Genomic DNA, 57671 nt, shown 5'->3' on the forward strand with positions numbered 1-57671 from the left:
GTATTGCCATTCCATAATTCCCAAATGGTGGTTGCACCATTATCGACCATATAGCCCCAGCTAGGATAAGATTTTTGCGTAGCCACAGTATAAGCTAAATCTGGTCGCCCATAGTCGTTTAAACAGCGCATTAGCCACTGAATACCGACTAAACCATTACTTAAATGGCCTTTATTTGTCACTTCAACAGTATAAGTGACATTCTTAAAAACCTGGTCTATTTTATTTTGTGGAACCATTCCGAAATAAAGTGGAATGATGTTATCAGTTAGCGCATTCGTAGCATAATAACCTTTATCGTTATAATATTTCTGATTAAAAGCATCTTTGATTTTATTCCCCAAAAGTTCATATGCTTTTACATCTTCATCGTTGCCGCTTACTTTAGCGAATTGTATCATCAACTGTGTAAAATGATAATAATATGCCGTTGAGATTAATTCAGAAGGATATTTCTTGTCTGCACTCTTACCCCGGCCAAATTCGATGGTAATGGGTGGCATACACCAATCGCCGTAACTATCTTTAGTTAAAATATAATCTTTCATGTAGCGGTCTTGCATGTAAGCTAACCACTTTTTCATTGCCGGATAATTATCGCGAACAACAGAAACATCGCCGATTTGTTTGTAAAGCATTTCGGTCACCAAAAGCATTGCTCCTGGCCAGGTCATGTTATCGCTGTAATACCTCCAGAAAGCAGGTGCAACATCAGGAATGGCGCCATCCTCTTTCTGCGAATTTCTGATGTCCTGCAGCCATTTGGTATAAAAGCGTCCGTTATCAAAAAGAAAACTTTCTCCGTAAGCCACAGCGCCCCTATCGCCAAGCCAAGGCATCCGCTCGTTGCGTTGAGGGCAATCAACCGGAATCCCCTTATAACTTCCGGCGATGCCCCACCAGGCATTTTTGAAGATCTGATTAGTTAAAGCATCTGAAGTTTCGAAAGTTCCAACCGTTTTAATGTTATCATAAATCATTTTGCCAAGAAAATCATTCACTGATGGTTGGTAAGTATATCCTGAAAGCTCTACGTATCTAAATCCGCGGTAAGCAAAAGTAGGCTCCCAGGTTTCTAATTCTCCTCCTTTTAAAGTGTATAAATCGGTACATTTCGCATTGCGAAGATTAGCCGTAAAAAGTTCGCCATTATTTTGAAGTGACTCTGCAAAACGCATTTTGATTTGTTTGCCCTTTACGCCTTTTACCTTGATCTGCAACCAACCCGCCATGTTTTGACCCATATCCAAAATATACCGGTCACCAGAAAGTTTAGTAATTGAAACGGGTTTAACTACATTCATCACTTTCATGTTTTCATTCATCTGGGCTTCAATGGTTCCTGTTGGTTCTTGTACAAATTCTGCTTTTACCCACTTGCTATCGTCAAAACTTACCTTATTCCAGCCTGTTGCTTCTTTGGTTGCATCGTATTCTTCGCCATCATATTCGTTATTGGTTCTGATTGGCCCATCTGCTGTGCCTTTCCAGCTATCGTCGGTATCAATATTTGCTGTTGTTCCATCGGTGTAAACAATGTTGATGTTCATCAGCATTTTCGGAAAACCAAACGTTTTAATTTTATAAGGTTTTTCATTTTGGCGCATCGCGAAGAAACGGCCATTTCCGAGTATCGTGCCAACTGCATTTTTACCATTCTGAAGGTAACTGGTTACATCATAAGTGTTATATTTTACGTTTTTGGTGTAATCTGTAGGTGATGGAGATAAAACATCATTTCCAACTTTTTTGCCGTTGATATAGAGTTCGTACAAACCTAAACCTATGATAGATGCGGTGGCTGATCTTACAGTTTTCGTGCTCTGAAATTCTTTTCTGAAATATCTGGCTGATAAACGCGAATCGGTTTTGATATTGTCCCATGCGAATGCCCTTTCGAAACCTATCCAGCCTTTTGGCCAATCTTTATAGTACAGCAAACCCATCGAAAAATAGTTGTTAGCAGACCATTCGCTTTGTCCAACATTAGTCCACACTTTAACTTTCCAATAGGCTTTCATCCGGCTTTTAAGCACTTTTCCATTGTAAGCTATATGAATAGATTCTGGTGAGTTAATTTTTCCTGAATCCCATAAATCGCCCTCATTAGCATTTAATTTCTCAGGCGAAGAAGACACCAAAATCTGGTAAGCCGTTTGCATTACATTTCTTTCATTTGAGATGATATGCCATGCCAACTGGGGTTTCGAAACATCAATACCCAAAGGATTCTCGAGCATTTCGCAGGTGGTATTTTGCAACGAGACTTGCGCTACCCCTCTTGAAAAGGATAGGAACCAAATGCTGATGATCGCTATGTAGATTTTAATGTTCATTTATACTTCGTGGTTGATTACACAGATTAATTGATTTCACTGATTTTCTACTTCTATAATTACTCTTTCTTTTTTTTTTGCGAAAAACTTAGTGTTCTTTACGGTTAAACCTATCTACCTGAAAAATCAAAATACAAGGTCATATTTAGTGCTCTACTTGGAGCTTTATCAAAATCGTAATAAATATTCTTCATTCCCATTGGTCCGGTTGTTTCTGGTTTTTGTGTTTTTGTGCCAATTGCCGAAATTGCGTTCATAAATGAAATATCACCATTCGGAAATGTCGGACTCATGTTATCATATTCTGTATCTTTTGATTTTTTCGGTGTAAACAACCTTAAAAACACATCTTCCCTATCCGTAACTACCTTAAACGATTGTTGTTTGCCAATAAACTCACACCAATACATGTTTGAATAATAACCTTTAAATTCAGGGTATTGCCAAGGCGCCTCTCCTGTTGCCGAATTGTTATAATCCTTTTTCCAGATGCCAAATTGGGTGCCTTTCATTCTGTTTTTCGAAACGCGGTATGGTCCGTTTCCCTTATATTCAACTGCTTTAATTTCTGATTCAGGATAAGAGAAGTTCAGTCCTACGAAAGTGGTAAAGTAATCTGATGGGAAATATTTCACTTCCATTTTTAACCAGCCTGAAGGATAAATCGTCCATTGTAAAGTATTCCAACTTTCTTTTTTATCAAATTTTGATGAAATCACTAAATTTTCTCCATCCATTTTTTGTGTGAAGTTTTTGAAATTATTCACGCCTTCCTGCAAGATTGGTCCGTTTGAAAATGGAATCAGGCCTTTGGAATTGGTAACCTTCTCCAACATTCCGTTATGCTGATTTATTGTAAATGTCAAATCATTTACAGAAATCCAAAATGTTTCAGCTGTATCCCAGCATTTCACTTTTGAAGTACCCGTTTTACCCACAATTTTCGCCGCATCATCCTTTGGTAAGGCAATCGGGAAACTCCAGGTAAACAATTCCTTGCCATCTGGTGCATCCGCAGTTAAGTATAACACATCAAAGCTTCTCCAATCTGCTGGAAGATTAACTTTTAATTTTCCTTTTTCGAAAGGTTTGATATTTGGAGCGTCTGCTTTACCCGATTTGAATGCTGCATCAGTTACCGCTTTTAATCTCTTCAATTTCCAGTTGAAAGTACATTGATTGAGATTGGTAAATGCATAACGGTTTTCTAATGTAAACGAACCATCAAAACCAGCTGTCATTTCTCTTTTCTCTACAAAAACAGGGCTCCAGACTTCTTTAATGGTAAAAAAACTACCTTCTTTTTCGTGATAAGGTCCAACAATTCCGTCAGGACCATGATTTCCATCGGTATCTAATTCGCCGTTTTTATCGGTACGCACCACAGCCTGATCGGCAAAATCCCAAAGGAAACCACCAGCCGAAAGCGGATTGTTCCACATGGCATTCCAGTAATCTTCAATGCCCGCACCGTGACCGCCATCCCACATGCCATGCAGAAATTCAGTAGGCATTAAAATGTTATGACCATGATCGTAATTGCCGATTCCGTAGTTAAATTCGCGGTAATGGGTGGTTTCGAAACCTCCAAAAACTTCCCAGGGGTGGATTAAAGGGCGTTTTTGTATATCTTCTTCAGCAAAACGATGATCAAGTTCGCGGTTATGTCCGCCTTCATTGCCATTTGCCCAAAAGATGATTGACGGATGATTTTCATCATTCAGCATCATTTCTTTCATCAATTTTGTTCCCGTAGGTGTATCATAAGTACCATGCCAGCCTGCCAATTCATCCATTACGAATAAGCCGAGCGAATCACAAACGTCTAAGAAGTGTCCATCTGGTGGATAATGCGACATCCGAACGGCATTCATGTTCATTTCTTTCATTAACAGCACATCAGCAATACTGATTTTTTTACTCGTTGTTCTGCCTGAGGATGGGTAAAAAGAGTGACGGTTTACACCTTTAAATTTCATTTTCACCCCATTTACATATACACCATCACGTTCTTTTACTTCTACCGTTCTGAAACCTAGCTTTTTAGAAAGCTGATGGATTTCTTTGCCATTTTTAACTAAAGTGAATGTTGCAGTGTAAAGATTTGGAAACTCTGACGACCACAATTCCGGATTAGAAAACTGATGGCTAAGCGTTATACTTTGTGTTCCTTTCTTTATTGAAGTGGTAAATCGATCTCCAAAACGTTTACCATCTTTCGTAAAAACTTCTACTTCAACTTTATCGGCATCGCCTGTGTAAGCAAGTTTTGCATCGAAATTTCCGTTGGCTTTGGTATCTATCTGAATTCTATCGATATGTGTTAAAGGCAAAGATTCAAGGTAAACTGGTCTGAAAATGCCGCCAAAAATCCAGAAATCTGCTTTACGTTCGGCTTCATTAACCGATTGATTAGCTGAATGTTTGGATACCTTCACCTCAAGTAAATTATCGCTACCCAGTTTTACCAATTTAGAAATATCGTATCTAAACACATAAAACGAACCCTGATGTGTTTCTCCGGCAGATTTACCATTGATTTTAACCTCGGTATCTGTCATCGATCCCTCGAAAACAATATTGATTTTTCGGTTTTTCCAATCTGCAGGAACCTTAAATGTATACTTATAAAGCCCTTGTTCTTTCCCTTTATTTTCTTCTTTGTTGAAACCGTAGTTATATTTTCCAAAACCTTGCAACTCCCAATTTGATGGCACGGGGATGCTGGTCCATTTGCCCGAATTTGCACCAGCTGTGCAGAAGAAATCCCAGTTAACAGTGTTATCGTTCCCTGTTCCTGATAGGTATAATTTTTCTGTTTGCTGTGCTTTTAGGGAGCAAAACATGGTTGTTAAACACAAGAAAAGTATAAATCTGCGTTTCATTAATTGGTTTTGAAAGTTTTAGTTAATGGATTATCGGTTCTAAAAGGCAATGCTGGCAAACCGTAATTATAAAAATTCCCTGTTGGATTTTCCGTCCAGTTATAACGCACGGCAACTGGTTCGGTAATTTCTTTTGAAGAAACGATCAACCCTCCATTACTCACTACCGCATCAGCGTTTACAAATTTTCCATCTTTTCCAGCAATTGTAAAGCCTCTAAGGGCAGTTGTTCCGATTGAGTGTAAGTATTCAAAATCCAACAATGCTTTACCAAAGCCGAAAGTTGCTGATCTATAAATTGGACCTGAGAAATCCAGGTGCTGGTAATAGGCTTGGGCTAATGCGCACACTGCCAATCTCTTACCCACTACCCATTTATAGGTTGGATGCAGATCTTCGTTCGAATCGGTTAAATCGCTCGTAGAAACCATTCCAGTGTTTTGCAAGCGCAACAACAGTGTTTGTGCTTCCCAAAATTCGGGTTCTGTATTTTCATCAACAGGCACTTTGCCTTTGGTTTTTGAATAGTTGAAGGGCGCAATTTGAACATAATAAAACGGCAGATCCTTTTCTTTCCAGGCTTTTCTCCAACTATTGATCAATACTTTCATTTTATAGGCGTAGCTGATTTTCTCGTTCAGAAAGCAATTGGTTTCGCCTTGATACCAAAGAAAGCCGCGGATTTTAAATTGTGTTAAAGGTTCGATCATGGTCGGATAAAATTTGCCAGGATCATTATTTACTTTTTGGTTTTTGAAGTAATCTTCCTGCGCAAATGCATTTTCTGAAATCCACGGTTCAATGGCGCTGCCTGGAATGGCCGAAGAGATCATGCCTACGGGAATACCTAATTTTTCCTGAATTTCTTTCGCAAAGAAATAACCAACAGCAGAAAAAGCACGTAAAGCGGAATCTTGTGCTACAGACCAGCTTTTGTGGATCGAATCGGGTTTGTTTAATGTTTTACGGTTAACCAGGAAAATCCTGATCTGATTATTGTGTGCTTTGGCTACTTCATCGGATGGAAAACCAAAGTACTCATTTTTGGGTTTGGGGATTTTAGCCAGTTTGCGCATCGCATATTCCATATTGGATTGACCTGAACACACCCAAACTTCGCCAACCAGAATATTGGTTAATATAATTTTATTTGAGCCAGTGATAGACATTGTTTGCGGCTTTACTGATGTTTTGAGTGGAGCTAAAACAAGAAGCCAATTCCCATTTTTATCAGTTATTGTCTGTTTTTTTTGTCCAGCAAAAGTGACTTTAACTTTCTCATCCGGAGATGCAAAACCCCAGATATTGATGGGTTTATCCCGTTGTAAAACCATATTGCTCGATAAGATCTGAGGCAAGAGGATTTTTGCATTGGTGGATAGGGAGAAAAGAGAAAGTAGAATTATTAGTGTCGTCATTCCCGCGCAGGCGGGGATCTTAAAGCCTATAGGATTCCCAATCGAATTGGGAACGACGCATAGGAAAGATTGCTTCGTCGTACCTCCTCGCAATGACGCCTTCTCTTCCGTCATTTCGAGCGAAGTGCAACGAAGCCGAGAAATCTTTTCCGTTAGGTTCAAAGATTCCTCCACTACGGTCGGAATGACGATATGTTTAGAAAAAAATCTCATCAAAATCCCTCCGTTTTTAAGTATTTAATCGAATAAACAGCTTCCCTTTTCTCTGATTCCCCTGCATTTTTCAAATCATAGGTTTGATCGGCAGGTGTATCTATATCAGGAAAACGACGAACATCACCGGTGCGGAAAACAATTCTGGAAACATCGGCAACTGGCTGAAAAGCCAAACTTGTTAATGCATCTTTTCCATTAACAGTGATGGCGTAAAATCGGGTAAACGCATCTAATTTTAGTTTGATATCATAACTTTTCCCTGCCTCATATTTCATGAAGTTTTTATACCGTGCACCGGCTTTTGCGCTTAAAGTTCCTGCAGTATCAAAAATCAGGCGTACAGTTGCCATTCCTTTTGCATCCTGCAATTCGATTTCCAACAAACCAAAATCATTTTGCCTTGGCGTAACCGAAAACGAAGCAATAATTTTTCTGGATGCAGGAAACAGTCTTTCGGCTTTTGCATAGTCGAACGGATCTTTATCTTTTAAAACCAAAGTACCGTTATCGACTTTAACAGGCGCCCAAAGCGGACTGTATATGTTCCACATTTCGAGTCCTTTATCAGCCGGCATTTTGCCAAAATCATCATTTACATGTTGTGTGGTTTTATCATTAACGGGTACTGGAACCGAAGAAACCCAGATGTCTTCTTTATTCATGCTGTAGGTTACCCATAACTTCCCATCCGCGGGTTTTCCATTCCCTTCTTCAATACCACGAACATACTGCGGACCGTAAGATTTGTAATTACCTCCGTAACGCATTGGCGTAATTTCACCATGCACCAATAAAAGGTTGGTATAATCTAAGCCGTTTTTACTGGTCGAAATGGCTAACGGCCACCTATACTCTGAAGGATTATAAACCGTTGCATAATTACCATCAGCAGTTTTTTGACCCCATATTTTGGCATTACTGTTTACAAAACCCGGTGCGCGCGAAGCGTTTTCAGGCCAGCTTTTACCGTTATCATTGCTGATTGCCGTTAAGGCATTTTTCCATAAACCAACTACTCTTCCATCAGGCAAGTGATAATAACTAAATGCTTTATACTGTTTTTGTAAAGTAATCAAAGGATCTTTTCTATCTGCCTCTTCATTCCATTGTTGTGTCATTAATTTATTAGCCAATAATTCATTACACGCTTCAATAAAAGTTTTACTTTTACTTCTGGTATACAATGGGTATTTGGTGTTTTTCTCCGAATAACCTGGATTGTAATGGATGAAATAAATTGGTCCGTATTTTCCATCTGCCTGAATTTCTCTTACAGCCCTGCCAATTCCATGGCCATCGTTCGGGTCATCTTTTGCATCAAAACTGATGGCGTAAAAACCCAAAACAAGGAACAGGTTTTTAGTAGAAACATAAAAGCCCATGCGTTGATGCATCACGGCATCTAAATCCTTTGCTACATCAGTTCTACCCTCTTTTGTGGTTCCATCAGGAATTCTGTAAATCGGAAAAACAACGTCCGGCTTAGTCCAGGTGTAGCCGTCTTTTGAGGACTGTAATAATGTTTGTCCTGGCGGGATACTTTCTCCAACTTTATCGCTCAAATATTCGATGTAAAATTTGTTGTTCCAATAAGCCAACATCGGCGCATGGTTGTAGGTCCAGCCAAAGTTTTCGGCCAGTTCTGGATGTTCTCTGTTTGCCCTAAAAGTTTGGATACTGTGTACGCCCATCACCGGCGAAAGCTGGCCATGATGATAATCTGCGTTTACCAAGGTTTTGCCTGTATAACGCACTGTATCCTGCGCCTGCGAGGTTTTTATTGCAAGTGCCAATGGTAAGCTTAAACAAAGTATTTTTAATATTATCATGTTATGCTATACATTTCGTCATTGCGAGGCACGAAGCAATCTTACAACTATGGGGTTTACTTCTTCCGCATTAGGATTGCTTCGTGCCTCGCAATGACGAGTTATCTATTTATTTCCTCAATCTCTCGATCACTTTCCTTTTCACTTTTATAATTGTTCCGTGTTTATGTCCTTCGGGGATTGAAACCTCCGCAGTTACATCTTTAAAAGACTTAAAATCGGCTGTTTTATAAGCTGAATAAATCTTTTGTCCGTAGGCATCAAAATAAATCAGCCAATCCTTTCCGACTTTAACAACCGTTGGTCCTTCCGTTAATTTCGGACTAAAAGTTTCAGAAACATCTTCATAAGGACCTAAAGCATCCTTTGCAAAAGCAACTTTTAAATTCCTATTTGGGCGGGTATTATCTTTTAAAACCAGCACATAATCTTTAGTTGCCCGTTTCACAATAACCGCATCGATTACACTAAAACCAGGATCGAGAAACAGTTTTGGTTTTGAGAAAGTCTCAAAATCTTTGGTTGTAATACTATACATCCGGTGGTTATTTTCTTCTTCCTCTATTCCTTTAGCAAAGCGGAACGGTATGGTTGAAGCCCAGATGATTATATATTCATTTTTCTCGTTATCGTAAAAGATTTCCGGTGCCCAAACATTTACCGTTTTTGGCTCACTTTCCATTACCGGAAGAAACTTTTGCACACTCCAGTTGATCAGGTCTCTAGAACTTGCGTAACCGAAGCCTTTATCGCCTTTCCAACTACAGGTCCAAACCAAATGAAAGGTTCCATCCTGGCCTTGAACGATTGATGGATCGCGTAAAACTTTCTGTGTTCCAACTTCGGGTTTCAAGAAGGTTTTATTTAAATCTGTCCAATGGTAAGCATCATAACTGTATAAAAGCCTCAAGCCTTCGTTGGCTGGCTCGTGGAAGGAGGTAAATATATAAGCATGTTTTGTGCAGGATGTTAAGCCACAAAGCAGCAGGCCAATTATAGCTAAGCGAAATGATGATATGGAATTGGGTTTAAACACCGTTTTTTTATTGTTATTTTCTTTTTCGTTTGGTCGTCATTTCGACCGAAGTGGAGAAATCTGTTAAAGTTGTTATAAAAGATCTCTCGATTCCGCTGCGCTTCACTCGAGATGACGACTTATCTACTATATTTCTTCCAACACCAATACCCAATCGTTGCCATTTGCAGGCTCACCTGGTGGGTTAAACTCTTTTATTCCTTTATTTTCAAATTCTCCAATTGGGGTGATTTTCCCTGTTCTTGGATCAAACCATGATGCTTTTACTTCATCACCATCTATTTTGCCTAGTTGCACGCTGAAATTGCGCCCGGTATAAGTGTAAAGCAGTGCAAATTCTTCACCTCTTGTGGCAAGAATCCGATCGTACTTTTCGCCGTTTTTACCTGCTACCAAAGTCTGATCAGGCACACGGTCGAAATAAGGATGAGATAACATCAAATCTTTCAAATACTGCATTTGTCTAGCGCCTGGTGCATTTATAGCCGTTATCCACTGGTCTTTAGGGCCATAAGCAGGCTTTAAATCTGTTTTTTTATACATCTGCATCACCGAATTATGGCCATAGGTATAGCCAAAGGCACCTGCAAAAACCGACCAGTAACCATATCTTCTTATATCACTATCTGTCCAACGTGGTTGGAGGGTGTCGTGTAAACCTTGTGGAATATCCTCATAAGAAGGCTCTCCATCAATTGTCGGCTTAGTTGGTTTCAGTTTATAATCGGCTTCAATGTATTTCCAGTTATCTTCTCCATAATGTAATTTCTCATTTTTAGAGGTATCCTGATCATATCGGCGGTGGCCAGATTGTACCATATCAAAATCGCACCATTTTGCATTTTGAAACCATTGTGATGAAGCTGTTCTTCCCCTAGGGTGAAAAGTAATAAGGTGATTGGGGTCATTTGCCCTTAAAGTTTCTCCAATGGTATTCCAAACTTCTTTTTTATCGCTGCCTTTAATATCGCCACCATTGAGCCAGATTATATTCCATTTCTCTTTGTAACGTTTCGCCAAAAACTCGGAATAAGCTTTTGCTTGCTCCTTGTTAACTTTTCCAGCTTTAACATTTGTACCCCAAACAGGCACTAATACCATATAGAGACCTTTTTCGGCGGCTTTATCGATAATGTAATCAACATGATCCCAATAATCATAGGCCAAAGAATCTTTTGGATTATTGCCCGGTGTAAGCATCGGCTTTGATACATCTGCATGTACAACTGAGGAATCTAGGTATACATTTCTCGATGGAACATCATGTAATAACATCACCTGGATGACATTAAAACCTTTCTGTTTGCGGTCTTCGAGGTAAGTATTTGCTTCTTCTCTTGTTAACCTGCCAAACAGTAACCAACCAGTGTCGCCAAGCCAGAAGAATGGTTTACCATCACCAGTGGTTAAATATCTTCCATTCTCTGAAACCAAGAGACTTTTATCACCAAAATGCGTTTTTTTCTTACAGCCAAAAGCTAAGCAAGAAACCACAACAAGCAGAAATATTTTAGATTTAATGTTCATGTTAAATTTTATTGATGATGATGACTTCGTCTCCTGACCCAACCTTCTCTAACTTGGTAATAGCGCCAGCATTAATTTTCTCTTCTTTAAGCACTTTCCCTGTTCTGGTGTTCAGCACTTTTACATTGAATTTTCCAGATAATCTGCTAAAATCGAGATTGATGGCATTTGCAGAAGCGTTATACAAAATATAAGCTTTGCCCGGGTTTTCTAAACCATATTGTTTTGCAGATTTATCTGTGGGTAAAAAGGGTTTCATCGAAGATGCCGCGGTTAAAATTGAAGCATCAATTCCATCGACATTGGAGAGCGAACCTCCTCCCATTAAAATTGCCCAACCGAAACTGTCAAAACTATCGCCCGAATAAATCACCGCTTTTTCGGGGAATTTATTTTTATACACTGAAACGGCATGATAAACTTCTTCGAAAGATGTTTTTTTAGGTTTTAACAAACGTGCATGCTGACGTGGCGCCAAACTTAAACCACCTTGTGGCGCATAAGCCGTTCCATCGGCCTGGTAATGCCAGTACCTGATATCGATCAGATCAACAACACCAGCACGCTTTGGATCAGCCAAAATCGCATCCTGCACATCTTTGGTTACACTTAAGCCAATAATTGGGTGTTTACCTGTTTCTTTTTCCCATTCTTTTATGGTATCGATCCAGAACTGAACAAAGTGCAACGGACCGGTGAATTCGGCACCGATTAATTGGATAACGCCTGTGTTTCCATCAAAATTCTCTAAACATTTTCTGATATAAGCTTTATGGATTGCCTTGCGGTGTTCGTTGCTGATATCGTAAAATTGCTCGGCCATAAAAATGCGCTTGTCGCCAGCATACGGCACTGGTTCTGGGAAACCTGTATTGTTGATATTGTTTGCGGTACGCCAAGGGAAATCAGCATAATGCGCCCCAGCCTCGATAATGTTGTGTTGAAAATAGTTCTCGTGAATTAAAACTAGCCCTTTTTGATCGGCCAGATTAGCAAATTGCTTTAACCTATCCCAATACCAAAGGTTGTATTTGGTAATATCATATTTGCTCAAACCATCCCAGGCTTTATCCTGTCCGCTACGAGCGAAAGGCAATTCATAAAAAGGTGCCCAAACTTCGCCATCCATACGGCGGATGCGTTCGTGATCATCTCTTCTTCTATCGTACCAAAGGCCATAATTGTGATCTAGCACTTTAACCTGACCGTTTTTCATGGCATCGGTCATCGAATCCAGATCATCTGTTAAACCATTACCTGAACGACCAGGAACGAAACGTGTGATATGAAACTTGGTATTTTTTAATCCATACGGACGGGCGCTTCCGTTCCACCAAGGCACATCCTGACGACCGCCGAGAACGATTTCGCTGCCACGAACCAACCAACCATTTTTGATGCCCATCGCACCCGCAAGAGCAGGTTGAATAACTTGATCTAAGCCGATCTTATCAATGCTCTTTACCGAACCGGCATCTGTCGGGATTCTATTCCTGTCAGATGCTGCATCAATATATTCTGAGACGGTTAAGGCAGGTTTGTAGGCCAATTTTGTCAGTTTTAATGCAACATCTACAGGCGGACTGCTTGATGCTTCCGTTTCAACAGGTAGCACAAAATTCCTACTATCTGCTTCACTTCCCAATCTATCTTTTAGTTGGGCATAATATAAGCTTCGCGGCTGAATCTGTTCGTTCGACATATCCCAATAGCCATTTCCGGCAAATTGAGACCAGGTTCCAAAAGCCCAGTTTTGAGCCGTTGGGGGCTGAAAATTATCAACCCTTGCGGCACTACATTGCCAAAAAACACTATTTGCAGCACTCCAGCCAGCACCTTGCCCATCCTGTCCGCGGTTTAAATAACTCAACGCTTGTCCATCAATATTTACGATATCGAATAAAACGCCTGATGCCCAGCTATCAATTGCGCCGCTAAAACTGAAAGGCAAATAAGACTGACACTGTACAAAAACATTGGGGCCTGGAGTACAGAAACCTACTGCAAAGTCATGGTAGCCATATTCTGAGTACAACCTTTGGAAAAGCGTTTGCTGACCGGTTGTTAAAAAGGTAAAACGGCGCTCGCCACCGATTTCGGAAATTGGAGCTAACGATTTACAATCTTCAACAGTAATCCTTTTTGAAGTTTCCAAAACATTTACTGCAGAACCTGCAAAATGCTCAAAAACCACCTGACGAACCCAGGCATCTTGTACGTTTTCTAAACAGATAGCTGTCCAACGGTGGTATTCGTCTTTAATATTTTCTTTATGATAATCTGATTCAATTTTCAGATTTTCAATACCTGTTTGCACAATTCTTCCACCCCATTTATACTTCGAAACAGTTGCGCCACCATATTTAGCATCTAAAGCTGTTGTAATTGGCACATCGAAAGTTATTGTATTGCCATTTATGGCGATAATTTTTCTATCCCAATGAATATCCCTTGTTCCTGGTTTCCATCCCAAAGCACTTTCTCCACCACCGAACTCGACCGTTTTAAGGGTTTCGATCCATTCTTTAGTTGATGGCCTGTTAATAATAATCTGATCACCTACTTTAAATCCATTGGCATTAGACAGTGTAATTTTATTTGCATTAACGGGCACATAAGGATCAGTAACCGCGATTGCCTGTTCTTCTATCCTGTTTTTTTGACCTATAATCCTGATTACACCAATCCGGTCTAAACCAGTTGCAAAGATCTTCGTACCGTTTTCGCCCATTCCACTTCCACGGAGCACCACTCCAGATGCCGACAACCTTAATGTTCCTGCAACTTCATAAGTTCCTTTTTCTAATAAAACGGCGCCACGTAATCCATCTTTACCGAGCGGTAATTTCGAAACATAATTAATTGCTGACTGAATCCTGAAGGTGGCATCGCCCTTTGAAACAGGAACAACGACCTTTATTGTTGCATTAGGAATGGCTTTTTCGCCTGCCATGTAACCAGCATAAGAAAAATCGGGAATCCGGTTTCCATCTGTATCCGGTGTATAAGCCATTTTGCCATCCTTCCCTTTAAAGATAGGTTTTGGTGGCTCTACCGGTTTTGTTTTTTGGGCAAATGAAAAGTTAGTCGCCAAAAGTGCCATTACCAAAAATGGTAAGGTTTTTAGTTGTATAACTTTTAATATGTGGTTAGTTTTTGGCATATTTTATTTTTTTGACCACAAAGGCATTGAGGATTTCTCTCTCTTGATCGTCATTTCGAGCGGAGTGCAACGCAGTCGAGAAATCTATTTGGATAGATCTCTCCATTCCGCTTCGCTTCAGTCGAGATGACGATTCTTCTTAAGGTTATCAGCCTGTCAGCTTTAGTCTTTTTTCTTTAACCTTTCGCAGGTCTCACTTTATTGATATCCACCAAGCTATTTAAATAAACTTCGATATTGGCATAACCTGATTTCGAAATTTTTGAGGCATCCTTAGCATCTTTCGGATTTAGTCCGTTTTTTGTTTCCCAGGCATCTGGTATTCCATCATGATCTGTGTCTACATAAGGTTTTCCTTTATATTCAGGATAGCCCCCAACTTGTGCAATATCGGAAATAATGCCTTTTTTGTATGAATCAGCAGGCAAACGGCGTTTTACATAACTTTGTTGAGCTGGAAGTTTCCCATCCTCAACATGATCAATTTTACCAGTAGTTACCTGCCTGATGATGCGTTGATCAACAGCGTCTCTAACAGGAAGAGATGCACCAGCATTGGCCAAAACATAATCATAAGCTTTTTTGGTATCAATGATGGATATTTTCGCCATTGGCAAAGGTTTATCCACTTTCATCGAATCTAATAATTTTTGTTTATCTCTTTTGCTTTCAGGTTGAACACCACCATCCCAATTATTTTTGGTTACCTTTTCGTTTCCTTCTATAATATTTCCGGTTATATAAGCTTTACCAAATTCGTTGGCAAACTTTTTATCTCTGCCCGATTCAGGTTTTAAGATACGATAAGAAATCGGTTCCCCTGCAGGGGTAATCGGTCCTGGTTTATAATAGTTGTTAATGAAACTATAAAATGAGGCATTATCGCCACCATCGGCACTCCTGTTCCACCAATTGAAGATGACGTTATTGGCAAAACCAAAATCGCCATACATGCCAACAGATGGATTCCTGCTGATATTTGATGCCCAAAGGTTACGCATAAAGGTACTGTTCAAACCACCAATTGTACTTCCGAAAGCATGGTTATAGGTATCTAAAGCCTCAGAAAAGATCGAATTCTGAATGGTAACGTTTACTGTAGGTAATTTTACAGGTTTAGAACCATCTTTTGGATCGTAAACATGGCGGTAAATCGACATATTTTCATCTAATCCCCAACTTGCCGAAACGTGATCGATAATAATGTTTCCTACAGGATTTCCGCCAATGGCATCATCTCTACGGGTAACATCGGTTGCACCACGACGGAAACGCATATAACGGATCACTACATCATGGGTGTTAATCCAAACTGATTCGCCAGCCACACAGACCCCATCGCCAGGCGCACTTTGACCGGCAATGGTAATATAAGGAGCACGGATAATCAATGGCGTTTTTAATTTGATGATACCAGAAACGTTAAAAACAATAATTCGGGCACCTCCCTGCTCGCAGGCCTCACGTAAAGTTCCGCTGCCAGAATCTTCAAGACTGGTTACTATGTAAACTTTTCCTCCGCGGCCACCAAAAGAATAAGCACCACCACCTTCAGCACCCGGAAAGGCCACTGTTTTAGCTTGTGGCAAATCACCTGGTTTTGCTGCCCATGGAATATAAGGTTTACCATGTTTTGCTTCTTCATCTACAATGTGTTTTACTTTTAAAAATTGCAGTTCAGATTTTTCTTCAATGCTTTTTAAAAGCGAATCGGCTTTCTTTTCCATTGCCTCTGGGATTACCGGATATTGTGCAAAAGCTACATTTCCAATGCCACAAAGCGCTATTACGCTAAAAATTGAATTCCAGGTACGCATATTAGTTGGGCTTAACAATTGAAATCGGAACAACACTATTTAAATATACTTCGATGTTCGCATAACCACTTTTTGTAATTTTAGCAGCATCAGATGCATCCTTAGGGTTTAAACCATTTTTAAGCTCGTAAGCATCAGGCATACCATCATCATCACTGTCTTTATATGGTGTGCCTTTATATTCTGGGTAACCTCCAACCTGAGAAACTTCTGTAATGATACCTTGCTTGTATGAATCGCCTGGTAATCTGCGGTGTTCGAACTGAAAAACAGATGGTTTAGCATCAGGATGTACTTCAATTTTACCTGTGGCAACCTGTTTAATTACTCGGGTATCAACCGGATCTCTTTTTGGCAAAGTGGCACCGGCATTTGCCAGTACATATTCTTTAGCTTTTAAAGTAGGGATAATGCTAATCTTAGGCATTGGAAATGGATTCTTAGCTTTCATCGCAGCGAAATATTTACTTGCTTCGTCGAATGACATTAAATTTCCTTTTTTATCTTCCAATTGAACCCCTCCATCCCAGTTATTTTTGGTTACTTTTTCATTACCGTCAATTATATTTCCAGCTACATAAGCCCTACCAAAAACAACATAGGGTAATTTACTGCGTCCAGATTCTGGTTTTAAAATGCGGTAACTGATAGGATCTTTCAGTTCGGTAACCGGACCTGGTTTATAAAAGTTATTAATGATGTTATATTGTGCGGTATAATCGCCGCCATCAGTTGAGCGGTTGTTCCAGTTAAAAACCACATTGTTAGCAAAATTAAAAATCCCGTTCCAGCCAATTGATGGGTTACGTGCACCATTATCTGCCCAAAGGTTACGAACAAAAGCACAGTTTTCTCCACCTAATGTGCTACCGAAAGCATGGTTCCAATAATCTAATGCCTCTGAAAAAATAGAGTTTTGTATCGTAATATTAACCGTTCCCAATTTTTCTTCGGTTTTACCTGTACTATCATTGTACATATGGCGGTACATCGACATGTTTTCATCCAATCCCCAGCTTGCCGAAACGTGATCGATCATAATGTTACCTACGGGATTACCACCAATGGCATCATCTCTACGACCAACAAAGGTTTCTCCCCTTCTAAAACGCATGAAACGAACAATCACATCATGTGTATTTAGCCAAACCGATTCGCCGGCCACGCAAACTCCATCACCAGGTGCGGTTTGACCAGCAATAGTGATATAAGGCGCGCGGATAATAAGCGGAGTTTTTAATCTGATGATCCCTGAAACATTGAAAACCACAATCCTTGCACCACCTTGCTCACAGGCATCACGCAAAGAACCAGGTCCCTTATCGTTTAGGTTTTTAACTACAATTACCCTACCGCCATGGCCACCAAAACTATAAGCGCCACCACCTTCTGCACCTGGAAAAGCCAATAAATCTGATTGTGGTAAATCGGTTGGTCTACCCGCCCAAGGAATATATGGTTTGCCCTGAGCGGCCTCTTTTGCAATAATAGGCTTTGCTTTCTCCCAGGCAATATCAGATTGGTGATAGGCTTCTTTCATCATCGAATCAGACGATTTTTTAATATTGGCAGGAATGTTTGGATATTGGGCAAACGTATAATTTGCGGAGAGTATTAATGCTGTTGTTAGCAACAGATTTAAAATGTTCTTTTTCATTTGTGTTGTTCGTTGGGAAGAGAAAGAAATTACGAAATATTTTTAACTGGCAGAAAAAATCTAATCGCTGATATTGAAAATCGTGGCTCATTTCTTTGTCTATCCTTGTAAGTATTTTGGTTAGAAAGTATATTATCTTTCAAATTTGCATGCAAAAAGCACCCGTTTAATGTATAATTTTGGCTATCTATTGTATCATCTTATCAATTGATAAAAATGCCTGTAACAAATTAAATTCATTCTCGCAGCCATGTTACAAGATAGGAATAAAATTCATATATAAATGTAACATTCTTAAATAAAAAAAAAGGAAACAAATTAATGTCCCCTTTTCCAAACCAAATATAAAAAAACCGGGGCGGTGAGCAAACCGCCCCAAGATCTTAGTTCATTTATTTTAATGGATCGAACGCCCCGCCCCAGGTGTTATTTTGGACAAGGTTAATATTGTTATTTAATGATACTGTTGGAATACCGAAAAAGTAAACTCCAGGCTGATAAGCAATATTGTAAGTATCAAGTTGTTTGGTTGTTACGGTAAAACTACTTGCATATAGTGCATCCAGATTGGTATTGGCAGAAGCATCTCTTGTTCCTAAAATATAATCTGTTTTTGTACCCGTATTTTTAAGTGTTATGGTAACACCTAATCTTCTCTTTCCGTTTAAAGTGCTTTCTAATAGTTTTCTGCGCCTTAAATCCCAAAAGCGTTTACCTTCAAATGCAAGCTCAATTTGTCTTTCTTTCATTATGGCTGCAACTAACTGGTTTCCGCTCAAACCAGCTGTTAATCCATACAAACCATCAGCACCTGCTTCTATGCCAGCTCTTTTTCTAATATTAATTAAATTGTTATAAGCTTCCTGACTTTGGCCCGTTTCGGCCGCACATTCTGCCAGATTTAGCATTACTTCAGCATATCTGATCTCTATCCAATCCGTACCCGCATTTTGAAAAGTAGCCAATGTTAAAGCAGGGTCTATTCCTTTTCTTAAATACAAGCCCGAAGAAGTGGCGCCTGATGGCTCAGTAGTGGCCAGTACATTTTTATCATTTGTATAATAATAAGTCCACAATCTATAAGATGAATTGCCCGCTAAAGGCCAATTACATCCGTTGTAAGCAATTGTTTGATCAAATCTTGGATCTCTGTCTTTATAAAACGTGCCCAGACTATAAATATATTTTGATGCGCCTATATCCTTTCCATCCTTCATCGGAAACGCCAAAGCCATATCCCAGGTAGGCAGATTTGATCCACCCGTGCTTCCTATATATTTTGGAACAGTTGCATTGGGATAGGTATTATTATTCTGCCCGATATCGGTTGTTCCTGTATTATAAAGTGTTGCAAACACGGCTTCTGGATTGCGTGGGGTACTTCCTCCTGCACTTCCTTCTGTTGTCCACATGCTTGCATCAAATTTAGTGTACAGGCCAAAACCATTTGTAGATAGCGTTGCTATTGCCTGCGTATTTGCTGCATAAGCATCTTGCCATCTTGAAGAAACATTACTTGGATTAAATTCGGGAGAGGCAAAAGTTAATAGCACACGCCCTTTAAAGGCTTGAGCAGCACCTTTAGTGATGCGGCCGTAATCATCATTTTTTGGCCATTTTACCGGAATATATTTAATACAAGAATCTAAATCCCTAACAATTTGAGCAAAAGTTTCGGAAGTTGTGTTACGGGGCAAAAGTGCCGCTTTTTTAGCATCTTCGCCTACCGCATCCAATGGTACCAACACCACGGGCACGCCACCGTATAGTTTTACGAGTTCAAAATACCTGAAAGCTCTCCAAAAATAAGCCTGTGCATTAAATCTCTTTTTCATTGCCGGATCTAGTGTACCTGCATTAACATCTCTGATGAACATGTTGATGGTTCTAATCTTCACGTAGTTTCCAGCAGTATTCGTATTACCTAAATCGGTTACAGACTCAATAGTCGCTGTACCTTTAACAAAAACATTATCTCCATATTGCTCTTCTGAAAGCGAACTAACTGAAGCGCTAAAGCCACCAACGTTGCCAAACCAGGCCGGTTGATTTTGGCTATAGATATAATCGATGCTTAATTTTGTTGTGGTAGAATCGTTATAAACCTGATCGGCAGTAAAACTACCTAAATCCTGTTTTTCGAGCACTTTTTTACAACTGCTAAACAGCAATGATGTAGTACAAGCTGCTAAAATTATGATATAAATCTTTTTCATGATAATTAAAATTAAAGGCCCACGTTTAAACCGAATGAATAAGTTTTAAGCGATGGGTATGTACCTACTGGACTGGCGAAATCTCTATAATTCCCTGGGAATGGATTTATAAACTGAACTGGGTTTGTGGCCTGGGCAAATACCCTTAAACTTGATATACCTACTTTTTCTATCCATTTTGTTGGGATGGCATAACTTAAATTTGCATTTGTAATGGCAAATTGGGTTGCTGGCACCAACCAAAAATCAGTACTTTCATAAATGCTTGAAAAATATGGGTTAGGATAAGCTGCGTTCGTATTTGTGGGTGTCCAGTGATCTGCCCAGTATGATGCTCTGTTGGCATATACTGATGGACTTGTTCCACTTGGTTTTAAACCACCGATACTGGTGTAACCACCCCACGAAATCCCCATTACTACATTTAAGCTTAAACCACTATAGCCAGCACTAAAGTTTAGCCCTAAGTTATTATGGTTATTCTGCCTTTTGGTAACAAATTGTCTGTCTTTGGTATCAATAACACCATCACCGTTTACATCTTCAAAGTTGATCATACCAGGCTGCAGAATATCGTTTAAGATTTTAACCTTTTTTGGATCGTTTTGCACTGCCGATCCGTTGATTCTTTGTGCAATAATTGCATCAGCTTCTGCCTGTGTTCTGATAATACCGAGAGATTTATAACCAATATATCCTCTATCGCTAGAATAGCCCGTATTATCGTCAATGGTACCCAATTGTGCACTAGAAACATCGTATTTGATATTTTTGTTGTCGAACCAGGTATAAAATGGAGTAAAACTATAGTTAAATTTTCCAACCTGGTCTTTATAGCCTACGCTAATCTCGTAGCCGAACATATTGGCTTCAGCAAAATTTTCGGTAGGTACCGCTGCACCAATGGTTGCAGGTACTGAAGATGTTAGTGTAGATAAAAGATTGTATCCACGTGTCCAGAAATATTCTCCAGAGATGGATAATTTATTTTTAAGCAGCCCCATATCAAAACCATAATTCGTTTTTAAATAACTGTCCCACACTACATCTCCATTTGGGATTGCAATATTGGTTTTGATCGCAATACTTCGGTCAATTTCGTTAAACACGGCACCACCACTGCTTCCTGTGCCTAGATTGTACGATGCCAGGTATTGATAAGCTTTTGTTGCATCTGTTCCAGTTAAACCCACTGATGCCCGCAATTTAAACAGGTTTATGCCCAGAAATTTATCTTTAAAGAATTTTTCCTGAGAAACTACCCATCCAACAGATGCCGCTGGAAAACCGCCCCAGTTTTTGCCAGGAGCAAATCTTGAACTACCATCTCTACGATATACCAATTGTAATAGGTATTTGTTATCGTAATCGTAATTGATACGGGAAATTAAAGACTGAAATCCTGTTTCACTTACCTGTCCGGATTGATTGGAAGTTTGTGTTCCAACAGTAAAGTTTTGATAAGGTAGTCCACCTGCCACAATTCCTTCTGCCTGTGCTGCAACGCCTTCTGACGAAAGCTCTCTTTGCTCTACGAGTGCAATGGCTGATATATTGTGTTTACCAAAAGATCTGTTGTAATTAAAGCCAGCATTTAACTGGTAACTATCTGCAAATACTGGATTAAGCCTAATCCTATCACCATTCTTTATTGGGAAAACGCCTTGGAGCACTCCACCGGGAATATGATTGTTGGCACCTGTACCTAAATATTTATAATAGTTGAAAGTAGTTCCGTACTGTTTACCATTAGAACTGTTGATGTTCTTATTTATTGTAGCGGTAGCGGTTAATCCTTTAACGCCAGGAATTTCGTAAGTAACCTTACCCAGCATATTCATCACATAAGACTTTGAACTGGTAAAATTATCTGAGTTTTGTACTAAGAAAAAGTTGATGTTTTCTAAACCACCAGTATTACTTGCGCCTAAAATTACAGGATTTCCGTTGATAAAATATTCAGACCAAGGATTAACATTCTGTAAAGTTGCCACGTCATTATCCAAACTTTCGGAAGTGCTATTAAGCTTGTAATAGTAGCTGCGCGATGATGAAACATCGGTACTGATTGAAGCGGAAACGTTTAACCTTTTCGAAAGTTTGGCATCAATACTTGCCCTTAAACCATATTTACTAGAATTAACCCCTTTAAAATTAGAGTTTTGAGTGATGTAATCTCCACCTAAAAAATAAGTTACCTTATCGCTGCCACCACTAATATTTAAGGCCTGGCGGTAAATGTTAGAGGTTTGAAAGGCATCTGCCAACCAGTTATGGTTGTTTGCGGAGAAATAATCCAATTCATCTGGAGTATAATAAAGTGGCTGACGGGTGGTTTCTGCTACATTGTTAACTACTTTAAAACCATCAGCGTTGATAAAGTTATTTACCACCGTTCCTGCAGATGTTTGCTGGTAAACCTGAGCGTTCAAATAATCGTTAACAAAATTACCTAACTGTATACCCGACATCATGTTGGGTAGTTTTGTTGCATCGTTGAAACCTACTGAACTGCTGAAATTGATTCGCGGAGCACCCGTCCTTCCTCTTTTGGTACGAACAATCACAACACCGTTAGCGCCAGAAACGCCATAAATCGCGGCTTCTGCATCTTTTAAAATCGAAACACTCTCTACCACATTTTGATCCAATAAATCAAAGTCGGCTTGGGTTCTAATCACATCATCGATTACGAATATCGGATTGGTACCTTGCTGGCTGTCTTTAGAGTATACAACAGGATTACGCACAGTTATGGTAGTACCCTGTCCTGGTCTTTGTGCGCCTCCAGAAACAGACAAACCAGGTGCAGAACCACGCAATGCAGCACTTAAAGATAGCGCAGGTACATCTTCAATACTTTTTATATTAACGGTAGAAACTGCTCCCGTTAACGTGACTTTCTTTTGTGTACCGTAGCCCACCACTACAACATCATCTAAATTTTGGTTATCAGAAACGAGTTTTATGTTGATTGTTGTTTGTGTGCCCACAGGTATGGTTTGTCGGGTATAGCCAATGTACGAAAAAACCAATACATCACTGTTCGATTTTACCTGGATGGTGTAAACACCGTCAGAATTGGTGCTCACATTGCTGGGAACACCTTTTAAACTTACGTTTACCCCCGGGATTCCCTGCCCATCAGCCTGATCGACAACTTTACCCGTAATCTTTCGCTCTTGTGCAAAAAGGATTGTGCTTGCCAATAGCATAAATAGCAAGGACAAAGAAATTTTGCGTAAAAATTTTAAGTTCATCTTATTATTTGGTTAGTTTTTAATTCTATTTAGACAATTTACCGTCTGCTTTTAATGTTGTTATCTCTTCAATGATCAAAAGTTTTCAACCTTTAATCAACTGAGCAATTATAGTATCGTTTTAACTTTTATAAATGGAGCGTATTAAGAGAGCCGAGAAAATAGATGTAAAAAATTATTTCATAACAAAAGAATCAACCCAGATTTCTAATAAAAAAAAATCGATGGTAATATGGGATGTATTGGCTCATTTTTTTCTTTGATCTTGATATTTATTCTGGTTAGAAAGTATATTATATTTCAAAATTGCAAGCTTTATATGGCTATTTTTTATAGAATTTTCGCTTTGTATTGTATGATATTATCATAACGAAAAAAATAAATCCTATAATTCTTTATCCAATTTCAAATTGACAACACAAGGTAGGAATAAAATTCATATATAAATGTAACATTCTTAAATAAAAAAAGAGAACAAATTGCTGTTCTCTTTTTTTATTTAAGACTTACAAATTCTGACGGGGATTAGCCGCCCAAAAAGCATAATTACCTTTGAATTTTTATGCTCACATTAATAAAAGGTCTTTTCTGTAAATCGGAAGTAACTGCATTTATATATAACATACCGTATTTACCTTCAGGCGTAAGGAAAAACACCGCATTACCTGCCGCCAAACCATTAGCTGGAAGCGTTTGAGTAGTTTCGTTAAAAGTAATTGCTCTTGCTTTAGCCAAAGTCTCTATAGAAGAGCCAGAAATTGCCGTAGTCAGAAATGCATTGGCTTGTCCGGTAACAGGCTGACTAAATTTAGTGGTTCTTTTAGGACTAAAGCCACTAATATCATAAACAGTTAATGGATTAGTAGCAACACTTGGAGAATATAAATTAACTACCCAGGTTGGGGTTTGAACCGTTGAATTGGAGCCTGGTTTTCTATATATACCAAAATCTATTTTCCCAGCATTAGCTGATGCATTTGTATAACTAAAACCGATAGCATCTGTAAGTGATAAAAAGCTTGGTAGAGATTTTGCAACGGTATCTGGCAAATAAACATCTCTGTTGGCATAAATCATAAAACTTGGATTTACATCAACTGTTACTTTTTTATATCCATCACCAATGAATACCCCCTTTTCATTCAACGCACAGATACGATAGCTTTGTTTGCCATCACGAAGTGCGGCTGCTGGAAAAGCAGTGGTATTTGGAAGTTTAATAATTGCTGAAAAGCTTCTGCGTTGGGCAGGATCGGTAATGGCAATCGTATAACGTGTAGCCTGTTGTGTACCTGCAGAAACCTCAAACACGTAAGAATACATATCCTCTTTAGCAGAGTTTATAGTAAAATCAATCCATACCTCTTCTTTGTCGTTAATTACTTTATAATCAGTAACACAACGAGGATCGCTGTTGTTGAAAGTTACTGTTACGTCTTCGAACATGTTAAAGATGTTGGCCGATTCTTTTTTACAAGAAGCAAAAAGAATTAGGCATAACCCGATGAGTAACTTATTAATATATCTAGTTTTCATTATTTTAATTTTTAATCAGATCAACTGAAACATTTATGCTTTAAATACTAATCAAGTGGGTCAAATGTGCCACCAGCCCATCCAATTGTTGGAAGGATTTTATTACCAAAACTCACAAAATCATTATGGAAGGTGTAGAAGTAATGAAATTCAGGTACGTTATATGGTAAATACGTAGTGTTTGTTATCACAACATTTTTAAAATACTTTGTATAAGTTGCTTTATCGTTAATGTTTAAAGTTTCTCTGAATAATGTTGTACCTCCAGGAACCGTTGGATCTTCTAATACTTTTTTGTCCTTTTGGTCCGATCCTGATGGAGGATTCACTAACTGAACTTCCAATTTTGACATATTCCCGGTTAACAAGTGCATGGTGCGGGATCTTCTTAAATCTGAATTACGTTTATTTTCAAAAGCGAATTCAATTTGTCTCTCGTTAAGAAGTAAGTTCCGCAATTGTGGCGTGCTTCCTGCCAACGCAAGTCCGTAATCTGAATCACCGGCAACTACTCCGGCTCTTTGACGGATTTGTCTGACTAAATCTTTTGCACCTGCGATATTTCCTGTTTCATTCATACAATCGGCATAATTCAACATTACCTCTGCAAATCGAAGTTCAATCCAATCCATACCACTTCCACCGCCAACGGAACTACTGTAAGCAGAAGCACTTGCTGTTAAAGAAGGCGTAGAAAAACGCTTTACATATACAGCAACTCCACTGCTTTCTCCAACGGCCAGGTTGTAAGTCCACTGTTTTCTATTCGTGTTTCCACTCAATGGATATGCGGATCCGTTTGTGGCAAAAGTAGCTTCAAATCTCGGGTCTCTATTTTGCCAGAACATGGTTGCATCATATGGAAAAGCCGTAGATGTATTTAATGGTTTTCCATCTTTCATTGGATAAGCATCCAACATTTTTGTGGTAGGCATAAAGTAAGTATTTGGAAAGCCAGTACTCCCACCTTCAGATGTTGGCCTTACACGCTGTTCAGTTCCATTCCCTCTATTTGGCACCGTACTAGAATAGGTTCTTACCAGAATGGCTTCAGTATTGTTTGTACCTTCTACACGAAAAATATCCAAATAATTCGGCATTAATTTTTTACCTGCCGAAACACACATATCATAAGCTTCTTTATTAGCAGTTAAAGCATCAGCCCATCTCGAAACTTGGTAAGGATGTTTTGCATCGTTGGTAGGGTTAAACTGAGGGCTAGCCCAATACAATAATACTTTTGCTTTTAAACACGTAGCTATCAATTTAGTAATTTTACCTCTTCCGTCGAGATCATTTGGTGCAAAACCTTCTAATAGGATAATTGCATTATTTAGATCACTTAACATTGCTGCGAAACACTCTTTAGCAGGCCTTCTACCTTCATCGTAAATACTATCACCACCTTGTGGCGTCAATGGAAGTGGAACACCGCCATAAACTTTAACCAATTCGAAATAGGTTATCGCTCTTAACGCATAGTATTGTCCAAGCAGTTCATTCTTTTTTTGGGTAAGCATTGTACTGCTAGGAAGATTGGCAATAGCATCATTACATCTGGCAATATCCCAGTATTTATTTTGGCCCGGATTACCGCTGTAATTGTTACCGGAATACCTAACATCATTATTTCCTAATATCCCTTGTAGTCCAAGTGCAGCTTTTGCGTTTGCATCACCATCTGGAAAATAATTTTCATCACTTGCATAGTGAACACCGTAACGGTCAGGAGTTAACTGCAATGGGAATTGATACATGGCTACATCGTACACTCTGTTAAGGTGTAGCTGTACAGAACCCTCATTATCCCAAATGGCCTGATCTATACCGCCGGTATCTGGTAATAAGAAAAACTCATCTTTATTTACACAAGCGGGCAAAAGTGCAGCCAAAGTTAAAATAGCTACTGCTTTTTTTATATTGTTTTTTATTTGATTAATCATTGCTCAAAAAATTATAAGTTAACACTTAAACCTAAGGATATGGTTCTCAACATTGGATAATCCCATGCACTTGAAGTGTACGGATCTTTATAAGGTAGCGGGTTTACAATGGTCCAAAGATTATTTCCTGTTAGTAAAATGCGGGCCCCACCAATTCCTAATTTATTTGCAAAAGCAGTAGGTGCTTTATAACTTAAAGTCATGGTATTGATACGGATCATAGTTCCATCAACAGCCCAGAAATCAGAGTTTATTCCTAATGATGGATCATCAAATCTTGGATATTTACCATTCATTGGATTTTCTAGTGTCCAGCGATCTGTCCAGATATCCAGCGTATTTCTTGTTTTTGAAGGAGCTGTTCTCGCTCTGCTATCGTAGAAAATTTTACCACCAAATCGTGCATTGATATTCGTGTTTAAACTGAAGTTTTTATACGTTAAATTTAACGAGATACCAGAAGAAAAAAATGCATTGGTGTTGTTATACAAAGGCGCCAAATCGCTATCAGAGATTACTCCATCAGCATTGGTGTCTTCATAATACAACCACCCCGCTTGTGGAATTTTATCGTAAATCCTGTAGTTAGGATATTTCGCCATCCAGGCATCAACTTCACCCTGAGTTCTGAACATGCCCAGGTTAGTTAGACCATAATTGCTGGTATTGTACTTACGTGGATCGGTACCGAACAATTGTAAGTTGGGAAATGTATTATTAATTAAGTTTCCTGGTGTATAAAGAATTCTGTCTGTAACTGAGTTACCATAAGAGAAGTTCATACTCGCACTAAGATTCCAATTTGTTGCAAGCTTCGCTTTGTACCCAATACTGAACTCAGAACCCCAGTTATAAAGCTGTCTGTAGTTTAATACGGGTGCCTGAGTACCAAAATATTGTGGATATTGATTATTTGCACCCAATTCGAAACCATCGTAAGTATAGTTTTGGAATGCCTCAATACTAATATCTAGCTTGTTGTTAAACATCGAAGTTTCTAAACCCACGTTGATCGTTCGTTTCTTTTCCCAGGTAATATCAGGATTTGCCAGACGTGAACGGTTTAAACTGTTTGAATTGGCATTTCCAAAGATATATCCATTGGTTACATCAATCTGGAATCTATCTTGCCATAAACGAACCCCAACCCTGTCATCACCAGTAGTACCAACATTTGCTTTTATTTTTAAGAAATTGATGAAGCTGAGTGCATTGCTATTTTTAAAGAAATTCTCCTGACTTACTACCCATCCAATTCCAACATTTGGCGATACACCCCAACGATTCCCTAAAGCGAAGTTAGACGATGCGTCGATACGGGCAATACCTTCAATTAAGTACTTTTTATCAAAATCATAACTAAAACGAGCAAAACCAGAACGTTTAGAAACTGCCGTTCTGTCTAAATTTGATGCTACTAAAGTGTTGATGTCATAAGCCCAAAACTGGTCTACACCGGGAATGAGTTGATTTGTATAACGAACAGTTGAATTTTGTGTGTTACCCTCGCTTTGCTCGGCACCAGCTAAAACACTAAAAGTGTGTTTTCCAATAGTTTTATTGTATTGAAGCGTTAGAAAAAATTGATAACTATTGTTATCCGCTAAGCCAGGTGTTATAGTAGAATTTGCTGCACTTGTTGGCTGAAAAGTGGCTGCTGTAGCAGTTGGTAATTGATTGGTAAATAATTCTTGGTTATTCCCTCTTTTCACAAAGTTGTACAAGGTGTATGGCGCTACATATTGCGTGTTTTTTGATGACCCACTTGATTGCGAAACTTGCCCTTTAATTACAAGTCCTTTCAAAAAGGTTGGCTCATAAGTTAATGAGGCATTGATACGGTATGATTTATTTGAACCGTTATTATAATAGCCTGATTCAGAAACTGCTAGTGGATTAACACTGCTATTATTGAAATTGTAGTTTACATATTTACCGTCAATACTAATTGGTACCCATCTTGGAATTGTGATAAGTCTTTCAAAAAAGGGTGCATCATTATCTTGCGAATTATGATGAAGTTCTTTTGTACCATAATCAACATTAAAGTTTACATCAGCTTTTAATCCGTTCGCTACAGTTGCTACTACACCACTTCTGAATGAATATTTATTAAATTTCATTCCTGCATAGTTTCCATTTTCGCCCTGGTAACTTCCTCCTGCGAAAAAGGTAATTTTATCACTCCCACCAGAAATACCGATATTATGTCTTTGTGTGGTAGCCGCTTGCCAAACTTCGTCGTACCAGCTTTTATAATCCAACGTTTTGATATATTCCAAATCTTCAGGAGCAAAGTATTCCGATGCAGCAGCACCTTGAGAACGGAATGTATCATTTAATAATAATGCATGATCATATCCAGATAACATCTTTGGCACCTTAATCGCATCAGAAATACCCAGATAACCATTGTAAGTGATGCTGGGTTTACCTATTCTTCCTTTTTTTGTAGTTACCAGAATAACACCTTTAGCACCAGCAGCACCATAAATTGCAGCAGAAGCATCTTTTAAGAATGTTAAATTTTCAATCATAGAAGCATCGATATTATCGAAAGCTTCTCTGGTAACCGTGATATTATCTACAACATAAAGTGGCTCATCTGTGGTACCGGCCGCCGCAGTGGTAGTAGTAGAGTTTCTAATATTTAAAGTAATTGCCGAACCTGGTCTACCCGAAGCCTGACTTACGCCAACACCAGCAATTCTATTCCTCAATGCACCTGCTAAATTAGGCGCAGGAACATCTTGAATTTCAGCGCCAGTAATCGTTGCTACAGCACCAAGGATTTCTGACTTTTTCTTGGTTCCGTAACCGATAACAACAACTGCATCTTCATCTAAACTCTGACTGTCTTCGACAAAGCTTACGGTTAAATTTGTTTTCCCTGCCAGTGGAATGATTTGTCTAACATACCCAACATAAGAAAAAACCAATGCATCAGTTGCAGGATCTGCTATCAATGCAAATTCTCCTTTATCGTTGGTACTTACATTATTGGTTTTGCCGCGTATCCCAACAGTAACACCAGGAACGGGCTGCCCATCTTTTTTGTCGACCACTTTACCGGTAATCTGCTTTTGTTGGGCAAAAACAGCGGTATATGTGATTAGCATGAGCACTAAAACCCATGAGGTTTTTCGTAAAAATTTTGAGTTCATATTCGTTATTTGGTTAGTTTTTTACTAATACAACTAATCTGACATCAATCAGGCCTTGTGCTTGATCAATTTCATTTAGCATACAAGCTGTAATGGCAATTGCCTTATACAGTTTATTCAATAGTGTTTCCGGTTAAGGATGGGTTTGTTTGTTTTTTTGCTTTTTACAGCTTGCTAGTTAGGCAAAAGAAATAGATCGCGTTATTTAAAATTATCTGTCTAACACTAAATGTCTTTGTGATGGCCCATATTTCTGTTTTTGGATTAAATAATTATTGGTTAGAAAGTATATTTATCTTTAAATTAATGAAGTAAAACCCATTGTTTAAGCTAAATGGCTCCGGTTACTATACAATTTTATCAGCATAAAATAACCTTCTCGTTATAAACTATTTAGTGATTTTATTCACAATACAATATAAGTATAAATTCATATATAAATGAAATATTCTTGAATAAAAAATATAAAAAATAATGGAGCGTTTAAATACGCTCCATCAGCCATGCTAGTTTGTTTGCGCTTTTGCTTTTCTACGCTTCTCCCACTCTATTCCCTCTTTCTTTAAATCGTATCCGGCAGCTGATAAGTAATTATTTATTCTACCTTTATATTTTCCAAACCAGGCATGCTTTTTATCTGACGATTCTGCATCCATAGCATGTTCACGTGCTTCGGTAAGCCAAACTAAAATTTGTTTTTTCTGCTCATCCGTCAATGTTAAAATCTCTTCCTGGTAGGCTTTATAAGTAATTGGCAATACACTATAGGTCATGCCATTTTTAACCAGGTCAACCTGTTCATTGGTTAATTGCGCAGAAAGTTTGCTGATGTATTTTTTATGCAGTTTAGCTAATGATGTTTCTACTACACGGCTATCTTTAGCAAGGGCCGAATCGCGTTCTACTTCATTATCTTTGTTTTTTTCTTTAATTGTTTTAACACGAATGTCGCGTGCGGCATAGATGTCGTTTAAATTGCTATATTGATCTCTGATGATTACCGTCACTTTTTCGGTTTTCTTCGCATCTGTAATTCCAAGATTGGCAACAATTTTAGCCGAACGCTCGGTAATCATTTTCACATAGGCTTCTTTATCGTTCACAGGATTGTTCTGAGCAAAAATTGCTGTAATGCTCGAGAAGGTTAACAATAAGGCTAAAATTGATGATTTCATGTCTTTATATTTAAATTGTATTTATTTTTTTCAGGTTCACATCTCCGCAAAAATGCACTTTTAAGCCAAGTTCATCCATTGCAGCTGCTTTAATGCGGCAAGCTTCGTGCGCGCCGGCTTCATAATTGGTATAAACCACCTGAATATGGTTGGCTTTATGTCTGGCCATCAACTGATCGCGGCTCACGCCTTTTAAAATGGCATGCATAATTGGCCATTCGGGTGTTGTTCCGTCCCAACGTCTTTTGGTTTCGGCCTCAGGCAAAGCTACTACTTCTCCAACGCCCAAATCGCAATGTAACTCGTTATCCATTACATAAACACGGCTCCAAACAATGAAACCTGGTTTACTAATGCCTTTTAATGATCCACCACCTAAACGGAAATACATAGCTGGCTGCCTATCGCTGCTTGCCCCGGCATAACCATCAATAAAATGTGCAGGTGGTGCTGCTCCTGAGATTAAAAACAGCCAAACAAAACCGTCTACATCATCATTTTTATAATATTCACCCCAACGGATGTCGTGAAGGGTGTTTTCTCCGGTCATTCCTAATTCTTTCCAAAGATTGTAGGTTACCAAGGCATCTAAGCCGGCACATTCGTCTACTTCGTTAAAATGTGGTAAAGCACGTTTTGGGTAAAGTTCTTTACCATCTACAGAAAATACCGGCGGACGGTCTTCGTTATTTAATAAACCCTCCACTAAATCGCTGGCCACAGTTAAATCTTTCAATCCTTGCTGATACTGGATTCCAATCGTATCGCAGCTAAAATTATCAGCAATCCTCAGGGCGGCGATATACATTTTACATTGTTCGAGGGTTTGGTTTTTAGTTAATTGTGTCTCCTCTTCAGTTCCCCAGTTAAAGGTCATTCCTTTTTGCAAAAGCCAATCTAAAACAGCCTCTGCTTCACCATTGGTAACCTGCAGCATACCTGCATATAATGCCGATTGACTTAGACGCTCTTTAAAGAAACCGGTTTTGTGCAGCAGTTCGTCGGGAATGATAGCATTGTACATACCCATGCAGCCTTCGTCAAACACGCCCATGATCACTTTTCGCTCTTTTAAGCTCTTGGCAAAAGCCCTTCCTTTCTTGTCGTCGCTTAGTGGGATCTTACTTAAGGCAAAACTTTTTACATGACTTTGATCGTAACTGACCTTGCCGGTTGTGAGCCATTCTTGCAGGCCACCGGTAAAAAAATCATCCGTAAAATTTTCACTCCATAAAGTACTATACGGAATTGCCGCTTTGGTTAAGCAACCGTTCAGATTTAACATGCCTACCAAACCAGGCCATTGTCCGCTCCAGTTGGCTACGGTTAGTATCGGGCCACGATGTGTGGTAAGCCCTGCAAGTACATGATGTGAGTATTGCCAAACACTTTCTGCTACAATTATAGGTTGGTTGGGATCAATATTTCTAAAGATATCCATGCCCATTCTTTGCGAATCGATAAAGCCATGTTTTTTTGTTGAATTGTATGAATGGGCACGTTTAACTTTCCAGCCAAATTGTTCGATGGCTAAAGTTAATTTTCGCTCCATTTCGACTTGAGCAGCCCAGCAATTTTGATTTGCTGAAAGCCGTAGATCGCCACTTGAAACCAGTAGAATTTCTCCTTGTTTACCTTGTCTCATAATTTATTAATGAACAAATAATTTATATAAAAATAATTTGTCAGCTTATATTTTGGTTACGCCTATATGGCTATATACAAAACTCAACAATGAAAAACACTATTTTCTGATAGTTTTTATCAAATTAATATAGGATGTTATCATTAAACTCGTTAACTTTAGACCGCTGTGGTACAATTTGTAGAATATTGTAATACAGCCCTAACCAAATATTTATTAGTTACATGAAACCTCATTTTCATAAAGTTCCAATTACCTTACAAAGTTCCTTTAGTATCCGTCATGATATCAAACCCGATTTTGGGAATATCTGGCATTATCATCCTGAGCTAGAATTGCATTATGTAATCAAAGGAGAAGGCGTTCGTTTTATCGGTGATAACATCAGTAATTTTGTGCCAGATGAGATGGTGCTTTTAGGCGAAAATCTGCCGCATACCTGGCGTTGTAAAGATGAATACTTTCAAAACAATCCAGATCTTACAACCGAAGCCATGGTGATTCATTTCTTGCCCGATTGTTTGGGGAAATACATGCTTACTTTACCTGAAGCTTACCTGATTCCGAAATTATTCGAAAAAGCAAAAAGCGGAATGGTAATTAAAGGGAAAGCTAAAGATAAACTGGTTGATTTAATGCGGGCTGCAGTTGATGCAACCAATTTAGACCGGATCATTATCCTCTTATCTATCCTTAAGACGTTGGCCGAGACGGATGAATTTTCGACAATTGTAACGAGTAAAAATACATTCTATCAAAGCAATGAGTCTGAAACACTCCGTATCAATAAAATATGTAATTATACCCTGAGTAATTATAAAAAGGATATTACATTAGAAGAAGTGGCTTCTTTAAGTAACTTAAGTGTAACTTCTTTCTGCAGGTATTTTAAACTGATGACGAAGAAGACCTTTTATGATTTCCTGATCGAAATTAGGGTGAGTCATGCCTGCCGTTTTTTAATTGAAAACAAGCTACCAACCGAAATGATCTGTTTTGATTGCGGTTTTAATAATGTATCTAATTTCTACAGGCACTTTAAAAAGGTTACGGGGATGACGCCTTTGGACTATAAAAGGAAGTATTTGAATTAACTTTTTATAGAAATTGTTATTTCGGTTATAACGAAGCAGCATGGAGAGATCTAGAAAGCTAACAGCTTTAAGCGAGAACAATAAAGGAAAACTATAAGTTGCGTATTGATTTGGGCGTTACCCAATCCCGTGAAATACGGGAACGGGTCGGGCTTTTCAGGGCTCCGCTTTGCTCCGGTACCGATGAAGGATCGGTACTTGCACCCTTACAATCCCTAACGCGGAATTATGACATATGTGCTAGTCTTTTTTTTTGCCTTTGTTATCCCAGTTTGATACTGCGAAAATCTTTGCCGGTTAAACCTGATATAGCGAAAAAGCCCACAGCGAGGTACGAGCGAGGACTTGCAGCGGTAGCAGGACTTCCGTAACCGAAACGTACCAACCCCTGCTTTCCAAATAATCCAGACATAAAAACTGCAAACCGAAAATTGAAACTGCCAACTGATTTGGGCGTTACCCAATCCCGTGAAATACTGGAAAGGGTCGGGCTCAGGGCTGCGCTTCGCTCCGGTACCGATGAAAATCGGCACTGAACCCTTACTATCCCTAACGCAAACCGATCAGGTCTGGCAAAATAGATCCTGAAACAAGTTCAGGATGACGACCGAGTCTATATAAAAACCTTAATATTCAGATTGTTGCGTAGCGCAGTATAATCATCGAACAAAGTTTCTACTTCTTTAACTACGCTTGGCGTAAACGAGCCAACATTTCTGCGGGTAAAAGTCGAGATATTAAGCCCGCGCTTTTGCAGGAAATATTTCGACACCACTGGATAAACATTATGCATTACGTCCATGTTATCGATTAAAAACTGTTGTACCACCTGTACTTCATCTTTAAAAGCTTCATCATTATAATGATCGCAAAGCCAAACAATCAATTCAGGGAAATAATTACCTTGAATACACGATAAGCCCGAAGCTCCAGCTTTTAATGATTCTACCGCATGCACGATATAGGCATCGTACAATCCAAAAGCCCTGCCTTCGGTCAGTTTCAGTTTTTCTTTAATCTGACCAAGATCCAGGCAGGTATCTTTATGGTAAATCACTCTTCCGGTTGACACAAAATCGGCCAGTTGAGTAGGTTTTAATACCCTTTTATAAGGCACCGGACATTCATAAAATCCCAATGGAATTTTATCTGTTTGATCGATCAGATCGAAAACACGATCATTAAAAACCTCGTCCGATTCACTTTCATCGGCCAACAAGCTTGTAATGGCAATTACGGCCTCCACTCCTGCATCGCTCACCTCTTTTACAAAATCGGCCTGTTCGGAAATCACGCCACCAAAAGTTCCGGTGGCTACCACTGGCACGGCGCCATTAACAACTTTAATCACATGTTTTATGGCCTGAATTCGTTCTTTACCATTCAATTCAAACATTTCGCTCGATAGACAATTGGCAAATAAACCTGATGATCCGGCCTGTAAATAAATCTCGGTAAGCTGTGTAAGGGCTGGGTAATCGATGTTCCCATTGCTTAAAAAAGGCGTGAGCATTACCGGGATGAACCCTTTTTGTGAGTTTTCCATTATATTCTGATATGGTAAATTGTTCTATTTAATTGCCTGATAAAACCAGAATGGTTTTTAATGGGCTGTTTTAGTTTTTCTATTTTTAATTTTCGTCAGGAAAAGCCCTGCTAAAAAAATGGTTAAAGTGCCGATCACGATAATCATATTTTTATGTAAAGGATTTCTAAAAACTTCATATTCTGGAGGAAGAAGTGAAGAAAATGTCATCCATATAATTACGGCAATGCCGATTATTGTTGCTGTTATGGCTTCATGGTTTTTAGTTTGCCTACTGATGATACCCAAAAGGAACAGCCCCAACATTCCTGCTGCAAAAATACCCGATAACTCCCACCATACATCTAAAATACTTTTTACACCGATCATGGCAATGCCAGCAATCATACCCAATAAACCAAAGCCAACTGTGGCCAAGTGTAACAGTGATAAATTCTGTTTCTCGGTTACATCAGGTTTAAAATATCTTTTATAAATATCGACCGAAAACACCGTTGCCGAGGCATTCATTCCTGAACTTATGGTACTCATGGCTGCCGATAAGATGGCAGAAACAATCAATCCCACCAAACCGATCGGAATTTTAGTCACCATAAAATGAGGCATAATTTTATCGCCATAATCTGCTGGCGCCAATGCATTCTGTACCTTCAACACCTCTGCTGCCGAAGCATGTAAAGGCAAACGCTCAATAGCTACCTGGTGTTTTATCGACTGCACCAATTCTGGATTAATTTCATAATAGGCATACAAGCAAGATCCTATAATAAAAAAGAGCAATGATGCCGGGATATATAACCACACACACAACCAGATCGATTTCGAAGCTGCTTTGCTAGAGGATGCCGTATGGTAACGCTGAATGTAGTTTTGGTCCATCCCAAAGTTGTTCAGGTTGATGAAAAATCCGTAGAGCAGTACCACCCAAAACGATGATCCTATAAAATCGAGCTTAAAACTACCTAAGCTAAACTTATTGGCCGATTTCCCGATCTCTACAATCTTTGAAACTCCCCCTGGCATATTCGAAATGATTAAATACAGAATAAGCAAGGCGCCAAAAGTCTTCACTACAGCTTGTACCACTTCTGTCCATATTACTGCTTCAATTCCTCCTAAAACAGTATAAACAATGATACAAATGCCCATTACGATCATGATCATCTGCATAGAATAGCCCGTGAGTGCTTGTAAGCTCAAGGCAATTCCAAAAAATATCGATCCCATTCTGGCCAATTGTGTCAACAAGAAACACACCACTGCATAAACCCTCGCCCAGGCACCAAAACGTTTTTCTAAGTGCGTATAGGCCGATATTTCGCCGGTATTCCGATAAAAGGGTACAAAATATTTTGAAGCGATCCAAGCGGCCAAGGGCATTGAAATGCTGAATACAAATGCGTTCCAATTGCTTCCAAAGGCTTTTCCGGGTACGCCTAAAAAGGTATTACTGCTTAAAAATGTTGCATAAATAGATAAACCTATCGCCCATCCGGGAATCAGGCCCGAAGCTTTTGTAAATTGTTCGGAATTTTTATTTTTCCTCGAAAAATAAACCCCAACTAATATCATTCCAAAAAGATAAATGAAGATTATTGCAAGATCGACGACAGGAAGTCCTTTCATTATCTGTTGGCTCGTTTATTAATTTGGTTAAAACAAATATGCATGTCTAAATATCAACATTAATATAAGATTTTGGCCACATATTGTACCATCTTATCTTATTGAACATCTAAAGCATCAACTGCCAGTCCTTTGGTTTCTGTAGCAATCAATTTGAGTTGATAAGTCCCTGCATTAATCATGCTCCCCGTGTTGGTGCTGAGGTAGTTCCATTTACCAGCTTTAGTTGGTGCAAATTCAAGCACTTCGGTTTTCATCAATGTACCATCTGCCGATAAAAACTCCAGTTTCCCTTTCAAAAGCTGTTCTGATGGGTTATGGTATTTGATGGTTAATGAATAGGTATCGGCAACACCAACTGTCAGTTGCCAGGTTAAACTCCCCTGGTTAGCTGCGTTGAAAATTACACGCTGTTTATCCATCAAAATTGCTTTCACAACCTCCCTGCCTTCTAAAACACCATCAGTAGCTTTATATGTAATGGTGGTTTTTAAATCGTAAGCGGGCTGTAAATGGGTAACAGGTAATACAAAAACGGTGGCTATTCTACCGTCAAAAATTATGCGCTCATTCGGAATGAGTCTTTTCCGATAAAGATTAAATATTTCATCCTTACTATTGGTTAATGAGGTTTTGGTGTCTTCGAATCCCTGAGGCACACTACTATTGATATTCAGTGCTACAAACGTATCTACAGTATCAGTTGCGGTAAATTCGATACTTTCCTGTCCGCGTGTTGCCTTTAACCACTCGGCACCGTATAAATTCGAAGGCAGATCAGTAAAAGTTGAATTTTCACCTTTAAACTGTTTTTCTCCAATATCCAACCAATCGCATGGTGTTGCATTTTTAATTTTGCTCAGGAGTGCTTTACTTGATGGTGCAGCTTGGATGTTTTGATTTAGACCTGAAATTGCAATGGCCGAAATTACAGCCTGTGCAACTTTTACTTCTGGGAAATTGATATCCAAAAAGCCACCTTTAACAGTCGTTTTAATCGTTTTCTTTAGCAAAGTGTTACTTCCTGCTTCCTTCCAGATATCTAAATCTTTAATAACCGTTTTACCATTAAATGCAACATCAAATAAACGCATGGCTTTGGCATCAAAACCTCCGCCCATACCCAACCAAGGTTCTATAAAATAAAGTTCAACCAGGTATTCTCCATCTGGCAAAGGAAAATGATATTTTAACCGATCTCTGCCATATCTAAAAGTTTGAAAAAGCTTCCAATCTTTAGTCCCGTCTATAGGTTGAAAAGTACGGCGCTGACTAGCAAAAAATGTTGGAACACCGGTAAAATCCGCGGTCCAAGAGGTTGAGCCAAAGTTATCAGGAGCACTTAAATTTCGATCGGCTGACCATTGATTGCCATTGGTATCAATATAATCTCCACCGCCACAATTTATACGATATACATATTTATATCCCTGTACCGGAACGGTTAATTTTTTATCATTTATTAAAGCATTAAAATTTGGACTTTGGGGTAAATTCTGTAGCACAATTTTATCTTTGGCAACTGCTTTTCCATGTACATAACCCACGGCATACAATACATTATACCGGATATCAGGCTTGTTCCATTGGAAATGTGTGCCGATTGTACCACGTTTTCTTCTACCTAAAGATTTGCCGTTTACATCATTAAAAAGTTCTACTTCATCGCAGTTAGAATAAACCACTATACTGTCTTTTATACCCGGTTTGTTCCAGCGGTTAGGCCAGGTATGCGAAACAATATACACCATAGGTTCAGTTTGTTTTGGTGCATAATTTGCCCTGAACATATAAAATACATCAGTAGGTTCTTCCCAAGGTGTAAACATACCTTTGTAATTTACCGGGCCTACCCGATCCAGATCTCTCAATCCTTCTCCGCCTTGCACCCTGCCAGGGTTATCGTGTGAGCTGTACAACCAGAAAAAATGACCCGCGGTTTTATCTTTTACCGATTCGGCTAAACGCACCTTGGTTTCAATTAAATCCGTCATTTTGTTCTCTGTGTACCCTTTTCCATTGGCGTCAGGCATGTGAAGATCAATTGTTCTCCAGGCACCGTATTCGCCAACCAAAACCTGCCTTTGAAGATCTTCTCCATAAGTTAGCGGATTACCACCATAGGTGCCAGTCCAGTTTTGGGGAACATCCCAATCCGTTCCTTTTCCACCATTACAAGTGGTTACTTTTCTTTGTGATGAAGCTGTCGGATCGAGTTTTCTAATCAGCTCTGTACATTCTTTTGCGAAATCTTCTGGCAAAGTGCTCTCGTTTTCCAAACCCCATAAAACAACTGCCGGACTGTTTCTGCGCTCTTTTACCCAGTCTGTTAAAAGTGATTTAAAGTTCTTTCTGAATTCGGGTGTATCATACCAGATATGAGCAGCCATTTGGGTCCAGCATAAAATCCCTTCTTTATCCCAATAATCAGAATACAATAAATGATGCGGCTGGTGTGCATCGCGGAAAGCATTAAAACCAGCAGCTTTAATTTGCCTAACTCTCGAACTGATCTGCTCATTACTAAAAGCATGACTCTGCCCGATTAAATGTTCATATTCTGCAATCCCGTTAATAAAAATGGGTTTTCCATTTAATAAAAACTGTTTATGATCCACCTGATCGCCGATCCGATAGGTATCGGATGGCCAACTGACCCATCTGATTCCATAAGGGGTTTTCAGCTCATCTACAACTTTTCCGTTCTCCATTATCATAGTTTGTAAAGTATAGAGATATGGGGTTTCTAATGACCAAAGTTTAGGGTGAATAATTTTGTCGGTCTGCTGATCGATCTGGATTTCTTTACCACCAGGAACAGTTATTGTTTTCTTTAATTCTTTAACCTGCTTTCCTCTTTGATCAAGCAATCTATTAATTATGGAAATATTCTTAGGCTTTAAACTATAATTTTTAACTGTGGTATTCAGATTCAAAATTGCAGCCTTTTCTGAGATTTTATTATCGTTCCAAATGTGCACACCAAAAGGCTCCACTCGAATATCGTTTGTTACGATTAAATGAACCGGACGGAAAATCCCCATCGGTTGTGAACCTTCTGAAAAACCACGTTCTGTAGAACAGCCTCCATCAACCCAGGGCAAATCCTGAATATTTGCCGGATGGTCTGCCCTTACAGCGAGCACATTTTCCTGGTTATTTAATTTGATGGCTGAAGTGACATCCAAAGTAAAAGTTGTTCTGCCACCGGCATGATAGCCTACTTTTTTTTCGTTTAGCCAAATGGTTGCATAAGAACCAACACCTTCAAAATACAGGAAGAATCGTTTCCCATGCTTAATTTCATTGGTTCTAAACGTTTTACGGTACCAGGCGAAACCATGTTTATTGCCATGAAGTTTCCGTTGATAGCCTTCGTACTGGTCCCAGTTGTGCGGAACATTTACTTTTTTCCAGTTTAAGGTTTTGTAGCTGGCTAACTGAAAACCATCAAAAGTATTGTTGTTTTTTTCATCGGCAATACTGAGCCAATTGGAATTTAATAAAATGTCTTTCCTAGTTTGGCTTTGTGCATAAAGGTAATTGGCTCCATATAAATTGATGAAGCATAACAGCAAGAAAAACAACCGTTTAAATTGAATTCTATTTGGTTCGTGCGGGCTCAAACCAAGGCACCTAGCCAAGGTACGTGTCCCCACGTACCTCTTCGGGAAATTTCGCGGGGATGTGTTCAGGCAAATCTGGCGTGTGTTAATCCAGGCTAAGACTGACGAAATCTTCTCCCTCTCAGTCCTTTTAGATTTCGTAAGTTGATTCATCTCGCTTTCAAATCTCCATTCAACTTATAACTTTCACCAGCTTTAGTTTCGAACGTTGCGTTGTTGTTTTTGTAGCGGATTTTACAGTTTCCTCCTGTTTTTGATTTTATGGTAAGTGAGGTTAGTATACCTTTATCCCAAGTTAAATCCAGTTCGAAACCTCCTCGGGCCAGAAGCCCTTTAATTTCTCCGTTTGGAATTGCCGTTGGTAATGCGGGTAAAATATCCAGATAGCCCTGGTGACTTTGCACAACCATTTCTGCGATTCCGGCTGCACCACCAAAGTTTCCATCTATCTGGAAAGGCGGATGTGCATCAAAAAGGTTTACATAAGAACCTGCGCCATTATTGGCTGGCTTCATTAACATTTTAACGAGTTTCATGGCATGGTCGCCATCTTTAAACCTTGCCCAGAAATTGATCTTCCAGGCCAAACTCCAACCTGTAGCGTCATCTCCACGATATAATAACGACTGTTTTGCCGCCTGCATCATTTTCTCGTTACTATCCCAAGTGATGTCATTTCCAGGATAAACGCCCCACAAATGAGAAACATGGCGGTGTTTACTTGCGGTATCATCTACATCGGTTAACCACTCTTGTAACTGTCCGTATTTACCAATCTGGTTTGGTGCTAGCTGTTTCACTTTCTCTGTTAGCGATTTTCTAAATTCGGCATCTGTATTAAGCGTTTCGGCTGCTGTTATACAATTTGTGAAAAGTGATCTGATAATCTGGTGGTCCATTGTTGGACCAGCCACTAAACCTCCATTTTCCGGCGAATTAGAAGGTGTACTAATTAACCAACCTGTTTTCGGATCTTTCACTAAAAAATCTTCATAAAATAAAGCAGCTTGTTTCATTAAAGGATAGGCTTCACTTTCCAGAAACTTACGGTCTTTACTAAATTGATAATGCTCCCATAAATGATCACTTAACCAACCACCTCCACTTACCCAAATACCATGATTGGAAGCATTAATTGGTGCTGTACCGTTCCACAAATCAGTATTGTGGTGTAAAACCCAACCATTGGCATTATAATATGCTTTTGCCGTTTCGGCTCCGGTTTTCGCCAGTCCTTTGATTTTGTTGAAAAGCGGCTCGTTTAGGGCTGATAAATTAAGGATTTCAGTTGGCCAGTAGTTCATTTCCAGGTTAATATTGGTGGTATACTTGCTTCCCCATGGTGGTGTAAGCAGATCATTCCAAATCCCTTGAAGATTGGCTGGCTGAGTACCAGGCCTGGAGCTAGAAATCAACAAATATCTTCCATACTGCATATATAAGGCTGCAAAAGCAGGATCGTTTGCAGTTGCAAATTTTGCTAGTCTTTCATCTGTAGGAAGGTTTTCATTATCCGATCGGCCAAAATCGACACTAAAAGTGTTGTAATAGCTTTGATATTCTTTAATGTGCTTCTGTTTGATTTCGGTGTAAGGTTTACCTTTTAAACTATTGAGTGCTTTAACATTGGCAGCTGCAGGATTCCCAGAAACATCCTGCGCATTGATAAAATTGGTTCCGCCCGTCAAGTAAAGTGTTACTTCATCTGCCTGATTGATACTAATTTTGTCATTAACCACCTTCACAGATCCATTTTTGATTAAAGCCGTTAATCGACTTTCTCCCTTAATCGCACCATCTTTTACCTGAACAGATAAAGCAATCACATTATTCCCTAAAGCTTTTACGGATGATTTTCGGTGAGCGCTTGAAAGTTCAGCATCGAAACTGATGGATGCTTTTTTATCCGCCGTTAAATGGATTACAATGACTTGGTTTGGCTGACTTGCAAAATACTCACGCTGATAATTTACACCGTTTAGCGTATAAGTTGTTTTTGCAACGGCTGTGCTGATGTCTAAAGACCGTTTATAATTCGTAACAATCGATTTGGTCTGCTTGAAATACAAATTCAAATCACCAAAAGGCTGATAACTGCCCTGGTATTGTGGAACGGCAGGTGGATCTTCATCCTGAATTTTATATTTCCACTCTTTATGTAAGGAGATGCCCTGCTCTATACTGCTTCCAATAGGATAAATGCCAATTTTTTTTGAAGTATCTTTATAGCCAGCCAATCCGCCTTTATCGAAGTAGTTGAGTACCTGAATGGCAATTACATTTTTACCCTTTTTAATCAGCTTTGCAGGAATAGTATATTTTCTTGGCTCCGTATTATCGGTATTACCAACCAATTCACCGTTTATATAAGTAAAATCCTGATCACGAATGCGATTAAGATCGAGTACAAGATCTTTTCCAGCCCAGTTTTCGGGCACATCAAAAGTGGTTCTGAACCAAACGGCGCCATCCAGATTGGCCAATCCTACCGTTTCCCAACCTTCATAGGCAGGTACTTTTATGGTTTTCCAAAGCTGATCACCAAAATTTGCCAAAGCAGGATTGCCCTGAATGCCTTTTCCGGCTTTCATTTCATTTACCCAAATTTTTCTGTCGCCTGATGTACTTTGCAAGCCCATAAAATGTTCTTGTGCTAAAGCTTCTGCTGCTGCCTGTTTTCCTTCAAAAAGTAATTTCCTGATCTCAGGCAGATATTGGTAAGCTCCTTTCCGGTTATAATCCCTTGGTTTACCTGTCCAAACGGTTTCCTCGTTAAATTGGATATGATCTACAGCCGCTCCGGAGAAAATCATGGCGCCCAATCTACCGTTTCCGATTGGCAAGGCATCTGTCCACTTTTCTGCAACCTTATTGTACCATAAAGTATGGTTATTTTCTTGTGCAAAGCTGCCAAAATGAGCCGTCAATATTAAAAATGATGTGCTTAATAAAAGTTTAAACCTCATATTATTGTCCTTTATCGCCTGAAATAATTTCGATGTTACTGCTTACTTCTTTTTCTTTTTTAACAGCCTCTTTCACTCGTCTAAAATTATTATTTCCTAAGAATATATTTTTAGTCTCGGCCCCATTTAATTTCAAATAAGTAACCGTTTCTTTCGTTGGGAAAGCATTGTACAGGAACAGATCAGATACATTGGTGATATCAATTACAGCCGAATTGGCATGAGGTTTATTACTTTTTAAACCATCAACAATTAAACTATTCACCTTTAATGCCTTTATCGATGCACCTAATTCGGTGTTCACGGTTACGTTATGAAACTCAATATTACTGGAATTTTGAATAGAAAACCCAGTTTTGGCGTCCATATTAATATCATTGAAGGTAATATTATCGATAGGCATTTCTTCTAAACCATTTAAATAACCTGCCTGGTTAACCTGACCGGTGATATTGCTGAAATGGATATTCCTAAAAATCGGTGTACGTTCGGAAACGGGTTCTCCATTTGTTTTTGCGTATTGCATATCGAGTACAATCGCCTGATCTTTAATGTTTTTCATGATGATGTTACTCACCCTAATTTCTTCAACCACACCACCCCTGCCACGGGCTGTTTTAATGCGGATCCCCCTATCTGTTCCCTCGAAGACACAGTTCGAGATGGCTATTTTACGTACATCGCCCGACATTTCACTGCCGATAACTACTCCACCATGACCTGATAACATGGTACAATTGGTAATCACATAATTTTCTGCAGGAACAGCCATTTTTCGTCCAGGCGCATCTTTGCCCGATTTGATGGTAATACAGTCATCGCCCACACTGATGTGGCAATCTGAAATGTGCACATTTTTACAAGATTCAGGATTAATGCCATCTGTATTTGGCGAATGAGGATTGTTGATGGTAACGGCATGAACCTTAACGTTTTCGCAAAATTCTGGATTGATTGTCCAAAAAGGCGAATTGCGGATGGTTATCCCATCTATCAGCACATTTTTACAGAACATCGGTTGTATAAACGGCGGACGAAGAAAACCGCGTTTCATCTGCTTAGGATCATCTGGCAAAATAATATCCTTGTTTAAACCATCAAATGTGGTTTGCCATTTCGATCGCGGTTGCCCTTCCTTATAACCTTCTACAAAATCCCACCATTTTTTGCCATGTCCATCGATAATTCCCCTACCAATAATCGAGATATTCTCGGCTTTATAGGCATAAAACAAAGGCGAAAAACTGGTTACATCAACTCCTTCGTAGCGGCTTTTCACCATGGGTAAATAATCGTCAAAGTTATCGCTGAAATGCAATTCGGCACCGGCATCAATCAATAAAGTAATGTTACTTTTTAAATGAATCGAGCCAGTTAGGTATTTTCCCGCAGGAAAATAAACGGTTCCGCCACCCGCTTTTGACGCCGCTTCTATCGCATTTTTAATTGCTGTTGTAGCCAGTTTACTGCTGTCGTTTTTTGCGCCATATTTAACTACGTTGTAATAAGACTGGGCTTTTGCAGTTAAGACTATGCCAAAAGCAAGGATAAAAATTAAAGCTTTAATAATATTGATGGAATGTTTCATTTGGTTATATTTTATTGTCAAGCCTTGGTTAGTGTCTTCACGAAACAAGATTTTAAGTTTCGGTCTGTAAGGACACAGACCAAGGATTTTCTTTTTAATTCATCTGCACTTTTAAAGGCTTTAAATCCTTCCCTTTATAAATTTCTTTACCATCTACAAATACCAATAATCCTTTGCCTTTATTGTATTTTTTTCCGGTTTTATCCCACAAAATGGTTAACGTTTTATGGTGATACGAAACCTGGTCCAACATGAACCAATCCCACTGGTTTTTAGGGATTAATGGCGAAATTTCGAGCATATTATCCTGACGCGGCTTTATGCCAACCAGATCATTAATAATTAGATCATTAAAGGTAGAGTGATTGTAAAAACTGCTCCTTGGATTATCTCCTTTTAACCATTCACCTGTTTTTTCATCCTGATACTCACCGATGTAAGGTTTTCCATTTTTGACATGGGAAGCAGCATACTGGTGCAGTTCCCGGTAAAAGACTTCGGCATTCATTTTACCATGTTTTTTATAATTCGTGAGCAGATTTGCCAATCCTTTTAAAGTTTGTGAGCTGGCAAACGGCCAAAGTGCTCCATCCCATTCGCAACTGTGCCCTGTTCCCCTTGTTCTAAATGTTGGGTTTCTTCTTTCAGCCGTGGTTACGCCCCAGGGTGCTTTAAATCCAGCAGTATCCAATAACTGATCCCAGGCTTTTGCATAATTTGACTGATCATCCGGCAAGTTAAATTCCCATGGCGTAAAACCGATGGCCTCTCTAACATCCGACGAACCTCCTTTGGCTTTTCTTGTCTCGAAAAATAAAGAAGCAGCATTCCACAAACTATCCTGAACCAGTTTTTTAAGCACAATTGCTTTGTTTTTGTATTTGTCGGCCAAGGTTTTATCACCTAACAAAACCGCCATTTTATCCAAAGCAATGGCATTACCATACATATAACTGTTAATGGTTGGTCGTTGGTTCTGGTCTTTTCGAGATCCACTGATCGATTCTTCCATGCCATCCTTAACATCATGTTGCCAGAACAGGCCGTTTTTAAGCTGCCTTTCCAATTCCCATTTGGTGTAATCTTTATCCAATGCAGGCAAAATTTCCTTCAAAAACCCCTGATCAAGCTGTACCAGATAATTCTGATAAACGGCATCATCTATCCAACTACTAAATTGATGGAAACGTTGTTTGGTTTGGCCAACATCGGCATGGTAAAGCCAGAATTTGATGTAATCTTTTAAATACCGATTATCCTTTAACCACCTGCCTTCGTAAATATGGTGACCTAATGCGCAGCTGATGGAATTATATTTCCCTGCATGTTTAACCGGTTCGATAAATTCAGTGAATATAAACCCCTCAGGCGTTTTAACCAGGTGTTTGCGGTAAGTCCACCAACGGTAATAATAGTTTTGCTCCAATACCGAATCGGGGCATTCGAATAAAGGTACCTGCTCAGCTAACCATGTAAAGGCTTCGGTATTGGGCACATGGTTTTTAACCGCCTCGGTGTCGATAGAATTGAAATAAGTAACATATTTCTTCAGCTTTTCGGTACCCGGAATTGATTTCTGCTGTGCAAAGCCTGTGATTGTCAATACAGACAATGCTGCTGTTGCAATTAAATTTCTTGTATTCATCATTATTCAAATAACCAATCGATGTCTTTTCCTCTACCATCTAAACCTGCATTAAAAATCCGCAGTTCCTGTTTGTCATCAATAAACCCTAAAACCAGGCAGGCCCCTTTACCTAAATTTAAAGTATGTGTTCCTGCAGGAAAAGAATAAGCATGAACATTTACCGGTGGAAAACCATAAGGCACCAACGCATTTGATATTTTTATCTCAGATTGACCATAATTGTTGGCACTCGCATCTGTTTCCAACTGTGGAGGAGCAAGATATTGAGGATCTTTCTGATTAAAAAAGCCTATCAGCAATTTTACAGGTGCTTTGGTGCTGAATCTAATTTCTGTTCCAATTTTAATTTGCTTTTCCTTTGTCAGCTTAATCCCCTTTAAACCCACCAACTGCGCGGCAACTTCTTTAATCTTAATTGCAGTATCTGCGAAAAGCGGTGCATCTTTGGCTATCACATAACTTTCTGTTTCATTTAAGACTTTAACATCAGCAGCGTTGTAAGGCACAATTGCAACAACCGTTCTCTGTTTTATTGATTTCAGAGAATCGATACTTCCTTTAAAATGAGTAAGCTCTTTGGCGAAAACCGGTAGCATCTCTTTCCAATGGATAAAGGTCTTATCCACACCACGCATCGGGATTTTCCGCTGTTTGGTTTGCATGCTATTGGCATACAGGTAACTGTGTTCAGTCAATTTAACCAGTTTAGCATAATGATCTACGCTTTTTTGGAGAAAAGGCAATGCCTGCTCTAAATCAGATACCTGGTTCGAATTTTTATACCGCAGTATCCATAGGGCTGCCTTAACTTTCTCAGCATAAAAATTAGCCATTTCATCATAACAATAGATATCATTTCTAAGCCGCTTAAACTCTGCAGTATCTTTTGTTACAATGGGTGCAGCCTCATTAATAGATTGAATGGCTTTTCTGCCATGTTCAACCACCTCGCGTGCCACCTGAACCGGGGTTTCACCAATATGGCCTTGTTTCTTCCACTCTTTTTCGGCGTACTCGATAATCATTTCGCCTTCTGGGGCTTCCGATTCGTACATTAAGGTAAACAACCCATAACGGAACGGATTAATGAGCTGAGTCATCAGCATGCCCAAGGTTAACGTTTGTCTGTTACCATCGGTAATGCCGTACCTGCGCAAAAGTTTGGGTGATATCTCACCCGATTCTTCATAGGCATTCAGAATAGCTTTACCTCCAGTTAAATTAGCACCATATTTATTAGCCAGCTCATTTCCCCAATAGTTAATTTCTTCACTACGGTCTCTTTGCGAATTCCACGAATATCTTGCCCATTCCTTGTACCAGATCCAATCGCGGTCTACTTCCAATAACCTTCCTTTTACCTCATCAGCCGAATAAGGCCAATCCCAATAACTGGCTTGAGGATATAAATGCAAACCTTTTGCACCATAAATCTTGTTCATCGCCTGAACTGATTTCTGGATAAAGTCTGCCGAACCATAGCGAAAAGGCTCTAGATTAGCTAAAATATGCACGTTAGAAATATTGATCGTACCAATAGCAGCTAATTTCCTGTTTAGATCTGCCCAAGCCCCACGAGGGGTATAAGTAGTTAAAGCCTCACCATTAAACTTATTTTCGGTATATAGACTCTTATATAAAGGTAAAGCAGCTTTCATCACGCTAGGTGCGTCGGTATCATGTGCACGCAATACAATCGGAGGTTCTTCCTTAATGCCGGCTGCTTTTAATCCATCTTTCACCCCGGGAATAATCGTTTTGGTAAACCAATCGATGTCGTCCTGACCAACACCCTCCATTGCCTCACCCAAAGCCACCATTAAACCAACGTTTGGGTACTTCTCTACAAAAGATGAAATCGATTTTCGGGTATAATCGGCAATTAAAGGAATAATCGGGCGGTTCCGATCTTGTGTTTTCAGGCCATGTTTATCGGCAAATGGTTTAGGAATAATAATATTGTAAAACATCTGGATCACCCAAATGCCACGTTTATCAGCTTCTTTCGTTAAAAACTGGAAGATTTCTTCGTTCTTTTTTAAAGTAGCATCATTTACCTCTACTGCATAAGGATAATCTTTTAAGCGCAGCAGCGACGAAAAAGGGTGCCCATTCCATAGATAAAGTGAGTTATAGCGGTTTTCGACCATCATATCCAGGTACTTAATCCACAAAGCTTTATCATAAAGCCAGGGGAAAGTTTCAGGGGTATAAGGATATTCATAAACATCATGGCCTGGCAGGTAATCTGGTTTCTGTAGACCGATACAGGTACCTCTCAGCACCATTTCAGGTTGATCGGAAAGTGCTATCTGTGTAGGTAATTTACCCGTGCTGCTGATCTGATCGGCCAATTCTATACAGCCATATAAAGCACCGGATGCATCGTTACCAATTACATAAAGCAGCCCGTTTTTCCCCGTGTAGATATGAAAGCCTTCTTTTTTAGCAACTGAGATTTTATTCTTGATTTCTAGCGGAAGGTTATTGATAAAAAGTTTATCCGAAAACACGCCAATCGCGATGCCGCTGTAAGTAGCGGTAAGTTTATCTTTTTGTTCGATTTTGGTCGAATAATTTAAGTTAACTAAGGCTTTAGACAATTTTTCTGCGCCAAAACGCACACGAATATGATTTTCTGTAGAAATTACAATTGTTTTTTGCGCGCGCTCAGCAGCGTTAGAAAATGGTACAGCTAAAAAATAACAGAAGATAAAAATCAGAAAATTTCTCATTCAAATTGGCTCTAATAACAAAACCTATTTTTACAGGTTTTTATGTGATATTTGGTTAATACTATATTTAAATATAAAGATATTATTCAAATATAAGTAATAATACCGAATGGCTTTGTAAAATTTATGCAAGGTAAGGCTATTAGAATAGCCAGAATAACATATGACAATATCTGTTAATATTTAGGCAAGAAGATAAAATTTTTAATCAAGAATATTTATTTTATTTGTATTCGTATTCTAATCAATTATAATTTATAATCATATACATGTTTTCACTAAAAAACAAAAAAGCCGTAGTTACAGGCGGGGGAAGCGGCATAGGAAGAGCTATTGCAACTATTTTAGCTAAACAGGGCGCTGAGGTTCACATCATCGAACTGGGGACTGAACACGCCCAGGATACTTTAGATGAAATTAAAACAAATGGCGGATCGGCATTCAGTTATGGATGTGATGTTTCAGACCATAATGCGGTTCACGAAGTTTTTAAACAGATCGGAAATATCAATATCCTGATTAATAACGCAGGTATTGCACATATTGGCAAAGCTGATACTACAGAAGAAGCTGATTTTGACCGCGTTATGCGCGTAAACGTAAAAGGCGTTTATAACTGTTTGCATGCGGCCATTCCACAGATCCGTTTAGCTGGCGGAGGTGTAATTATTAATATGGCGTCAATTGCCGCGCTAATTGGTCTTCCAGATCGTTTTGTTTATAGTGCGGCAAAAGGTGCGGTAAAAGCAATTACCATGAGCGTAGCGAAAGATTATATTGGTGAAAACATCAGGTGTAACTCTATTTCGCCTGCGCGGGTTCATACGCCATTTGTTGACGGCTTTTTACAGAAAAACTATCCGGATAACATCCCTGAAATGTTCGAAAAACTTTCTAAAACACAACCCATTGGCAGAATGGCCAAACCAGAAGAGGTTGGTGCCCTGGCTTTATACCTATGTAGCGATGAAGCTTCATTTATTACAGGCTGCGATTACCCAATTGATGGTGGATTTACTACCTTAAACAATTAATAAATATTTTCAAATACAATAAAGCATTTTATAATGAAATTAATACGATTTGGCGAAGCCGGAGCTGAAAAACCCGGGGTAATTATAAACGATAATTATTTCGATGTTTCTGCATTGGTTAAAGATTATAATGAAGAGTTTTTTGGTGGTGATGGCTTAGCGCAATTAAAGGCTGCTATTGCATCGGCTGATTTACCACAGGTTGATAAAGGTGTACGCCTTGGTCCTGCTTTGGCCCGTCCTTCAAAAATTATCTGTGTGGGCTTAAACTATAAAGACCACGCTGCAGAAACCAATGCTCCTATCCCTTCAGAGCCAATTTTGTTTTTCAAAGCTACTTCAGCGATTGTTGGACCTAACGATGATCTGATCATTCCAAAAAACAGTAAAAAAACCGACTGGGAGGTGGAATTGGCCATTGTGATTGGTAAAAAAGCGAGCTATGTTGCTGAAGAAAATGCTTTAGACCACATTGCTGGTTATGTTTTGCATAACGATTATAGCGAGCGCGAGTTCCAGATCGAAAGAAACGGACAATGGGTAAAGGGAAAAAGCTGCGATACCTTCGCACCTATCGGACCATTTATTGCTACCCAGGATGAAATTGCCGATGTGCACAATCTTCGACTTTGGTTAACGGTAAACGGAAAAACCCTGCAGGATGGTAATACCTCAAACCTGATTTTTAATGTCCCGTTTATGATTGCTTACATCAGTCAGTTTATGACGCTTTTACCAGGTGATGTAATTACAACTGGAACACCGGCTGGCGTAGGTTTAGGTCAAAAACCCGAACCTTGGTATTTAAAAGCTGGTGATGTGGTAGAATTGGGTATTGATGGCTTAGGCTCGAGCAAGCAAACTGTTAAAGCCTACAGTGGAAACTAATATGAAAAGATACTGTTTAACACTCGATCTTGTAAATGATGAAAAGCTGATAGAAGAGTATAAGCAGTATCATCAATCGGTTTGGCCTGAGATTAAAGAAAGCATTACTTCTTCTGGCATTGATGATCTGGAGATCTATTTATTAGGGAACAGGCTGTTTATGATTATGGAAGTGAGTGAAAGCTTTTCTTTTGAGGAAAAATCGAAAGCCGATTTAGCCAATCCAAAAGTGCAGGAATGGGAAAATTTGATGTGGAAATTCCAACAGGCACTACCAGGCTCGAAACCAGGAGAAAAATGGATCCTGATGGATCAGATCTTTAAACTTTAAATAGCTTTTTTAATGATTGATACACACGTACATTTTTGGAATTTCGATCCGGTTAGAGATAGCTGGATAAATGAAGATATGTTTGCCATCCGTAATGATTTTTCTCCGAAAGATCTTATAGGGGTATATAACGATCTTCAAATCACGGGATGTATAGCTGTGCAGGCTAGCCAATCGGAAGAGGAAAACCAGTTTTTGTTATCGCTGGCAGCGCAAAATGAAATTGTAAAAGGGATTGTTGGATGGGTAGATTTACTCGATCCGAATTTAGACGAACGTTTAACTTACTGGAGTAATTTCAAGAAGATTAAAGGCTGGCGACATATTTTACAAGCTGAAAACGCAGATTTTATCCTGAATAAAAAGTTTATTGCTGGCGTTAATCTTTTAAAAAAATACAATTACACTTACGATTTATTGTGTTATCACGATCAATTAGCAGCTATCATACAAATGGTTGATCAAATCCCCGATCAACCATTTGTATTGGATCATTGTGGCAAACCGGATGTTAAAAGTCAGGAGATAAAATCTTGGTCTGAAAATGTTAAAGTATTGGCTTCAAATCCAAATGTACTTTGCAAGGTATCCGGTTTACTTACTGAAGCAGACTGGAAAAACTGGACAGAAAAAGAGCTTTTTAATTGCTTTGATGTGGTATTCGAACATTTTGGTCCTGAAAGGGTAATGTATGGTAGCGATTGGCCGGTAATGCTGCTCAGCAGACCTTATCAGGACTGGTTTAATTTAGTTACTAAATACGCTGAGCAATTCTCTGCAGCTGAAAGGAAATTAATTTTCACCGATAATGCGAAAGCTTTTTATGGAGTTTAATATGCTTGATTCTTATAACTGCCGTCATCCTGAACTTGTTTCAGGATCTATTAACTTTAGTAAATAGGAGTAGCATGAAAGATGCTGACCACGAAGTAGCTATTAGGCTTTTAAAAACAATAAAAGCCATTAATAAAACAAGTTCAGCATGACGAACCTCACCTGCTTGGACCCTTTAGAAAAAGAGTGTAAGCAATAAAATAAGTATGAGGAACGCGAGAAACTAATTCCGTGTGACCCGTGTGTAACTAAAATTAAAACTAGCTATAACAGCGTTAGCATATCGTATTTTACGATTTGTAAGCACAATTATTCCTAGCGAGGGTAAGCAAATGACTAATGATAGCCCACATAAAACGATAAATACAAAACAGCAGATAGAGCAGGATGGAAAATAGAATATAAAATATTAGTTTTCGCTTTTTGAAATAGATCTGACCAATACAATATTAAATATGAGTAAAAAGATTACATTCCCTTACAATCCTCAATTCCCTTCTGTAGCCGACTTAAGAAAAAAGGCAAAATCAAGGATTCCTAAATTTGCTTTTGACTACCTGGAGGGTGGTTGTAATGAGGGACTTAATTTATCGCGAAACGAGAGCGACTTCGATAATATTTACCTTAAACCGAATTACTTACGTGTTGGTGGAGATATCGACATGTCGGTTGAATTATTTGGCCGTCGTTACAGTGCTCCATTTGGCGTATCTCCGATTGGTTTGCAAGGTTTAATGTGGCCTAATGCACCCGAAATTTTAGCTAAGGCTGCAGCTAAAGCCGATATTCCTTATACATTAAGCACCGTATCCACCAGTAGTATCGAACGAATTGCCGAAGTATCTGAAGGAAAAGCATGGTTTCAATTGTATCATCCTACGGAGAATAGCCTGAGGGATGATATCTTAAATCGCTTAAAAGCCGTTGAATGCCCGGTATTGGTTGTTCTGGTAGATGTGCCTGCATTTGGTTTACGATATAAAGAAATCAAGAGTGGTTTATCCATTCCGCCAAAAATGTCAATCAATAATATCTTACAGGCTTTTGCCCGTCCGCTGTGGGGAATTAAAACCCTACAACATGGAATTCCATCGTTTGCTACCTTGAAGCCTTACATGGAAAAAGGAATGGACATGTCGCAACTGGGACAGTTCATGAACAAAACATTTACCGGTAAGGTTGATATTGAAAAGGTTTCTGCCATTCGTGATCTTTGGAAAGGACCTTTAGTACTGAAGGGAATCGCGACTGATGAAGATATGCAGGCTGCTATCCAGATCGGTGCCGATGGTGTGATTGTTTCCAATCATGGCGGCAGACAAATTGACGCAGGCGAATCCTCAATCAATTCACTGATCAAATTGGCGAACAATCCACTATACAAATCAAAATTGAAGATCATGTTGGATGGCGGTATCCGTTCAGGTGTTGATTTAGCAAGAGCACATGCCGTTGGATCCGAATTCAACTTTATGGGCCGACCTTTTATGTACGGAGTTGGCGCTTTAGGTAATGAAGGAGGCGATCATACCATCAATATGTTCAAAACTCACTTATACCAGATCATGCAACAATTAACCATTGAGAAAATTACACAATTTCCTGATCGGTTATTAAACCCTTAAAGCCGAATTTGCAAATAAAATAAACAAAAAAAGCAAGACTAGAAGTCTTGCTTTTTTGTTTGAAATCTCATAAATGATCTTAGTCAATTTTCTGAAGTATTGTTATTTCAAAAATTTATACGTTGTACTCGTTTTATAAGTTTCGCCCGGTTTAAGCACTGTCGACGCAAAATTTGCATGATTTGGCGCATCAGGAAAATGTTGTGTTTCTAAACAGAAAGCTGAACGGTGAGGATATGATTTACCACCTTTACCATCTTTATCAGCACCTGTTAAAAAGTTACCACTGTAAAACTGTAAGCCTGGCTCGGTGGTATAAACTTCCATTGTTATTCCTGTAACGGGACTTTTAACGGTTGCAATAGCCGTTTTGCCATCATGGTGAGTTAATACAAAATTATGATCGTAACCTTTGCCGAACTTTAACTGCTGATCATTTTCTTCGATCGATTTTCCGATGGTTTTAGCCTTGTTAAAATCAAATGCTGTTCCAGCTACAGCCTGCAATTTACCTGTTGGAATAAGGGTAGAGTCTACTGGTGTATAGGCATTTGCATCAATCGTTAATTCGTGATCTAAAATCGTATTGTTTCCCTCTCCATTTAGGTTAAAATAAGCATGATTGGTTAAATTTACAACAGTCGTTTTATCAGTAGTAGCTAAATAATCAATCTGCAAAGCATTATCATCAGTTAAGGTATAAGTTACCTTCACATCTAGTTTCCCTGGATAACCTGCTTCGCCATCATTTGAAACATAACTCAACTCTAATTTTTGTCCATCTAATTGTTTAGCATCCCAAACTTTCGAGAAAAAGCCATCTGTACCACCGTGGAGGGTATTAACACCGTCATTAAGCTGTAGCGTATATTCTTTTCCTTCGAGCGTAAATTTACCTTTACCAATGCGGTTTCCGTATCTACCAATTAAGGCACCAAAAAATGGTTCGCCTTTTTTGCGATAAGACCCCACACTATCATAGCCCAAAACCACATCTGTTAACTTATTATTTTTATCGGGTACCAAAAGTGAAACTACCCTCCCGCCATAATTGGTAATGGAAACTGAAGCACCTTGTTTATTTTTTAAAGTATAAAGCTTCACACTTTTGCCATCAATAGTAGTGGTGTATTTTAACGAATCAGTTTGCTCGGTTGTTTGTGTCCCTTTATCCGATTTTTGGTTACAAGAAGTAAAAGCTACAGCTAAACACAATGTAGCGAAGGGCAAAGCCTTAAGAAATATTTTTTTCATGGATTAAAAATTTGAGGAAGCAGACCTGCAATTGCGCACAAAATTAGATACGGCTTCATATTGATTTATTTTTGGTTAAGGCTAATGTAGGAAAAAATTATTAACGTTAAAGTAACGATTATACTTATTTTTTCATAATATCGGTGAGGATTCTCAACAGTAAAAAAAATCACATAATTTAGCAGCCATATGCATAATTTAAATTTCAAGCCAAAGGCTTTTCTTTTTGATTTGAACGGCACTATGATTAACGATATGGAATACCATACCTTAGCCTGGTACAGCATCATGACAGAAGATTTAGGTGCCAAACTTGATTACGAAAACGTAAAAAAGGAAATGTATGGTAAAAACCACGAAGTTTTAGAACGCGTTTTCGGAAAAGATAAATTTAACGCCGAAGAAATAGAACGCCTTTCTATTGATAAAGAAAAGCGTTATCAGGAAGGCTACATGCCCCATTTAGCGCTGATTGAAGGACTGGATCATTTTTTGGAACGCGCAAAAGAGGCTAACATTCCAATGGCGATCGGATCTGCTGCGATACCTTTTAATATAGATTTTGTGGTAGATGGATTGAATATCCGTCGTTATTTGGATGCAATAGTGAGTGCAGATGATGTAAAAACAAGCAAGCCAGATCCCGAAACTTTTATAAAGGCAGCGGCAGCATTAAATATAACACCGGCAGATTGCCTGGTTTTCGAAGACGCACCAAAGGGTGTAGAGTCGGCTTTAAATGCAGGTATGCCTTGTATTGTATTAACTACAACACATACTATCGAAGAATTTGAAGGTTATCCGAATATCTTGGGTTATATTACAGATTATAACGATGCTAAATTAAATACGCTTTTTTAACATGGGAAAATATTTAAATCAAAAACCTGTTCTTGTTGCAGTAGACTGCATTATTTTTGGTTATGACGGCGATCAGCTAAAGCTTTTGGTAATAAAAAGGGCAATAGAGCCTGTAAAAGATAAGTGGAGTTTAATGGGTGGTTTTATCGGTGAACATGAAGATCTTGATGGTGCCGCCAAAAGGATTTTATTGGAATTAACAGGATTACACGATGTTTACCTGGAGCAACTTCATGCTTATGGTAGTCCAGATCGGGATCCTATCGAACGTACGGTTTCAGTAGTTTACTTTGCACTGATCGATATTAATAAATATAGTAAACAGATCAATGATCAGTACCATGCCGAGTGGTTTAAACTAAAAGAAGTTCCCGAATTAATTTTCGACCACGATATAATGGTTAAGGCCGCTATGGATAAAATCCGCTATCAGGCAGCCCTCCACCCTATTTTATTTGAGCTTTTACCAAAACGGTTTACTATACCACAGTTGCAGGCTTTATACGAGCAGGTTTACGATTCGCCAATAGACAACCGGAACTTTATCCGGAAGATTACTGCCAGTGGATTGTTAATTAAACAAGCCGACAAGGACAAATCAAGTTCGCGCCGTGGGGCCTTTTATTTTAAACTGGACAAAAACAAACACAAGGCACAGTTTCAGTCTTTTCTCAATTTTATCCCAAAAACGAGTGAATAGGCAATGATTTGAAAAAATGTTACCCATTTAAAAATAAATTTTAAAATTGTTTTTGGGCTTACAAAATTTAAAATCAACCAGTTAGAAGCGCCAATTTTACATGAACTAAAAAACAATAAAAACATTTTCAAAAAATGTTTGCAAGAAAAGGATAAATCCCTATATTTGCACCTCCTTAAACAAAGGGAAATGATTCCGTAGCTCAGCTGGTAGAGCATTACACTTTTAATGTAGTGGTCCTGGGTTCGAATCCCAGCGGGATCACTTAGTAGAGATAAAAAGCGCACATTGGTGCGCTTTTTTCGTTTAAAATGCCTTCTACACTGCATTTTTCCAAAAAAGCATTTCAAAGAAATTCAAAGTATTTCAATTAAAATGGTGCCCCTTTTGGTGCCCCATATTTAATCCTAAATTGGGGCACCGAATTTCTAAAAAGACTTGTGAGACATGGTTTTTAGGGAATCAATGTGTTTTCTCCGGCAGTTACCAGAG

At 38.9% G+C, this 57671-nt stretch carries 32 protein-coding genes and 1 tRNA gene (1 of these 33 only partly in view); 9 read left to right on the forward strand and 24 right to left on the reverse strand.

Annotation, left to right across the window (positions count from 1 at the left end; genetic code table 11):
• The 16 genes from J7E57_RS08545 to J7E57_RS08620 form a co-directional block, all read right to left on the reverse strand.
• Positions 1-2336 carry the 5' portion of an alpha-L-rhamnosidase gene (locus tag J7E57_RS08545; protein ID WP_251029859.1) on the reverse strand. It extends 403 nt beyond the left edge of the window, so the window shows 2336 of its 2739 coding nt (coding positions 1-2336); the start codon lies at positions 2334-2336; the stop codon falls past the left edge of the window.
• Between the two features lie 110 nt (positions 2337-2446).
• Positions 2447-5221: a glycoside hydrolase family 2 protein gene (locus J7E57_RS08550; protein WP_215127038.1), complete on the reverse strand. Its 2775-nt coding sequence runs from the start codon at positions 5219-5221 to the stop codon at positions 2447-2449.
• Positions 5221-6639 (reverse strand): sialate O-acetylesterase, encoded by a 1419-nt coding sequence (locus tag J7E57_RS08555; RefSeq protein WP_251029860.1) that lies wholly within the window; start codon positions 6637-6639, stop codon positions 5221-5223. Before J7E57_RS08555 ends, J7E57_RS08550 begins: the two co-directional genes overlap by 1 nt.
• A 212-nt stretch (positions 6640-6851) precedes the next feature.
• The gene (locus tag J7E57_RS08560) at positions 6852-8684 is read right to left on the reverse strand and encodes an exo-alpha-sialidase (protein ID WP_215127040.1); all 1833 of its coding nucleotides are present in this window, start codon (positions 8682-8684) and stop codon (positions 6852-6854) included.
• Positions 8685-8793: 109 nt separating this feature from the next.
• The gene (locus J7E57_RS08565) at positions 8794-9720 is read right to left on the reverse strand and encodes a glycoside hydrolase family 43 protein (RefSeq protein WP_317196535.1); all 927 of its coding nucleotides are present in this window, start codon (positions 9718-9720) and stop codon (positions 8794-8796) included.
• Positions 9721-9846: 126 nt separating this feature from the next.
• The gene (locus tag J7E57_RS08570) at positions 9847-11247 is read right to left on the reverse strand and encodes a glycoside hydrolase family 140 protein (RefSeq protein WP_215127042.1); all 1401 of its coding nucleotides are present in this window, start codon (positions 11245-11247) and stop codon (positions 9847-9849) included.
• Between the two features lies 1 nt (position 11248).
• The gene (locus J7E57_RS08575; protein ID WP_215127044.1) at positions 11249-14410 is read right to left on the reverse strand and encodes a DUF6298 domain-containing protein; all 3162 of its coding nucleotides are present in this window, start codon (positions 14408-14410) and stop codon (positions 11249-11251) included.
• A 176-nt stretch (positions 14411-14586) separates the two neighbouring features.
• Positions 14587-16227 carry a polysaccharide lyase family 1 protein gene (locus tag J7E57_RS08580; protein ID WP_215127046.1) on the reverse strand — a complete coding sequence of 547 codons (1641 nt, stop codon included), beginning with the start codon at positions 16225-16227 and terminating at the stop codon, positions 14587-14589.
• 1 nt (position 16228) lies between these two features.
• Positions 16229-17884, reverse strand: a complete 1656-nt coding sequence (locus tag J7E57_RS08585) for a polysaccharide lyase family 1 protein (protein ID WP_215127048.1) — start codon at positions 17882-17884, stop codon at positions 16229-16231.
• A 392-nt stretch (positions 17885-18276) separates the two neighbouring features.
• A complete protein-coding gene (locus J7E57_RS08590) occupies positions 18277-20100 on the reverse strand; it encodes a RagB/SusD family nutrient uptake outer membrane protein (RefSeq protein ID WP_215127050.1) in 1824 nt (607 codons plus the stop codon).
• 11 nt (positions 20101-20111) lie between these two features.
• Positions 20112-23360, reverse strand: coding sequence for a SusC/RagA family TonB-linked outer membrane protein (locus J7E57_RS08595; protein ID WP_215127052.1), 3249 nt, complete (start codon positions 23358-23360; stop codon positions 20112-20114).
• A 546-nt stretch (positions 23361-23906) separates the two neighbouring features.
• On the reverse strand, positions 23907-24896 hold the full coding sequence (locus J7E57_RS08600; protein ID WP_215127054.1) for a hypothetical protein: 990 nt from the start codon (positions 24894-24896) through the stop codon (positions 23907-23909).
• Positions 24897-24943: 47 nt separating this feature from the next.
• Positions 24944-26839: a RagB/SusD family nutrient uptake outer membrane protein gene (locus J7E57_RS08605; protein ID WP_215127056.1), complete on the reverse strand. Its 1896-nt coding sequence runs from the start codon at positions 26837-26839 to the stop codon at positions 24944-24946.
• Positions 26840-26850: 11 nt separating this feature from the next.
• A complete protein-coding gene (locus J7E57_RS08610; RefSeq protein ID WP_215127058.1) occupies positions 26851-30003 on the reverse strand; it encodes a SusC/RagA family TonB-linked outer membrane protein in 3153 nt (1050 codons plus the stop codon).
• A 506-nt stretch (positions 30004-30509) separates the two neighbouring features.
• Positions 30510-31178, reverse strand: coding sequence for a DUF3826 domain-containing protein (locus J7E57_RS08615; RefSeq protein WP_215127060.1), 669 nt, complete (start codon positions 31176-31178; stop codon positions 30510-30512).
• 10 nt (positions 31179-31188) lie between these two features.
• The gene (locus J7E57_RS08620) at positions 31189-32823 is read right to left on the reverse strand and encodes a fucose isomerase (protein WP_215127062.1); all 1635 of its coding nucleotides are present in this window, start codon (positions 32821-32823) and stop codon (positions 31189-31191) included.
• Positions 32824-33047: 224 nt separating this feature from the next.
• Here J7E57_RS08620 and J7E57_RS08625 point away from each other — a divergent pair, with 224 nt between their 5' ends.
• Positions 33048-33917, forward strand: coding sequence for an AraC family transcriptional regulator (locus J7E57_RS08625; protein WP_057935132.1), 870 nt, complete (start codon positions 33048-33050; stop codon positions 33915-33917).
• 613 nt (positions 33918-34530) lie between these two features.
• Here J7E57_RS08625 and J7E57_RS08630 read toward each other — a convergent pair.
• The 7 genes from J7E57_RS08630 to J7E57_RS08660 all read right to left on the reverse strand — a co-directional run bounded on the left by J7E57_RS08630 (position 34531) and on the right by J7E57_RS08660 (position 49652).
• The gene (locus tag J7E57_RS08630; protein WP_215127064.1) at positions 34531-35463 is read right to left on the reverse strand and encodes a dihydrodipicolinate synthase family protein; all 933 of its coding nucleotides are present in this window, start codon (positions 35461-35463) and stop codon (positions 34531-34533) included.
• Positions 35464-35520: 57 nt separating this feature from the next.
• Positions 35521-37035, reverse strand: coding sequence for a sodium:solute symporter (locus J7E57_RS08635; protein ID WP_251029861.1), 1515 nt, complete (start codon positions 37033-37035; stop codon positions 35521-35523).
• A 152-nt stretch (positions 37036-37187) separates the two neighbouring features.
• Positions 37188-40667: a malectin domain-containing carbohydrate-binding protein gene (locus J7E57_RS08640; protein WP_251029862.1), complete on the reverse strand. Its 3480-nt coding sequence runs from the start codon at positions 40665-40667 to the stop codon at positions 37188-37190.
• A 197-nt stretch (positions 40668-40864) separates the two neighbouring features.
• Positions 40865-43681 carry a glycosyl hydrolase family 95 catalytic domain-containing protein gene (locus J7E57_RS08645; protein WP_215127070.1) on the reverse strand — a complete coding sequence of 939 codons (2817 nt, stop codon included), beginning with the start codon at positions 43679-43681 and terminating at the stop codon, positions 40865-40867.
• Position 43682: 1 nt separating this feature from the next.
• Positions 43683-45269, reverse strand: coding sequence for a glycoside hydrolase family 28 protein (locus J7E57_RS08650; protein ID WP_215127072.1), 1587 nt, complete (start codon positions 45267-45269; stop codon positions 43683-43685).
• 94 nt (positions 45270-45363) lie between these two features.
• Positions 45364-46917 carry an MGH1-like glycoside hydrolase domain-containing protein gene (locus J7E57_RS08655; RefSeq protein WP_215127074.1) on the reverse strand — a complete coding sequence of 518 codons (1554 nt, stop codon included), beginning with the start codon at positions 46915-46917 and terminating at the stop codon, positions 45364-45366.
• Positions 46917-49652: a hypothetical protein gene (locus J7E57_RS08660; RefSeq protein WP_215127077.1), complete on the reverse strand. Its 2736-nt coding sequence runs from the start codon at positions 49650-49652 to the stop codon at positions 46917-46919. Before J7E57_RS08660 ends, J7E57_RS08655 begins: the two co-directional genes overlap by 1 nt.
• 269 nt (positions 49653-49921) lie before the next feature.
• Between J7E57_RS08660 and J7E57_RS08665 the strand changes: the two genes are divergently transcribed.
• From J7E57_RS08665 to J7E57_RS08685, 5 genes are all read left to right on the forward strand, one after another.
• Entirely contained in the window at positions 49922-50686 is a 765-nt protein-coding gene (locus tag J7E57_RS08665; RefSeq protein WP_215127079.1) for an SDR family NAD(P)-dependent oxidoreductase, read from the forward strand.
• A 33-nt stretch (positions 50687-50719) separates the two neighbouring features.
• Positions 50720-51574 carry a fumarylacetoacetate hydrolase family protein gene (locus J7E57_RS08670; protein ID WP_215127081.1) on the forward strand — a complete coding sequence of 285 codons (855 nt, stop codon included), beginning with the start codon at positions 50720-50722 and terminating at the stop codon, positions 51572-51574.
• Between the two features lies 1 nt (position 51575).
• Positions 51576-51905, forward strand: coding sequence for an L-rhamnose mutarotase (locus J7E57_RS08675; RefSeq protein WP_215127083.1), 330 nt, complete (start codon positions 51576-51578; stop codon positions 51903-51905).
• Positions 51906-51917: 12 nt separating this feature from the next.
• Positions 51918-52739, forward strand: coding sequence for an amidohydrolase family protein (locus J7E57_RS08680; RefSeq protein WP_215127085.1), 822 nt, complete (start codon positions 51918-51920; stop codon positions 52737-52739).
• A 455-nt stretch (positions 52740-53194) separates the two neighbouring features.
• A complete protein-coding gene (locus tag J7E57_RS08685; protein ID WP_116252428.1) occupies positions 53195-54364 on the forward strand; it encodes an alpha-hydroxy acid oxidase in 1170 nt (389 codons plus the stop codon).
• A 102-nt stretch (positions 54365-54466) separates the two neighbouring features.
• Here J7E57_RS08685 and J7E57_RS08690 read toward each other — a convergent pair whose 3' ends face one another.
• On the reverse strand, positions 54467-55618 hold the full coding sequence (locus J7E57_RS08690; RefSeq protein WP_215127087.1) for an aldose epimerase family protein: 1152 nt from the start codon (positions 55616-55618) through the stop codon (positions 54467-54469).
• A gap of 189 nt (positions 55619-55807) precedes the next feature.
• On the opposite strand from J7E57_RS08690, the gene J7E57_RS08695 reads away from it, so the two are divergent.
• The 3 genes from J7E57_RS08695 to J7E57_RS08705 all read left to right on the forward strand — a co-directional run bounded on the left by J7E57_RS08695 (position 55808) and on the right by J7E57_RS08705 (position 57443).
• Positions 55808-56479: an HAD family hydrolase gene (locus J7E57_RS08695; RefSeq protein WP_215127089.1), complete on the forward strand. Its 672-nt coding sequence runs from the start codon at positions 55808-55810 to the stop codon at positions 56477-56479.
• A 1-nt stretch (position 56480) separates the two neighbouring features.
• Positions 56481-57179: an NUDIX hydrolase gene (locus J7E57_RS08700; RefSeq protein WP_215127090.1), complete on the forward strand. Its 699-nt coding sequence runs from the start codon at positions 56481-56483 to the stop codon at positions 57177-57179.
• A 191-nt stretch (positions 57180-57370) separates the two neighbouring features.
• Positions 57371-57443, forward strand: a tRNA-Lys gene (locus tag J7E57_RS08705).
• Positions 57444-57671 lie beyond the last annotated feature (228 nt).

The organism is Pedobacter sp. ISL-64 (assembly GCF_018613605.1).
Lineage (GTDB): Bacteria > Bacteroidota > Bacteroidia > Sphingobacteriales > Sphingobacteriaceae > Pedobacter.

Bases quoted from the DNA above. Each gene is read 5' to 3' on its own strand.
- J7E57_RS08550 (WP_215127038.1), bottom strand. From the start codon at position 5,221: ATGAAACGCAGATTTATACTTTTCTTGTGTTTAACAACCATGTTTTGC.
- J7E57_RS08555 (WP_251029860.1), bottom strand. From the start codon at position 6,639: ATGACGACACTAATAATTCTACTTTCTCTTTTCTCCCTATCCACCAAT.
- J7E57_RS08560 (WP_215127040.1), bottom strand. From the start codon at position 8,684: ATGATAATATTAAAAATACTTTGTTTAAGCTTACCATTGGCACTTGCA.
- J7E57_RS08570 (WP_215127042.1), bottom strand. From the start codon at position 11,247: ATGAACATTAAATCTAAAATATTTCTGCTTGTTGTGGTTTCTTGCTTA.
- J7E57_RS08575 (WP_215127044.1), bottom strand. From the start codon at position 14,410: ATGCCAAAAACTAACCACATATTAAAAGTTATACAACTAAAAACCTTA.
- J7E57_RS08580 (WP_215127046.1), bottom strand. From the start codon at position 16,227: ATGCGTACCTGGAATTCAATTTTTAGCGTAATAGCGCTTTGTGGCATT.
- J7E57_RS08585 (WP_215127048.1), bottom strand. From the start codon at position 17,884: ATGAAAAAGAACATTTTAAATCTGTTGCTAACAACAGCATTAATACTC.
- J7E57_RS08590 (WP_215127050.1), bottom strand. From the start codon at position 20,100: ATGAAAAAGATTTATATCATAATTTTAGCAGCTTGTACTACATCATTG.
- J7E57_RS08595 (WP_215127052.1), bottom strand. From the start codon at position 23,360: ATGAACTTAAAATTTTTACGCAAAATTTCTTTGTCCTTGCTATTTATG.
- J7E57_RS08600 (WP_215127054.1), bottom strand. From the start codon at position 24,896: ATGAAAACTAGATATATTAATAAGTTACTCATCGGGTTATGCCTAATT.
- J7E57_RS08605 (WP_215127056.1), bottom strand. From the start codon at position 26,839: ATGATTAATCAAATAAAAAACAATATAAAAAAAGCAGTAGCTATTTTA.
- J7E57_RS08610 (WP_215127058.1), bottom strand. From the start codon at position 30,003: ATGAACTCAAAATTTTTACGAAAAACCTCATGGGTTTTAGTGCTCATG.
- J7E57_RS08615 (WP_215127060.1), bottom strand. From the start codon at position 31,178: ATGAAATCATCAATTTTAGCCTTATTGTTAACCTTCTCGAGCATTACA.
- J7E57_RS08620 (WP_215127062.1), bottom strand. From the start codon at position 32,823: ATGAGACAAGGTAAACAAGGAGAAATTCTACTGGTTTCAAGTGGCGAT.
- J7E57_RS08625 (WP_057935132.1), top strand. From the start codon at position 33,048: ATGAAACCTCATTTTCATAAAGTTCCAATTACCTTACAAAGTTCCTTT.
- J7E57_RS08630 (WP_215127064.1), bottom strand. From the start codon at position 35,463: ATGGAAAACTCACAAAAAGGGTTCATCCCGGTAATGCTCACGCCTTTT.
- J7E57_RS08635 (WP_251029861.1), bottom strand. From the start codon at position 37,035: ATGATATTAGTTGGGGTTTATTTTTCGAGGAAAAATAAAAATTCCGAA.
- J7E57_RS08645 (WP_215127070.1), bottom strand. From the start codon at position 43,681: ATGAGGTTTAAACTTTTATTAAGCACATCATTTTTAATATTGACGGCT.
- J7E57_RS08650 (WP_215127072.1), bottom strand. From the start codon at position 45,269: ATGAAACATTCCATCAATATTATTAAAGCTTTAATTTTTATCCTTGCT.
- J7E57_RS08655 (WP_215127074.1), bottom strand. From the start codon at position 46,917: ATGATGAATACAAGAAATTTAATTGCAACAGCAGCATTGTCTGTATTG.
- J7E57_RS08660 (WP_215127077.1), bottom strand. From the start codon at position 49,652: ATGAGAAATTTTCTGATTTTTATCTTCTGTTATTTTTTAGCTGTACCA.
- J7E57_RS08665 (WP_215127079.1), top strand. From the start codon at position 49,922: ATGTTTTCACTAAAAAACAAAAAAGCCGTAGTTACAGGCGGGGGAAGC.
- J7E57_RS08670 (WP_215127081.1), top strand. From the start codon at position 50,720: ATGAAATTAATACGATTTGGCGAAGCCGGAGCTGAAAAACCCGGGGTA.
- J7E57_RS08675 (WP_215127083.1), top strand. From the start codon at position 51,576: ATGAAAAGATACTGTTTAACACTCGATCTTGTAAATGATGAAAAGCTG.
- J7E57_RS08680 (WP_215127085.1), top strand. From the start codon at position 51,918: ATGATTGATACACACGTACATTTTTGGAATTTCGATCCGGTTAGAGAT.
- J7E57_RS08685 (WP_116252428.1), top strand. From the start codon at position 53,195: ATGAGTAAAAAGATTACATTCCCTTACAATCCTCAATTCCCTTCTGTA.
- J7E57_RS08690 (WP_215127087.1), bottom strand. From the start codon at position 55,618: ATGAAAAAAATATTTCTTAAGGCTTTGCCCTTCGCTACATTGTGTTTA.
- J7E57_RS08695 (WP_215127089.1), top strand. From the start codon at position 55,808: ATGCATAATTTAAATTTCAAGCCAAAGGCTTTTCTTTTTGATTTGAAC.
- J7E57_RS08700 (WP_215127090.1), top strand. From the start codon at position 56,481: ATGGGAAAATATTTAAATCAAAAACCTGTTCTTGTTGCAGTAGACTGC.